We start from the raw sequence: 57,671 nt of genomic DNA, 5'->3' as shown, positions 1-57,671 counted from the left end.
TTCGGCCGCCGGAAGGTGATGCTGATCGGCCTGGTGTTCTTCGGGGCGGCCTCACTCGCCGCGACGATCTGCACCAGCCCCGGCGAGGTGATCGCCGTGCGCACCGCGATGGGCGTCGGCGGGGCGCTGATCATGCCCTCCACCCTCTCGATCCTCATCACCGTCTTCGACGAGGACGAGCGCGGCAAGGCGATGGCGGCCTGGGGTTCGGTGTCGATGCTGGGGCTGGTCGGCAGCCCGGTCCTGGGCGGCGTCCTGATCGACCACTTCTCCTGGCACTCGATCTTCCTCATCAACGTCCCGGTCGTCGCCCTCGCCGTCGTCGCCGGTGTGCTGCTGATGCCGGAGTCCAAGGCGCCCTGGCAGAAGGCGGATCCGCTGGGCGCCGTGCTGTCCGCGGTCGGCATGACCGCGCTGGTCTGGTGGATCATCGAGATCCCGCAGCACGGCGCGTTCGGCGGCCGCTCCGCCGTCAGCCTCCTGGTCGCCGTCGTCGGCCTGGCCGGGTTCGTGATCTGGGAGAACGTCACCGCAGCGCCGATGGTCCCGCTGGTCCTGTTCAAGCACCGCAACTTCAGCGGCGGTTCGCTCTCGCTGGCCCTGGTCCAGATCGGCAACGGCGGTCTGCTGCTGGTCCTCACCCAGTATCTGCAGTTCGTCCTCGGCTACTCCCCCGTCAAGGCGGGCCTCGCCTTCCTGCCGCTGGCCATCGCCGCGCTGGTCGGCAACGGCGTGGGCGTCAAGCTGGCCGAGAAGATCGGCAACCGGTTCGTGATCCTGGCCGGCATGCTCGTGATGGTCGCCTGCTTCGCCCTGCTGACGACGGTCGACGCCGACTCGGGCTTCACCGTCCCGGCGATAGCCCTCGGGCTGCTCGGCCTCGGCGCGGGTCTGGCGATGCCCGCCGCCGTCGGCGCGCTGATGAGCACCATCCCCGCGGACAAGGCGGGCGTCGGCTCGGCCCTGAACGACACCATCCAGCAGGCCGGCACCGCCCTCGGCATCGCGATCCTCGGCTCCCTGCTGACCAGCGGCTTCGCCGCCGAGATGCCCGCCGACGCCCCTGCGGCGGCCCGGCAGTCGATCGGCGGGGCGCTGGCGGTGGTCGGCGAGGACGCCGGTCTGGTCCGGGCGGCCCGGGAGGCCTTCACCGCCTCGATGACGACGACCTTCACGGTCAGCGCGATCGGCGTCCTGGCCGCCGCCGTCCTGGCGACCCTGGTGATGCGCGACCGCAAGCCGCAGACGGCGGAGACGGCCCCGGCTCAGGAACCGGAGCTGGTCGCCTGACCGTCGCCCCGCAGTGACCGGAGGGCCGGTGCCGGAAGGCGCCGGCCCTCCCGCCGTCTCACTGCGCCGGACTGCGCCGCACGATCTTCCCCGCGCCGTCCGCCTCGAGCGAGGCCGCGCCGTCCGGGCCGGTCACGGTGACCCGGAGGGCGAGGGAGCCGGTGAGGTGGTCGGCGGTGAGCTGCCAGGTCCCCGGGGAGCCGGCTCCGAGGGTCTTCGTGGCCTCCCGGACCAGGGCGGGGATGCGGGCGTAGGGCAGGGCGTCCAGGTCGAACGCGGGGGTGGCGGTGCCGGCCGGGGCGAACACCACGGTCAGCAGCCGCTCCTGGACGACCACGGTGATCGCCCGCGCGGCGTTCTCGTCCTTGCCCTCGGTCAAGGCCTCGACCGCACGGCGCAGTTCGCCCTCGTCGAGCAGCGACTGGTCCGGCCCGACGGAGACCGTGCCGGACACCGACGTCGAGGTGACGGTTGTGGACGAGGACGAGGACGAAGAGGACGAAGAGGACGAAGAAGAGGAAGAGGAAGAAGAGGAAGAGGACTCGGACGAGGAACCGTCCGAGTCGAACAGGTCCGCGCGGAAGGGCAGGACGACGGCCGCCGCGCCGAGCAGCAGCGCGACGAAGAAGGCCGCGCCGAACGCCGGGCCCTGCGGCGGCCGTCGCACCAGGGCGGACTCGGGCGCGGAGTCGATGCGGGCGTCGGCCGCCCGGCGCCGCCACTCCGCCATCGGGTGCTTGACGAGCCGGGTCCGCCACGGGCGGTCCGGCCGGTACTCCACCACGCGGATGCCGCCCACCCGGTAGTCCGGGAGGTCCACCAGGTTGACCTCGTGGCTGGTCTTCACCCGGAACGCCGGTGCGTCGTCCGGCGCGACCGTGAGCTCGAACCGGATCGTCACCTCCCCGGCCTCGGCGGAACCCGCGCGCAGGCTCTCGATCATCGCGAGAGCCGTGTGCGGTTCGACGGCGGCCTCCCGGGCGCGTCTGGGCCCGCCCGCCACCCGGCCGACCACGCCGAACACCACGAGCAGCCCCAGGCCCGTGAGCAGCAGGGGGACGCTCTCGATGCCGACGCCGACGCCCAGCGCGGCCAGCGACGCCCCGGTCGCGGCGCCGGTCAGAAGGCCGCGCACGAGTGCGGCCGGGGTGCTGCGGGCAGGCGCCGTCGTGCTGATGGTCGTCATGCGGGCGATTGTGTCGTGTGCCCGTACGACATCAAGTGAGATCAGATGACATCAGGAAGAACTGATCATCCGGCCGTCCATCCCGGGACCGTCGGCAGCACCTGCTGCGCGACGCGGATCAGGGCCGCGTCGTCGGGCACCAGCTCGTCCTGACGCCAGATGGCTATCTCGTAGGAGCCGCCGCCGTCCTTGACGTCCGGGGCGACGAGCAGGCTGCGGGCGACGGAACCGGGGGCGGATTCGGACTTGCCGCCGCCGAGGTCGAAGCGGATGGCGATCGTCCGGCTCGAGTAGAGCACCGCGGGATGCCCGAGGATCGTCTTCTTCTCCGCGCCGTCCAGCAGGCCCTCGAGCTGGGCCAGCGGGAGGTCGTCGTAGGACCGCGAGAGCTTCACGGTGTAGGTGTCCAGCGTGACGGTCGCCTCGGGGACGATGCCGATCAGCGACGTGGTCGAGCCGGTGGTGCCCTGGCCCGTCCCGCGCGCCTGCTCCTGGGGCGTGCCGAGGAGTGTCGGCAGGTCGGCGCGGTTGAGCGCCGTGCACAGCTGCGACCCCGAGACGCGCTTCGCCGCCGCGGCCTCCTTGGCCTCCTTGCCGGCCTCGGCGTCGGCCGAGCAGGTCGCCGGCTTGGCGACGGCGTCGGCCGAGTTCTTCTGCATCACGAACAGCCCGCCCCCGATGACCCCGACGACGACCAGCGCCGCCGTCGCCTGGGCCCATGCGTTGGGCCCCTTCTCGGCCACGCCGACTTCTTCGCTCATGTCCCCCATTACCCCCGGTACCCCCTGGTCATCCTGCTCCCCCGGCGCGCGCCGGTCGTGCGCGCGCCGGGGGAGCTTAGCGGGTGATCCGGCCACGAGGAAGTCAATTCACGTTGACCGCGCTCCAGGCGGCCGCCACCGCGTTGTACTCGGCGCTGCCGCTGCCGTAGAGGTCCCTGGCGGCGTTGAGGGTGGCCGTCCGCGCGCCGGCGTAGTTCGTCGAGGACGTCATGTAGACGGTCAGGGCCCGGTACCAGATCGCGCCGAGCTTGTCGCGGCCGATGCCGGTGAGCGTGGCGCCGTTGTACGTCGGGGAGTTGTAGGTGACCCCGTTGATCGTCTTCGTGCCGCTGCCCTCCGCGAGGAGGTAGGCGAAGTGGTTGGCGACGCCCGAGGAGTAGTGGACGTCGAGGCCCGCGACCGAACTGCTCCAGTAGTCCGCGGAGTTGGCGTCCTTGCTCGGCTTGTCCATGTAGCGCAGGGCGTCCCGGCCGAAGCCGGAGCGGACGATCTTCTCGCCGATGAGGTAGTCGCCGGCGTCGGAGGCGTTGCCCGCGTAGAACTCGACCAGCGAGCCGAAGATGTCGGACGTGGCCTCGTTGAGGCCGCCGGACTCGCCCGAGTAGGTCAGGTTGGCCGTCTTCGACGTCACGCCGTGGGACATCTCATGGCCTGCCACGTCCAGCGCCACCAGCGGGCCGAGCTGTGTCGCGTTGCCGTCGCCGTAGGTCATGCAGAAACAGCTGTCGTCCCAGAAGGCGTTGGCGTAGTTGTTGCCGTAGTGGACCCGGTTGTAGGAGCCCTTGCCGTCGTTGCCGATGCCGTTGCGGCCGTGGACGTTCTTGTAGTAGTCCCACGTGACGTCGGTGCCGTACTGCGCGTCGACGGCGGCGGTGGAGCGGTCGGTCGCCGCTCCGGTGCCCCAGTGGTTGTCGGCGTCCGTGAACAGCGTCGCCGGGGCGCGGCTGATGCAGATGCCGAAGATGCACAGGTCGGTCTTGTTCTCCGCGTCGCCGGTGTACGTGTTGCCGCGCGTCGGGTCCTTGAGCTGGTACGTCGATCCGGAGAGGGTCGTCTGCAGCGGGACCGTGCCGCCGTACAGGGAGTTGCCGTCGCCGGTGGCCGTCTCGATGCTGTCCCAGGCGTCGATCTGAGCGCCGGTGCGGGCGTCGGTCAGCACCTCGCGGGCGACCGGGTTGCCGAGCGAGTCCAGGGCGACGACGTTCGTCCGCCAGGCCAGTTTCGGGGCGCCGTGCAGGGCGTCGACGACCAGCTGCGGCTTGGCCTTCACCTGCTTCAGCGGCTCGCCGAGGTTGACCGCGCGCAGGGCGTTCACGGCGACGTCGGCGGCCTTGGGGGCGGAGAGGGCGGGGGCGATGGTCGGCAGCGAGATCGCCGCGCCCGTCGCCCGGTTCGCGCTGCGGTACGTGCCGTCGGGGGCCAGATGGACCACGAAGTCGCCGCCGAGCACCGGGAGTTGGCGGTAGGTGCGGTCGTAGCGGACGTGCTGGGCGCCGCTCTTGTCGACGATCACGTCGCGCACGGACGTGCCCTGCAGCGAGGTGAGGCCCAGGGCCGCCGCGTGGTCGGCGAGGGCCTCCGCCGCGTTGTCGAGGGCGGTGGCCCGGGTCGGCCTGTCGGCCGCGTCCGCGACCGGGGAGAGTACGGCGGCCAGGAGCGTGGCCGTGGTGGCGGCGATGCCGGCGGTGGCGAGACGGGAACCTCGGACGTGCTGCCGTATCCGACTCATCAGTGTCTTCGGTCTCCTCGAGAAGGCGCCGTGGGGGGCGCGTGTGGGGGTGACTCGGGGGTGGCGCAAGGTGTGGTGCGGGGGTGTGGCGCTGAGTTCGTCCTGGCATTTAAGAGGCCATGACATGTCATGTCCATAGCGCCTACGCGAGGGACGAGTGAGGATCGGTCAGCATCGGTGAAGGGGGAGCGGAGGGGGAGAATCGTTTCCGTGAGCGCCCCTGAACTCCCCTTCTTCGTCTACGGCACCCTCCGCCCCGGCGAGGTCAACCACGACCTCTTCCTGCGCGGCAGGACCCTGCGCGAAGAGCCGGCCCGACTGCCGGGCGCGCTGCTGTACGACGGGCCGGGCTATCCGTACGCGGTCGAGGCGCCGGACGGGACGGGCGGGACCGTCGCCGGGGAGCTCGTCACCGCCCGCCCGGAGGCGTACGCCCGGCTGCTCGCCGAACTCGACCGGCTGGAGGAGTACGCGCCCGGCGACCCGCGCAACCTGTACGAGCGCGTCGAGTGCGAGGTGCTCCGCGAGGCGGTCCGCGGCGGCGGCCCGGCTTCCGAAGGACCCGTGCGCGCCTGGACGTACCTCGCCGCGCCCGTCGTCGCCGCCCGGCTGCGGACCCGGGGAAAGCTGATCGAGGGCGGGGACTGGCTCACCCGACGGTGAGCGGACGAGGCCGGATCACCCGTTCACACCCCCTGCGGACGCATTTCCGCGCCATCCGCGACAAAGCCGCCCGCACGCCGATGACCTGCCGAAACGCAGTCACCGACGGGCCCCTCCGGCACCCGTCTGACACCCATTCATCCCATTTCTGACGGACTCTCAGGAAGCGCGCTCGCCGCGCTGCGACTTACCTCGGAAGGGCAGGGACGCGACCGAAGAGCTCGTGAGGAGCACCGATGCGACGACGCACCGCCCGTACCGCCCGCCTGCTGACCGGTACCGCGCTCGCCGTCACCGCCGCGGCCGCACTCGCCGCGCCCGCCCACGCCGCCGGCACCACCGGCGTCGGCCGCCTGGACGTGTACCCGTCCACCGCGGTGCCGGGCGGGCAGGTCTCGGTGAACACGGCGGCGTGCGGGGACGGCGGGGCCGCGGCGGGCGACGCCGGGGCGGTGGGCGCCGGTCGCTTCCCGCTCGCGCCCACCACGCACGACGGCGAGGCGATCGGGCAGTTCCAGGTGCCGCCGAGCGCGCAGCCGGGGACGTACGAGATCGTCGCGGAGTGCGCCGCGGGCGGGCGGCGGATCACCGGGGACCTGGTGGTCGTGCTGGCCTCGGACCGGCAGGCGGTGCATCCGCGAGGAAGTGTGAAGACGGGGGTCGGCGGCGCACTGGGCCCCGACCCCGTACAGACCGCGGCCGGTGTGGCGGCTCTCGCCGTCGCCGCCGCGGGCGGTACCTGGCTCCTGCATCGCCGGGCGAGAGGCGACGGGATCTGACGGACACCCTCCGCTGTCCGTCCGCCGGTACCGCATGTCCCCTCCCCCTCCGGGTCCGACGCCCCTCGCGGCCCGGAGGGGGCACGGGGTTCCCGCTCACGGGCCGCCGGGCCCACCGCGTCCACGGGAGGTTCTTGGCATGCCCAGGGTCGGCAACTCCGCGATAGCCGCCGTCACGCTCGTCGCCCTGTGCTGCGGCGCATGGCTGCTGCGCAGCGGCGTCGAGACGCACGCCCCGCCGCAGCCGTCCGCCGCACAGGCGCATGCCGACCGGGACACCGAGGGGGCCGCGGCGCCCGCGCTGCCGCCCTCCCCGCCCGACCGCGTCCGCATCCCCGCGATCCACGTGGACGCCCCCCTCATGGGCCTGGCCCTGACCGCCGTCGGCAGCCTCGACGTCCCGCCGGCCGCGAAGAAGAACCTCGCCGGCTGGTACGAGGCCGGCACCACGCCCGGCGAGACGGGCACCGCGATCGTCGCCGGCCATGTCGACAACGCCGACGGACCCGCCGTCTTCTACGACCTGGGCGCCCTGCGCAAGGGCAGCGCCGTCGAGGTGGACCGGCGCGACGGAAGCGTGGCCGTGTTCACGGTGGACGCGGTAGAGGTGTATCGCGCAGACTCGTTTCCCGACGAGAAGGTCTACGGCCCCGCCGAGCGGCCCGAGCTGCGGGTGATCACCTGCGGCGGCGGATACTCACGGGCAACCGGTTACCAGGGCAACGTGGTGGTCTTCGCCCACCTCACGGGCGTCCGCTGACCTCCTGGGCGAACCCTCACACCTGCGCCCGGGCCCCGCTGAGGGCAGCGTTCCTCGCGGGAAACAACCGTGATGCCGCCGGGTAACGTCGGCATCGCACGCTCCTGGACATGACCTCGAATTCGCGTGTGGTGGTGCTCGGCGCCGGCCTCGCGGGCGTACGACTCGCCCGCCGGCTCGGCGAGCTGGGTGCGCCCGCGCTGCTCGTCGGCGAGGAGGAGCACCGGCCGTACAACCGGGTGCTGCTCGCCGAGGTGCTGGCCGGCCGGTACGCCCCCGAGGTGATCGCGCTGCCCGCGCCCGCCCTACTGGTGCGGGCCCGGGTCACCGGCATCGACCGCGACCGGCGGACCCTGGCCTGCGCGGACGGCTCGGAGATCGCATACGACACGCTCGTCCTGGCCACCGGCTCCAACCCGGTGCTGCCGCCGCTGCGCGGTCTGTTCACCCCGGACCACGTTCTCCCGGAGGGCGTCCACGCCTTCCGGACCATGGACGACTGCCTCGGACTGTCGAAGGCGGTGCGGCCGGGCGTGCGGGCGGTCGTCATCGGCGGCGGGCTCCTCGGGGTCTCCGCGGCCCGTGCGCTCGCGGTGCGCGGCGCACAGGTCGTCCTCGCCCAGCAGGCCGAGCGCCTCATGGAGCGCCAGCTCGACCCGAGCGCCTCCAAGCTGGTGCTGCGGCACCTCAAGGACCTCGGCGTCGAGGTGCACACCGAGTGCCGGGTGCGCGATGTGCGCTGCGTCGGCGGGGCCGTCCGCTCGGTGGAGATGGCCGACGGCTACACCCTGGGCGCCGACCTGGTGGTGCTGGCCTGCGGGGTCTCCCCGCGCGCCGGACTCGCCAAGGACGCCGGGATCGCCGTCCACAAGGGCGTCCTCGTGGACGACGAACTGCGCACGTCCGACCCGCACATCCGGGCGATCGGCGACTGTGCGCAGCACGACGGGACCGTGTACGGCCTCGCCGCCCCGGCGCTGGAACAGGCCGACGTGCTGGCCGAGCTGCTCGCCGGCGACGCGACCGCACGGTATGGCGGCACCCGCGCCCTCACCCGGCTCACCCTCGCCGGGAACAGCGCCTTCGACCCGGCCGGCAACAGCGCCTTCGACCTCGCCGCGTTCGGCGAGACGGAGCCGCGCCCCGGCGACGACGTCGTACAGCTCGCCGACGCCACCCGCGGCACCTACCGCAAGGTCGTCGTCCGCGACGACCGCCTGGTCGGCGGGGTTCTCGTCGGCGAACTCGGCACCGTCGGCGCGCTCGCGCGCGCCTGGGAGGGAGCAGAGCCGCTCCCCGACGACGGCCCCCTGCTCCACCTGCTCACCAACGACGGAGGCTCCTGATGACCGCCACCCTGGGGGCCACCCCCACGATCGTGCTCGTCGGCCACGGCATGGTCGGCCAGCGCTTCCTCGAAGCGCTCGCCGAGCGCGGCCTGACCGCCACGCACCGCGTGGTCGTCCTGTGCGAGGAGCCGCGCCCCGCGTACGACCGTGTCGCCCTCACCTCGTACTTCTCGGGCAGGACGCCCGAGGAACTGTCCATGACCGACATGGACTTCATCGCCGCGCACGGCATCGAGCTGTACGTCGGCGACCCGGCGGAGACGATCGACCGCGAGACGCGGAAGGTCACCGCCCGCTCCGGTCAGGTCTTCGAGTACGACACGCTCGTCCTCGCCACCGGCTCCTACCCCTTCGTGCCGCCCGTCCCGAACAAGGACGCCGAGGGCTGCTTCGTCTACCGGACGATCGAGGACCTCCTCGCCATCGAGGAGTACGCGAAGTCGCGCGCCACGACCGGCGCGGTGGTCGGCGGCGGTCTGCTGGGCCTGGAGGCCGCGGGCGCGCTGAAGGGTCTCGGACTCACCTCCCACATCGTGGAGTTCGCGCCCCGGCTGATGCCCGTCCAGGTCGACGCGGGCGGCGCCGCGGCCCTGCTGCGCACCATCGAGGACATGGGCCTGAGCGTCCACACCGGCGTCGGCACCCAGGAGATCGTGGTCGGCGAGGACGGCGCCGTCACCGGCATGAAGCTGTCCGACGGCTCCGAACTCGCCACCGACCTGGTGGTGTTCAGCGCGGGCGTCCGCCCCCGCGACCAGCTCGCCCGCGACTGCGGACTGACGGTCGGCGAGCGCGGCGGCATCGCGGTCGACGAGCAGTGCCGCACGGTCGCCGACCCGCAGGTGTTCGCGATCGGCGAGTGCGCGCTGGCCGCCGACGGCCGGGTGTACGGCCTGGTCGCCCCCGGCTACGAGCAGGCCGCCACCGCCGCCGCGACGATCGCCGCCGACGAGGCGTCTTTCACGGGCGCCGACCTCTCCACCAAGCTGAAGCTGCTCGGCGTGGACGTGGCGTCCTTCGGCGACGCGCACGGCACCGCCGAGGACTGCCTCGACGTCGTCTACTCCGACTCCCGCTCGGGCCTGTACAAGAAGCTGGTCATCGGCCGCGACGGCACGCTGCTCGGCGGCATCCTGGTCGGCGACGCGGAGGCCTACGGCACCCTGCGCGCGTTCACCGGCTCGGTCCCGCCCGTCTCCCCCGAGTCGCTGGTGCTGCCGGCCGGCGCCGGCGAGTCCGTCCAGCTCGGCCCGTCCGCGCTGCCGGACGAGGCGATCGTCTGCTCCTGCCACAACGTCAGCAAGGGCACGATCCGCGGCGCGGTGACGGAGCACTCCTGCACCACCGTGCCCGAGGTGAAGAAGTGCACCAAGGCCGGCACCGGCTGCGGTTCGTGTGTGAAGGTCCTCGGCCAGCTGGTCACCGCCGAGCTGGAGGCGAGCGGCGTCGAGGTCGACAAGGGCCTGTGCGGCTGCTTCGGCCAGACCCGCGAGGAGCTGTACGAGATCGTCCTCGCCCTGCGCATCAACACCTACCAGGAGCTCCTGGACCGCTACGGCCGCGACGGCGCCAAGGGCGGCGACGGCTGCGAGGTCTGCAAGCCGGCGGTCGGCTCGATCATCGCCTCCCTCGCCCCGACGATCGGCGCCAGCGGCTATGTCCTGGACGGCGAGCAGGCGGCCCTGCAGGACAGCAACGACCACTTCCTCGCCAACCTCCAGAAGAACGGCTCCTACTCGGTCGTCCCGCGCATCCCCGGCGGCGAGATCACCCCCGAGGGGCTGATCGTGATCGGCGAGATCGCCCGTGACTTCGGCCTCTACACAAAGATCACCGGCGGCCAGCGGATCGACATGTTCGGCGCACGGGTCGAGCAACTCCCCCTCATCTGGACGCGGTTGGTGGACGCCGGCTTCGAGTCCGGGCACGCCTACGGCAAGTCCCTGCGCACGGTGAAGTCCTGCGTCGGCCAGACCTGGTGCCGCTACGGCGTCCAGGACTCCGTCCGCATGGCGATCGACCTGGAGCTGCGCTACCGAGGGCTGCGCTCCCCGCACAAGCTCAAGTCGGCGGTCTCCGGGTGCGCCCGCGAGTGCGCCGAGGCCCAGTCGAAGGACTTCGGCATCATCGCCACCTCCAACGGCTGGAACCTCTACGTGGGGGGCAACGGCGGCGCGACCCCGCGCCACGCGGACCTGCTGGCCCAGGACCTCGACGACGCCGGGCTGATCAAGCTGATCGACCGGTTCCTGATGTTCTACATCCGCACCGCCGACCGCCTGGAGCGCACCTCGACCTGGCTGGAGCGCATCCCCGGCGGCCTGGACCACGTCCGGGACGTGGTCGTCGAGGACTCCCTCGGCATCTGCGAGGAGCTGGAGTCCCTGATGACCGCCCATGTGGCGCACTACGCCGACGAGTGGGCGACCACCATCAACGACCCCGAGAAGCTCGCCCGGTTCGTGTCCTTCGTCAACGCGCCGGACACCCCCGACCCGGTCGTCGGCTTCGTCCCCGAGCGCGACCAGATCAAGCCCGACCTGCCGCTGCTCACCATCGGCCACCGTCCCCTGGAAGGGAGCGCCCAGCGATGACCCTGGCACCCGAGACCACCGACCTGAAGGTCCAACTCCAGCTGGAAGACGACTGGTTCACGGTCTGCGACCTGAGCCGGCTCGTCCCCGGCCGGGGCGTGGCCGCGCTCCTGCCGGACGGCCGCCAGGTCGCCCTGTTCCGCGACCGCTCCGGCACCCTGTTCGCCGTCGACAACCGCGACCCCTTCGGCGGCGCGGCCGTCCTCTCCCGCGGCCTGACCGGCACCCACCAGGGCCGCCCCTTCGTCGCCTCCCCGCTCCTCAAGCAACGCTTCGACCTGCGGACCGGCGAATGCCTGGACGACGAGACGGTGCGCATCGCCACATACGAGGTACGCACGGCCTGACAGGGCTGTCCGTTCCGTGCCGGTCAGCGTGGGCCCGGGGCTGAGGTCTGCAGACGTCTCGCCTGGCGCTGCGCGGGGATGCCGTTGGCGCCGGGTCGGGCCGGCACCGCGGGGAGCCGGACCACCGCGTCGAGGCCGCCGCGCGGCGCCGACCGCAGGACCACCTCGCCGCCGCTCGCGTGGGCGAGGCGCTGCACCAGGGCGAGGCCCAGCCCGGTGCCGCCCTTGGGGGCGTCGGGGGCGCGCCAGAAGCGGTCGAAGGCGCGTCGGCGCTGCTCCTCGGTCATCCCGGGGCCCTCGTCCATGACGTGCAGCTCCACCCATGCCGGACCGGCCGGGCGGTGCGGGCCGCGATGCGGGAAACGGCGCTCGTGGGGCGTGTGGCAGCGCGGGTCGACGGAGACCGTGGAACCCGGCGGCGCCACGCGCAGGGCGTTGGACAGCAGGTTGTCGAGGATCTGCTCCACCGCCCCGGGCAGCGCCAGCACCTCGCCGTCGTAGTCCCCCGCCAGCGCCAGCCAGACCCCGTGCTGTTCGAACAGCGGCGTCCAGGCCCGGTGCCGTTCCGCGCACACCCGGCCCAGGTCGATCGTCTCGCGTTCGGCGGCGCTCTCGTCGAGCCGGGCCATCGCGAGCAGCCCCTCGACCATCCGGGCCAGCCGGTCGGTCTCGGTCAGCGCGGCTGTGAGCGAGCCGCGGGCGTTCAGGGCGATGTCGTTCTCGAGGTTCTCCAGCCGCAGCCGCAGCGCCGCGAGGGGCGTCTTCAGCTGGTGCGAGGCCTCACCGGCGAACGCCCGCTGGGAGGCCAGCAGATGTTCCAGCCGGGCGGCGGTGCGGTTGAAGGTGGCGGCGAGACTGCGCACCTCCGGCGGCCCGTTGGTGATCGCGACGGGCGTGGCGGCACCGCCGACGGCCAACTCATGGGTCGCGCGCTCCAGTTCGCGGATCGGCCGACCGGTCCAGCGGGCGATGACGAAGCCGAGGGCGGCGACCGCGGTGAGCGCCGCGAGTCCGCCGAGCGCCAGCAACAGCCAGACGTGGTGGACCCGTTCGGACACCATGCGGGTCGGCAGGGTGATCCGCACGGCCCCCTGTTCCTCGACGCCGTGCGCCACCGGGGTGGCCACCGCGAGGTACTGCACCCCGCCGATGGTGGAGGTGCGGACGTCCGCGGTGGCGGTCCCCTGCAGCGCGGCGGCGATCCCCGGCCAGGTGGCGAGGTCGCCCTCCTCGCGCTCGGTGAGCGGATGCGAGGAGGCCAGCAGCTTGCCGCCCTCGTCGACGATCAGCACCTTGCCGCCGATGCGTTCGGCGCAGTGCGCGGCCCGCGCGGGCAGATCCTGGGCCTCCCGGCCCGCCGAGATGGACAGGGAGGCGTACGCCGACACCGACTCGGCCTCGTCCTTCGCCAGGTTGATCACCCGGTCCCGCTCGCCCCGCGAGTACACATAGCCGAGCGGGATCTCCAGGCAGAGCAGCACCAGGGCGGCGAGCGTGAGGTAGCTGAGCAGCAGCCGACGGGTCATCGGTAGGCCGCCGAGGGCTGCTGGGGCTGGAAGCTGTCGAAGCTCTCGTAGGCCGAGTGGGGGTAGGAGCGCCGGGGTTCGTACGCCGAGGGCGGCTCCTCGTAGGCCAAGGGCTCCGGCTCGTACGCGGACTGGACGTACGTGGGCTGGGCGTACGCGGGCTGGGCGGGGGCGGCCTGGACGGGTGCGGCCTGGGCAGGCACCGCGGGCGCGGGGGGAGCGTAGGCCTGCTGCGCGCCGGGCGCGGAGGTGTGCACGGCCAGCCGGAAGCCCACTCCGCGCAGGGTCTGGATCCACGCCGGGTTGCCCAACTTCCGCCGCAGGGTCGCCACATGGACGTCCAGCGTCTTCGTCGGCCCCTGGTAGTGCGGGTCCCACACGCGGTCGAGGATCTGCTGCCGCGAGTACACGGCCCCGGGATCCTCGGTGAGCAGCGCGAGCAGTTCGAACTCCTTGGGCGTCAGCGTCACCGCCTCCTCCCCCACCCACACCTGCCGGGTCCGCCGGTCGACGACCAGAGGACCGACGGCGGCGGCTCCGGTGACCAGGGGGGCCTGCGGGGCCTGCGATGCCTGCGGTGCGGGCTCGGCCGGCGGCTGAGGTGCGGGCCGACCGGGCCGACCGGGCGCCGCCGCGCTCGCGAAGGCCTCGCCCCCGCCGAACGCATCGGCACCGCCGAACTCCCCTGCCTCCGCCCGCCGTTGGGTCCGCCGGGTCACCGCACGCACCCGCGCCACCAGCTCACGCATGCTGAACGGTTTCGCCAGGTAGTCGTCGGCACCCAGCTCCAGGCCCAGCACGCGGTCGGCCTCCTCGCCGCGCGCACTGAGGATGATGATGGGGACGTCGGAGGTCTGCCGGATGCCTCGGCAGACGTCGATGCCGTCGATGTCGGGCAACCCCAGGTCGAGCAGGACGACATCGACCTCGCCGTACGCCGCCGCCCTCAACCCCTCGTTGCCGGTGGCGATGTGATGCACCGTCAGCCCGAAGTTCCCAAGGCCCTCGACGAGCGGTTCGGCGATCGTCCGGTCGTCCTCGATGAGCAGGACTCGTACACCCATGCGTTCCCGTCTCTCCCGTGAACCGAATTCGCGTGTTCAGTGGAACTGACACGCTACAAGAACGGTCAGGAAACCGCCTACGCCTCCCGGACAATGTGAGCAGCCACTCAACTCCGGACGAAAACTGTCCCATTCTTGTCGGCGGTTTAGTGTTCCTCTAACCTTCGCCTGGCATTGCCTCCTCTACGGTGATGAGGAACTGGTCGGACCCCCATGACGACCAGCTCTGAACTGGGAGGATCCGTGAAGGCACTGCTGGACCGCGCCCGCTCGTTCAAGCGGCGGGTCGACTTCGAAAGCGGCGAATACCGACGATTGGCCGAAGGCCAATATCCCGAGGCATTGTTCATCACCTGCTCGGACTCGCGGGTGATTCCAGCCCTGATAACGGGCGCACGGCCCGGCGAGATATTCGAGCTGCGAAACGCAGGCAATATCGTTCCGCCGCACGGCCGGCAGGGCGCCTCGGGCGAGGCGGCCACCATCGAGTACGCACTGGAGGTGCTCGGCGTTCAGGACATCGTGGTCTGCGGCCACTCCCACTGCGGTGCGATGGGCGCGCTCAAGTCCGGCGACGACCTCTCCGGCCTGCCCGGCGTGGACGCCTGGCTGCAACTGGCCCGCCCACGGCTGGCGCCGGTCCTGGACGGCCATGTCGAGGACCCGTCGATGCCGGACGTCGCCCAGCTGAACGTCGTCAACCAGCTTGCCGTGCTGCGGAGTTACCCGGCGACGCGGCGACGTCTCGACACGGGGCGGCTGCGTCTGCACGGCTGGTACTACGAGGTGGACACCGGCCAGGTGCACGAGCTGGACGAGGACGGCCTGTTCCGGGTGCACGCGGCATGAGCGGCGCACATGCCCGGCACGGCCGGACTTGGGGGGGCTCCGACGCCAGTGACGGAAGGGGCCGCACGTTCGGCGAGGCCGCCGGCCTGACCGGCCCGCCGCCCCGGCCCATGCCCTCCCCGACGGCCGCGTTCCCTTCGACGCCGCTGAAACCTCCCATGCCGCCGACGCCGGCGACGCCGCCGACGCCCACAGCGGGCCGGACGGCTCCGACAGCTCCGACGGCCCGGGCGACGCGGATGCCTCGGCCGCCCGCGCGGGGACCCCACGTCCCGCGAACCGACTGGGAGGCCGGGACACAAGCCGGGCGGCAAGCCGGATGGCGAGCCGGGGGACAAGCCGGACGGCAAGCCGGGGGGCAAGCCGGTACAGAGGCCGCCGCACAGGCCACGGAGAAGGCGGCGGCGAAGGAGGCTGGGAAGGCGGCTGGGAAGGCGGCTGGGAAGGCGGCCGGCAAGGCCTCGGGTCCGAAGGCATCGGGTCCGAAGGTCGATCTGGCCACCGAGATCACCGCGTCCCTCGTCGTCTTCCTGGTCGCGCTCCCGCTGTGCATCGGCGTGGCCGTCGCCTCGGGCGTACCCGCCGAACTGGGCATCATCTCCGGCGTCATCGGCGGCCTGGTGGTGGGCGCGGCGCGCGGCAGCACGCTCCAGGTGAGCGGCCCGGCCGCCGGTCTCGCCGCGCTGGTCGCGGAGACCGTGCTGGAGTACGGCGTGGCGATGCTCGGCGTGATCGTGCTCTTCTCCGGCATCCTGCAGATCGTCCTCGGCCTGGTGCGACTGGGCCGGTTCTTCCAGGCGATCTCCCTGGCCGTCGTCCAGGGCATGCTCGCGGGCATCGGCCTGCCGCTGATGTTCGGCCAGGCGTACCCGGCGATGGACGCGAAGGCTCCGGGCACCCCGCTCGAGAACATGGCCGGCATCCCCGGGCTGATCACGGACACGCTGGCCAACCCGCAGGCGATGATCGCGGCCGGACTGGGCATCGTCACGGTCGTCCTGAGCTTCCTGTGGAAGAAGATGCCGGGACCGGTCAAGAAGGTGCCCGCGGCCCTGGTCGCGGTGGGCATCGGCATCGCGGTGGCCGCCCTGCCGGGCGTCGAGATCAAGACGCTCCAGGTGGGCAACCTGCTGGCCTCGGTCGACGTACCGGGCGCGGAGCAGTTCGCGGGCCTGGCGAACCCCGGGATCATCACGGCGATCCTGACCTTCACGGTGATCGCCTCCGCCGAGTCCCTGTTCACGGCGGCCGCGGTGGACCGTATGCACGACGGCCCGCGCACCCGCTACAACCCCGAGCTGATCGCCCAGGGCGCCGGCAACACCCTCGCGGGCCTGCTCGGCGCGCTCCCCATCACGGCGGTGGTGGCCCGTAGTTCGGCGAACGTCCAGGCGGGCGCCAAGACCCGGCTCTCCCGCACGCTGCACGGCCTGTGGCTGCTCGCCTTCGCCCTCCTGCTCCCCCAGGTGCTGGCCCTGATCCCGATCTCGGTGCTCGCGGGCGTCCTCGTCCACAGCGGCTGGAAGCTCTTCGCGCCCGAGGAGTTCCCGAAGATGTGGCGGCAGGACCGCGGCGAGTTCGCGGTCATGACGCTCACCACGCTGGTGATCGTGGCGACGGCCCTCCTGGAGGGCGTCCTGATCGGCCTCGCGGCGGGCATCGTGCTGGCGGCGGTGCGCATGTCGCAGACGGTCATCAAGCAGCACCTCGAGGAGGACACGGCGAAGGTGGTCATGGCCGGGAACGCGACGTTCCTGCGGCTGCCCCAGGTCATCGAGGCCCTGGAGTCCGCGGCGGAGGCCGGCAAGCCCCGGATCCGGCTCGACCTCACCGGCGTGACCCACCTCGACCACGCCTGCCGCAGCCAGGTGGAGGAGTTCACGGCCCAGCAGCGCGGCAAGGGCCTACGGGTGGAACTCCTGCTGCCGGGCCCGGCGAAACGTCTGCCCGTACCGGAGGACACGGCGGAGGCGGCCGACCTGCCCCCGCAGGCCGACCCGCTGCCCCGCCGCCACCCCACCCCGGCAACCGCCTCCGCCATGAGCCCCGGCCCCACGGCCGAGTGGTTCTACCTGGACACCACACCGATGCCGGAGGACTTCGCCCAGAGGTACGCGGAGGAGTTCGCCCCGGGCCCGGGATACGGACAGGACTCCGGAGGGGAGTACGACAGCCAGGGGTACGGCCAGGACTACGGGCAGGACTTTGGGAGGGGGTACGGCCCCGACTATGGGCAGGACCACGGGCAGGGGTACTCGGAGGAATACACCCCGGGGTACGCGCAGCGGTAGGCGCAGGGGAACAGGCACAGGGCAACACGTGCTTTGAGCTGAACCCCTCCTCAGGCCTTGAGGGCGTCGTAGAACACTCCGGTCAGCTGCTCGGAGGCGCTCCACAGCCGTTCTCCCGCCCGGTCGTCGAGGGTCCAGGAGGCCCGCCGCGAGGGTGCGGGCGCCCCGCGCCACATCGCGAGGGACGGCCCGGTGAACGAGTCCGGGCGGACACCGGGCGCGGTCGCCGCGTACAGGGCGGGCAGCGCGCCGGCCTCGGCGGACTGGGCGAACACCCGGTTGCCGAGCGCCATCAGCCGCTCGGCGACCCGGCGGCCCTCCGCGCGCGGCCCGGCCGTCTGCAGGTTGGTGGCCGCGTACCCCGGGTGCGCGGCCGCCGCGACGAGGTCGGATCCGGCCGCCGCGAGCCTGCGCGCCAGCTCGTGCGTGAAGAGCAGGTTGGCGGTCTTGGAACGGCCGTATCCGGTCCAACGGCGGTAGCGACGCTCGGAGTTGAGATCGTGAGGGTCGATGTTGCCGAGCACGTGGACCATGCTGGAGACGGTCACGACCCGCGCTCCGTCCGGCCCTGATGCGGGACGCCCCTCCGCGGCGGCGAGCAGCGCGGGCAGCAGCAGTCCGGTGAGGGCGAAGTGCCCGAGGTGATTCACCCCGAACTGCGTCTCGAACCCGTCGACGGTGGTGCCGTACGGCAGCGCCATCACACCGGCGTTGTTGACGAGCAGATCGAGCCGCTCGTACGGAAGTGAGCCCGCGAACTCCCTTACGGAGGCCAGCTCCCCGAGATCGAGCAGCCCCAACTCCACGTCACCGCCGGGCACTTCATCGCGCAGCCGCTCGACGGCCGCCCGCCCCCGCGCCTCGCTCCGGCAGGCGAGCAGCACCCGCGCCCCCTTCCGGGCGAGCTCGCGCGCGGTGACGTACCCGAGCCCGCTGTTGGCCCCGGTGACGACGGCGTTGCGGCCGCTCTGATCAGGGATGTCGCGCACACTCCAGCCGGCCATGACCGTGCTCCTTCCACCGCTCCCCGGCAGCCTACGACGGCGCCCGGCCACCCTCCCCGCAACCGACCCCGCAACCGACCCTGCAACCGACCCTGCAACCGACCTCGCACCTCCCCGCCACGACATGTCCACGACACAGCCATGACACAGCTACCCTGCGCTTCTAGCGTTCGGCAGCGCACGACCCTGCACGACCCGTCGCCGGGACCGGCGTACGGGCCGGTTCACCCACACCACCCCCGGGAGTGAGCGTGGAACGTCGTACCTTCCTGCGTGCGGCCGCGATCGGCGGCTCCTCCGCCGTACTCGGCGGAACCCTCTGGCGCGGAGCCGCCTACGCGGCCCCCGCCCAGCCCGGCACGGGCCCGTACGGAGCCCTCGGCGCCGCGGACGCCAACGGCATCCGCCTCCCCTCCGGCTTCACCAGCCGGGTGATCGCCCGCTCCGGCCAGACGGTGTCCGGGACGTCGTACACCTGGCACAACGCCCCCGACGGCGGCGCCTGTTACCCGGACGGCACGGGCTGGATCTATGTCTCCAACTCGGAGATCAACCCGTCCGGCGGCGCGAGCGCGGTGAAGTTCTCGGCGGCCGGGGCGATCACGGGCGCGTACCGCATCCTCTCCTCGACCCGCCAGAACTGCGCGGGCGGGAAGACCCCGTGGAGCACCTGGCTGTCCTGCGAGGAGGTGGACCGTGGATACGTTTACGAAACAGATCCCTGGGGTGTGACGGCGGCGGTGCGCCGGGACGCGATGGGCCGCTTCAAGCACGAGGCGGCGGCGGCCGACCCGGTCCGCCAGGTGATCTATCTGACGGAGGACGAGACGAACGGCTGTTTCTACCGTTTCCGCCCGACGACCTGGGGCAACCTGGCCGTCGGCACGCTGGAGGTCATGGTCGCCGGCACGGCCACCAGCGGCCCGGTCACCTGGACCCGGGTCCCCGACCCCACCGGCGCCTCCGCCACCCGCAACCAGGTCTCCGGCGCCAAGCACTTCAACGGCGGCGAGGGCTGCTACTACGCGAACGACACCTGCTGGTTCACGACCAAGGGCGACAACCGGGTCTGGCAGTACAACGCGGCGGCCCAGACGATCGAACTCGCCTACGACGACTCCCTGGTGACGTCCGGCACGGCTCCCCTCACCGGGGTCGACAACGTCACCGGCTCCGCCTCCGGCGATCTGTTCGTGGCGGAGGACGGCGGCAACCTGGAGATCTGCGTGATCACCCCGGACGACGTGGTCGCACCCTTCCTGCGGGTGGACGGCCAGTCGGCGTCGGAGATCACGGGCCCGGCCTTCTCCCCGGACGGCACCCGCCTCTACTTCTCCAGCCAGCGCGGCACGAGCGGCAGCTCGTCGGGCGGGATCACGTACGAAGTGAGGGGCCCCTTCCGGGCCTGACGGGACTGACGGGGCTTGCGGGGTCGGTGGGGCTTGCGGGGTCGGTGGGGCCGGCGGGGTCGGTGAGCCCGGCGGGGAGCGCGGGATTGAAAGGAACCTGACAGCAAAAGGGAGGAACACGGTCAGACGGCGGCTCGTTACTGGCCAACGAAGTCCAAAGCAGAGGCAAAGCCACACCTGCTGTGGCCACAGTTCACCGTGTTACGCCGTTCGCCGCCTGCACCCCCACTCCCGGAGGCCCGTAACCATGACCCCCATCCCGTCGCGCCGCACCCTGCTGGGCGGCGGCGCCGCCGCCCTGGCCGCCGCCACCCTGACGATGACGGCCACGCCCGCAACGGCCAAGTCGAGCACGTCCGGTACTCCTCATACTCCTGAGGCGACTTGGCCGACGGAGTACCCCCTCCCCGACGGCTGGCTCCCCGAGGGCATCGCCATCGGCGGCAAGCCGTACGCCTACCAGGGCTCCCGTGCCAACGGCGGCATCTACCGCACCGACCTGCGCACCGGCGAGGGCAGCGTCCTGTACGCGGGCGGCGCCGGCCAGATCGCCGTCGGCCTGAAGCTCGACCACGACGGCCTGCTGTACGTGGCGGGCAGCACCGGAGTGGCGCGAGTGATCGACTCCCGCACGGGCGGCCTGCTGACCACCCATCAACTCACGGACCCGACCGGCCACTTCATCAACGACGTGGCACTGCTCGGCGACCGCGCCTGGTTCACCGACTCCCGGGGCGCGGCGCTGTACAGCGTCAAGCGCGGCCGGGGCGGGGCCGACATCCGCACCCTCCCCCTCACCGGCGACTGGGTCCAGCTCCCCAACGTGAACAACGCCAACGGGATCGTCGGCACACCGGACGGCCGCGGCCTGATCGTCGTCAAGAGCACGCCGGGCGAGCTGTACAACGTCGACGTCAAGACGGGGTACGCCACGAAGATCACGCTGGTCGGCGCGGCCGACGTCGTGAACGGCGACGGCCTCTACCGCATCGGCCGCACGCTGTACGTCGTCCAGAACCGGCTGAACCTGATCAGCGTCTGGTCCCTGGACCGCACGGCGACCACCGCCACCCTGACCCGCACGATCACCGATCCCCGCTTCGACGTCCCGACCACGGCCGCCCGCTACGGCGACCGCCTCTACCTGGTCAACGCGCGCTTCACCAGCCCGCAGCTGCCGGAGACGACGTTCACGGCGGTGGCCGTCTCGATCTGACGGGACCCCCGCACAGACCCGACAAGCCGCACGGGGACGGAACTCGAGAACACCGGGCGCCGTCCCCCTGGCATGATGAGCGAATGACAACGACCACCGCCGTAACGCCCGTCTTCCGAAAGGCAGATGCCGCGTAACCGCCCCGGCGCCCTGCGCGCCCGCGAGACCCCCGACACCCGCCCGCGCACCCGCGAGATCCCCCAGCCGGAACGCATCCCGGGCCTCTCCGCACGCACCAGCCTTGCGATCCACCAAGTGGAGCAGGAGAGCGGCGGCTACTTCCTCTTCCCCGGCGCGACGGAACGCGCCCTCCGCCGCTACCGCAGGTTCCTGAGACCCCCCGGCCGCGGCATCCTCTACCCCCGCACCTCCGCGTGCCCCTCCTGCCCCGGCTGCGGCCTGGACGACGTCCGCCACGCACGCGACATCCTGGACGAGACCCTGAGCCGACTCCCACCCGACCCCCGCGCCGAACTGGCCCGCGCGGTAAGGGCGTTGGACCGCGGCTACCTCCACCGCACCCTGCCCGACCCGCTGCAGCCACGGTCCGTCCCCTGGTGGCACCGCCGCCTGGCAGTGGGAACGGAGGGCTGGTGACCGAGTGATGACGGACCAACCCGGGAGATGCACACAGAAAAGTCACGGAACAGCCACACCGCGTACACCACCCACAAAACGGCAATACCGTCGTCCCCTCACATCACACGACACCCTGGGGGGACACCATGACCAACCCGTACACCACCAGCACGAACCCCGCCCCCCGCTGGGCCCGCAAGAGATACGTCCTGCCCGCCCTCGCCGTGGCCCTGTTCCTGGGCGCGGCCATCGGCGGCGCCGACGACGGCACGAAGACGGATGCGAAACCGACGTCGGCCGCCCCCCGGCCGACGGTGACCGTGACGACCACGGCGACCGAGACGGCAGTACCGGAACCGGCAGGCACGACGACCGCGACCGCGACAGCGACGGTGACGGCGACAAAGACGGTGAAAGTGACGGTGACGGAGAAGGCGGCGGCGAACGAGAACACGACCGAGGACGACGACACGGCCGCCGACTCCGGAAGCGTCTACTACGGCAACTGCGCAGCCGCCCGCGCGGCCGGAGCCGCCCCCGTCCACGTAGGCGAGCCGGGCTACGGCCGCCACCTGGACCGCGACGGCGACGGAACCGGCTGCGAATGACGGCCGGCACACCGAGGGGCCGCACCACCCCCCACACGTGCCGCCCCGCTACGTGCCGGTCGGCCGATAGCCGTCCGCGTAGGCGATCAGCACGCTCCCCGACCCGGAGGCGTCGGGCGGCGTCCGCTCGTACCGCAGAACCACAGGACGCTCGGTGAGGACGACGGCGTCCGCCAAGGGCCACCAACCGCCGCACCGGTACAGGGCCTCCTGGACCGCCTCCAGTCCCGGTGACTCGGGCAGGCCCGCGGCGGCCAGCATGCAACGCCAACGGATCGACTCCCGCGGCGCGGACCAGGGGTCCAGCCGGCCGCCGAACTCCTCGTGGAAGTAGATCTGCTCCCTGCTCGGCGGCGGTGGCGGCGTGATGACGTCACCGTCCCGTTCAGGCTGCACGATCCGCTCCGGAACCGGACCGCGGATCCTCCCCAGCAGATCCCGGTGCACCCGGGTGTGGATGTGTCCCAGGGACTCGTTCGTCGACCAGTCGAAGATGCTGCGCATCTCCTGCTCCAACTCGTAGGCGCCGTGCACGCCTTGCAGCCAGTGGAAGTCGAGCTGGTCGAACATGGGGGAACCCAGAGCGTCGACGAGTCGATCCTGCGCGTCGGACGTGTCCTGGAACGGGCCGGCCAGCAGTCGTCTCTCACCGCCCGTTCCCGTCGTCCGCCCCAGTTGCTCGCAGATCCGCTCCTCGGCCTGCCGGGCGAACGCCTGCGGCACCGACAGCGGCAGCCCGGGGCCGTCGAGCAGCGTCCCGTCGAGCCGGTCCTCCCACCCGTGGCGCAGCACCCAGGACGCGAGCGCGCCGCCGAGCGGTGAGTCCATCCACACCACCGTCTCCGGAGCGGGCATGCCGTGGACCCGATACACCTCGGCGACCGCGGCTTCGGCCGCCGGCCGGTCACAGCGCTCGGTGGACAGCCCCGCCCTCAACCACCTGTCGGACTCGGCCGCAGTCCGCGCCTTGACGGCCTCCGTCACCAGCTCCTCATACCCCATGCCCGCACCCTCCCCGTCGGTATGTGCGGCTTTCCCCCGTGCCCCCCTCCGACACCTCGCCGAGCGCTTTGCCGGGCACTTGCCGGGCGCTTGCCGGGCGCTTGCCGGGCGCTTTGGCGAGCCCTTTGCCGAACCGGCAACAAGACTCGCGGGAGCCGCACCGACCCCAGCATGCTCGAAGTCCCCGAGTCCCCGAGTCCCCGAGTCCTGGAGGCCCCAATGCCGCAACGAACGTCGAGCGACGACGCGAAGCACCGTCTCATCCCCTCTCCCGCAGGCCGTGTCCATGTGGTGGAACAGGGCGAGGGGCCGCTGGTCCTGCTCGTGCACGGCTTCCCGGAGTGCTGGTACTCCTGGCGACACCAGTTGCCGGCCCTGGCCGCCGCCGGATACCGCGCGGCCGCCATCGACGTGCGCGGCTACGGCCGCTCCTCCAAACCCGAGGCCACGGATGCGTACCGGATGCTGGAACTGGTGGCGGACAACGTCGCGGTCGTGCACGCTTTGGGCGAGCGTTCCGCGACGATCGTCGGCCACGACTGGGGCGCGACGATCGCGGCCCACTCCGCTCTCCTCCATCCGGAGATCTTCCGAGCGGTGGGACTGCTGAGCGTCCCGTACACCCCACCGGGTGGCCCGATGCCGAGCGAGGTCTTCGCACAGATGAACGGGACGGGCGGGGAGGAGGAGTTCTACGTCTCCTACTTCCAGGAACCCGGCCGAGCGGAAGCGGAGATCGAGCCCGACGTACGAGGCTGGCTCGCAGGCTTCTACGCGGCCCTGTCCGCAGACACGATGCCGCCACCGACGGCCCCCAGCCCCCACTTCGTCACGCGGGGCAAAACGCTGCGCGACCGCTTCCCCACAGCCGCCGCGCTCCCCGCCTGGCTGACCGAACAAGACCTGGACGTCTACGCGGGCGAGTTCGAGCGAACCGGCATGACCGGAGCCCTGAACCGCTACCGGAACATGGACCAGGACTGGAAAGACCTCAAGGACTTCACCGACTCCCCGATCACCCAACCGTCCCTCTTCATCGCCGGCACCCTGGACGCCTCCACCACCTGGCTGGCCGACGCGATCAAGGCCTACCCCCACACCCTCCCCGGCCTCACGGCCTCCCACCTCCTCGAAGACTGCGGCCACTGGCTCCAACAGGAACACCCCACCCAAACAAACCAACACCTGACGACTTGGCTGGCATCGCTCACTACCGTGGCCACATGAAGCTCTCGCCCCTCGCCGCCCGGGACCGTTTCCTCGGTTCCCCCGTCGCCAGGCTGGCGACAGCCGACACCGCCGGAGTGCCACACGCGGTACCGGTGACCTTCGCCGTAGAGAAGGACGTCCTGTACTTCGCCGTGGACCACAAGCCCAAAAGCACGTGGAACCTACGGAGACTGCGCAACATCCGGGAAAACCCCTCGGTGACGTTGCTGGTCGACCACTACGCGGATGACTGGTCAACGCTGTGGTGGGCGCGCGCCGACGGCAGAGGGGAAGTACTGGAGGACGAGCAGGAAAGGCACAGGGCCGTCGAGTTGCTGCGCGCCAAGTACGCCCAGTACAAGGATTCCCCTCCTCAGGGCCCCGTGGTCGCCGTACGGGTCGAGCAGTGGAGCGGCTGGGCGTTCGCATAGCCCGAAAAAGATCACGGCCGAGGACTGGAACTCATGGCGCGCTCTGCCTCCGGCACCCCACCATCTGTCCCACGCAAAAGGGCGGCGCCCCTCACGGGGTGCCGCCCTTTTGCGAACAGAGTCAAGACATCAGTCCCGCCTGATCAACTCTGGGTCGATCCGCCGCCCGACCAGCGGCAAGGCACCGAGGGCGGCGACGGCCACGACGCCCAGGGCGGAGGCAAGGAGCAGCGGCACCCCGGCTCCGTCCCAGAAGACGGACCCGCCACCGGTCACCAGGTAACTGGACTCGGCCATCTTCCCGGTCACCACCGCGAGCACGAGCCCGATGGCCAAGGGCAACACGACCTGCGCGACCTGAACGGTCCGGAGCGTCCGGGGCCTGGCCCCGAGCAACGCCAGTGCGGTGACCTGCGGTCGGCGTTCCACGGCGCGGTCGGTGGCGGCGACGAGATAAGCGGCCACACCGATGATCAGGCCGAGGATCATACCCACGCCGAGTAGGGTCTTGATGACGGTGATCTGCTGGAGGGCTGCGGGATCCAAGCCGTCCGTCTCGACCTCGATCGTCGGGTCGACCCCCGCGATGCCCGCGAGTACCGACCGCAAGGTCTCGGGGGCGGAGCTGCTCATCAGCGCGAGGGTGGCTCTCCTCTCAAGGCGAAAGCCTGCAGGGAGGGAGGACGGCGGGATCACGACAGTGCCGCTGCCGACCATCTGCCCCATAGTGTCGTCGCGGTAGTGGATCGTCCGGCGTGGCACCTCCACCGTGACGACCCGGCTCTTCCCTTCGGAGTTCCGCAAATGGAAGGGGAATCGCCTCCCGGGCACGCTCCGCTCGTCGTAGGTGATACCCGGCACCATCAACCGTGCCGGGCGCCCCTCCACACAACCCTCCACCGCTGACGCCATCTTGCTCAACTGCTCGCAGGTGGCGATGACGGCACTGATACTCGACGGCCACTCCATGTCGTCGGGATCCGTCCAGGATTCCGCCAGAATGGCATGGCCCCGAACCCCTGCCACCTCCGTCACAGCACGCTCCTTGTCCTCAGGAACGTCCTTGAGCGGCATGGTGTAGAGCTGCACCGGCGAGGTGTTCTTGGAGACCTGGTCCAGCTCGATGAGTACGCCCTGCGTGAGCGAGGCCGCATAGACCAACAGCACCAAGCCGGTCGCCACGCGCAGGGCTCCGCCCGGTTCCACCTCGTTGCGGCGCATGGCAAGACCGAGAGACAGCGAACCCGTCGAGCGGGCCACCTTCCGGGCCAGGGAGCGCGAGAGGATCGGCAGTGAGAGCACGAGACCGGCCCCGACCAGCACGACGGCCAACGGCATCAGGATCGAGGAGAGCGAGGTGTCCGCGGGCGGGTGCCCCATCGCACCGGCCACGCAGTACCCGATGACAATGCCCATTCCCGGCACAAGCGGCAGCAGGCCCCACAGCCGAGGCGGCTTCTCCACGGCGCTGCGCCGCACGGCCAACGGATTGGCCGCGGCCTGCTTCGCCCCCACCCGCCCCACGAACCAGGCAAGCGCCGGACAACCCACCAGGCAGACGAGAAACGTGGACACGGTGAGCGAGCCATCGGCCGGATACCACTTGAATCCGGGCAACCCCACCCGTGAGACCAGTTGGTTGACGACCCAATAGGCACCCAGGCCAAGGACGGCTCCCAGCAGAGCGGCTGCGACGGTCTCGGCCGCGTTGACGCGCTGCGTGCCTTTTCTACTCAATCCGAGCAGTCGCAAGGCAGCCAACCGCCTCATGCGAGAGGCGGCTGACAGCCGGGCACACACCGACAGGAACACGGCGAGGGGAAGCAGGACCACGCCGGCCAGGGTGAAGCGCAGGATGTCGAGGGTTGAGGGTTCGACGGTGGGATAGCGCGCTTCCGAGTTCCCGAAGGCCGACAAGCGCCCGCCCCCCTTGAGATCGTCACGGGTGGCACCGATGTAGGCGTACAACTCGTCCGGATGAGCCAGACCCTGGGCGGAGATAACGCCCCTCTCCCGCCCCGGCAGAAGCTGGGCAAGGTCCGGATCCCTTCTGAGGACCTCGCGCAGTCGCGGGGACACGAATACCTCACCAGGACCGGGGAGTTCACGCAGACCAGGCGGCGGGGTGATGGGCTTGCCATCCACAGCCACGAAGACCCGGGTGAGCGGTTCCGACCCGTAGGGATCCAACCTGGTGAGCGCCAAGCCGTTACCCGCAGGAGTGCCACAGATGCCCTGCCCATTCGAGCAATCCGGCTCTCGAGCTGCCTTGCGGGCGTCCTGAGCGGCCAGGATGACCGGAATCGCGAGCACAACAGCCAAACAGCACACCCCGATCCCGCTGCCCACAGCCATGAGGAGGAAACGCACACGGTTACCTCGGCCGCTGCCCAGCAACAGCCTCAAACCCAAGGCAAGTTCCCTCACGACGCTTCCCGCACCTGTGCCGTGAGCAGACCGTCACACATGGTGTAGCGGCTGTCGGCTCGGGCTGCCACCTGAGAATCGTGGGTCACGAGCACTACGGCCGCCCCTTGCAATCGGGCCAGGCTGAGGAACTCCTCCAAAACAGCCGCGGCATTTCCACTGTCGAGAGAACCCGTGGGCTCATCGGCGAATACGACGGCTGGCCTGTGCACCAATGCCCTTGCGACTGCGACGCGTTGACTTTGCCCCCCGGACACCTGCGACGGACGCCGCTCACGCAGATCCCCCAGGCCGAGCCGCCCCAGGACCTCACCGGCCGCAGCGAGAGCTTCTGCCTTGCGCTGGCCAGCGAGCCGTAGTGGCAGGGCAGCGTTTTCCTCCACCGTCAGCTCAGGCAGGAGCTCCCCGTATTGGAAGACAAAGCCGAACCGTTCGCGACGAATGGCGCTAAGTTCCTCGTCGTCGAGTGCGCCAAGGGAGCGCCCCTCAAAACAGACTTCGCCTCGGGCCACTGGCAGCACTCCGGCCAGGCAGTAGAGCAGTGACGACTTGCCGGACCCACTTTGCCCGGTGATCGCCACCACCTCTCCCCGACCGAGAGAGATCTCTGCGTTCCGCACAGCAAGCGTCTCACCGTAGAGGAGGTCAACCCCCTTGGCCAACAGCACTTCTGACGTATTGATCTCGTTCCCCTATCAGGAGCGCGAGCCCAGGCATATACGCCTGGGCTCGGCAAGTCAGTCAGCCTCAGCCACGGTCCCAGTTATGAATGAATTTCTTAGTTCGCGCGCAATTATCCGGATGTAGGCTGCCCCTGTCGCGGCAGACCCGGAGCCTCGTCTCGCCCGTATAGCGCTGTGCGCCATCCCAGTTGGACTTGTGCAGCCGGACAGTGCCCCGCTGCTTGCCGTAGTAGCGCACCCACTCGTGCCCGTGGACCTTGACCTCGACATAGACGTTGTGCCCGTCAGTCGCGAACTTGTCCTCGAGCAGCCCCCACCACTCAAAGGCACCGTGATTAACTCCGGGCCGGTTGAACTGGTACTTCCCCTCGCGGAACTCGACGCCATCAGTGTCAAGCAGCGGGATGCTCCCGTTCTCCGGCGACGCGAACGCCGCCACCGCCGCACTGAGCACCAGCCCAACCGAAGCCACGCCGAGCACTAGCCTCTTCACACACGCCTCCGTAACCATCGGCGACACCGTCATCGCCATGAGTAACGGACTGTAGCGGTGGGTAAGTTGACAGAAACGATCTATCGCCGCATAACCATCCCATCAGGCGATCGAAAACCGGACATCCCCACCAACGAACACAAGACAGTCGAGCCGTTCAGCCGCTCACCTGGCTGCTCACCCCGCCGGGCCACGCGTCCGTCCACTCGACCTGCGCGTACGCGTAGGGCTCCGCCGTGCCGATCGGCTCCGCGGTGGTCACGTTCTGCGAGCCATGCAGGTGGGCATACACCCCGCCCCAGGCGAGCAGTTCCTCGTGGGTGCCTGTTTCTGCGATGTGGCCCTGGTCGATGACGAGGATGCGGTCGGCGTCCGGGGCGAGGTTGAGGTCGTGGGTGATCATGATGGTCGTGCGGCCTGCCATCAGGCGGCGCAGGGGTTCCACGATGCGGCGGGTGGCGATCGCGTCCAGGCCGGTCGTCGGTTCGTCCAGGACCAGGACCGGAGCGTCGCGCAGCACCGCTCGCGCGATGGCCAGGCGTTGCAGTTGGCCGCCGGACAAGCGGGCGGAGTTGGGGTCGACCCTGGTGTCGTAGCCGTCGGGGAGTGCCGTGATGAACTCGTGCGCGTCGGCCGACCGTGCCGCCTCCTCTATCGCGTGGTCGCTCGCGCCGGGCCGGCCGCAGGCGATGTTCGCGCGGACGGTGTCGTGCAGGACCAACGTCTCCTGCGGCAGCAGCGTCACGTACTCGCGCAACCGCGCCAGGGGGAAGTCGTGCAGTGGGGTGCCGTCCAGGAGGATCGCGCCGGAGTCGGCGTCGTAGAAGCGGAGCAGGAGCTTGGAGACCGTGGACTTGCCCGCGCCGCTCGGGCCCGTGATGATCACCAGTTCGCCGGGGCGGGCCGTGAAGGTCAGTGACTCCAGGGTCTGGGTCTGCGCGCCGGGGTAGCGGAAGGAGACGTCCCGCACCTCTATAACCCCGTCCGGGCGGCCGTGGAGGCCACGCTCCGAGCCCGTCGGGTCCGTCACCGCCGGCTTGGCGTCCAGGATCTCGACCAGTCGTTCCGCGCCCGCGGTGGCGGCGGTGATCAGCAGTCCCAGTTGGGCCAGGCTGCGGATGGGCGGGTAGAGGTAGCTCAACAGGGCTGCGAACGCCAGCAGTTGGCCCAGGGTCATCTGGCCTCTCGAGATCTCCCAGACGCCTATGCCGATCACGGCCAGTACGCAGATCGTCTCGATGACCTGCACCAACTGCCCGTACGCCTGGTTGAGGCGGGCCGAGCGGACGGCCGCGCGGAACCAGGCCGTCGCCTCCTGGCTCAGCCGGCGGCGCTCGGCGTCCTGGCGGCCGTAGGCCTGGGTCAGGACCAGGTTGCCCAGGGATTCCTCCACCACGGACGTGACCGCCCCGTCCGCCACCCTGCCCTCCCGGGCCACCGACCTGACGCCGTCGGCGAACCTTCGGGCGGCCAGCCAGAACAGCGGGGCCAGGACGAAGGTCGCCGCCGCCAGGTCCCAGCGCAGCCAGAACGCGGCCGCCGCGTAGAAGACCGCGCTGAAGACGGCCGACGCCGTGCCGATCAGTCCCGACACCGCCATCTGCTCGATGGCTTCCACGTCGCCCGTCAGCCGGGACAGCAGATCTCCCTGGCGGTGCTTCTGGAAGAAGTGCGGGGGGAGTTTCTGCACATGGTCGAAGACGCGCTCGCGCAGTCGCATCACGAATCGCTCCGACACCCACACGGAGAGGGAGCCGCCCGCGTAGCCGATGGCCGCGCCCACCACCGCGATGCCGAGCCACTGCGCCGCCGGGGTCCAGAAGGCGTCCAGTGAACCCCGTTGCAGCGCGTTGTCGGTGAGATCGCCGAAGAGCAGGATGGCGGCGGTCTCGGCCAGCGCGCCCAGCACCGTGCACAGCCACACCCCCACGAGCCAGCGGCGCAGCCCCTTGGTCATCGGCCAGAAACGGCGGAAGGCCACGCGGGGGGACAGGACAGGGGTGGAGGAGACATCAGAGGTATCGGAGCTATCTGCGTGAAGGGCGGCCGAAGGGGGCGCGGAATTTTCTCCGAGGTCCTCCTGAACCTCATAGTCGGCGAGAAGCTCCTCGGCCGCTCTGACAATCGGCTGGCCGTATTCAGAAAGTTCCAGACCCGGTGGAATATGCCGGGGAAAATCAACTCCTGAACTGTTCTTACGCGCGCGCATTCGTTTCTCCCGTCACCGGCGGGAGGGCCGGCGGAACACCGCCGGCCCTCCCTTTTCACCTGGGATCTTCCACTCAGGAGCCGGTTCAGAAGCCGGGCCGCTGAGGCGCGGCCTCACCGGGGCGCGGACGGCGACGTCGTCCCTGCTGCGCGGGCGGGGGAACCTGGCCGGGGTTCGGGTTCGCATTCGCGTTGGGGTCCGCGTTGGCGTTCCGGCGGGGGGTAAGCGGTGCAATCACCCTGAAGCTCATAACGACTCCTTCTGAGTTTCCAGCATCTGCACGGGAAGGGGGAATTCGGAAATTCCGCACGAGCGAGGTGGGGGATCAGAGTCGTCACCCTGGGCGATCCCTCCGCCCGATGAGAAAGAACTTAACACGCGCCACGACAGCCCGAAGAGAAAACTCAGAATTAAACGCCGGAAAGAATGCTGTGAAAACCTTGTCTTTACCTTGGTATTTATTAAGTGAGCCCCATTGACCAGCAGAAACAAGCCCGCTGACAGCAAGAGGACGGCACCCCCGCACAGGGTGCCGTCCTCCTTGGTGCGCCGAAGCCGCCGCCGATCGGTGAGGGTCGGGGACCGACGGCGGCTCCGGGGTCAAAGCCGGATCAGCCGGTTCAGCCGGATCAAGGCGCGCTCAAGGCGTGCTCAAGGTGCGCTCAAGGCGAGGCTCAGCGGTGGTCGCTTCCCGTCGACTGCGTCGCCGCCCGGCCCGCCTCGAGACGGGCCACCGGGATCCGGAACGGGGAGCAGGAGACGTAGTCCAGGCCCACCTCGTGGAAGAAGTGGACGGACTCCGGGTCGCCGCCGTGCTCGCCGCAGACGCCGAGCTTGAGGTCGGGGCGGGTCGCCCGGCCCGCCTCGGCCGCCGCCTTCACCAGCGAGCCGACGCCGTCCCGGTCGATCGTCTCGAACGGGGAGACGCCGAAGATGCCCTTCTCCAGGTACGCCGTGAAGAACGAGGCCTCCACGTCGTCCCGGCTGAAGCCCCACACCGTCTGGGTCAGGTCGTTCGTGCCGAAGGAGAAGAACTCCGCGGCCTCCGCGATCTGGCCGGCCGTCAGGGCGGCCCGGGGCAGCTCGATCATCGTGCCGATCGCCAGCTTCAGCTCGACGCCCGTCGCCGCCTCGACCTCCGCGATGACCTCGTCGGCCTCCTCGCGGACGATCTCCAGCTCCTGGACGGTGCCGACCAGCGGGATCATGATCTCCGCGCGCGGGTCGCCCTTGGCGTTCCGGCGTTCCGCCGCCGCCTCCGCGATGGCCCGCACCTGCATCGTGAACAGACCGGGGATGACCAGGCCCAGCCGTACGCCCCGCAGGCCCAGCATCGGGTTCTGCTCGTGCAGCCGGTGCACCGCCTGGAGCAGGCGCAGGTCGTTCTCGTGGGACTCCTGGCGGGACTCCGCCAGCGCCACCCGGACCGAGAGCTCGGTGATGTCGGGGAGGAACTCGTGCAGCGGCGGGTCCAGGAGACGGACCGTCACCGGGAGGCCGTCCATCGCCTCGAAGAGTTCGATGAAGTCCTTCTTCTGGAGCGGCAGGAGCTGCTTCAGGGACTCCTCGCGCTCCTCCTCCGTGTCCGCCAGGATCAGGCGTTCGACCAGCTCACGGCGGTCGCCGAGGAACATGTGCTCGGTGCGGCACAGGCCGATGCCCTGCGCGCCGAAGCGGCGGGCGCGCAGCGCGTCCTCGGCGTTGTCGGCGTTCGCGCGCACCCGCAGCCGGCGCTTCCGGTCGGCGAAGGCCATGATGCGGTGGACGGCCTCGACCAGCTCGTCGGCGTCGTCGGCCCCCGCGTGCATCCGGCCCTCGAAGTACTCGACCACGGGGGACGGGACGACCGGGACCTCGCCCAGGTAGACCTTGCCGGACGAGCCGTCGATGGAGATGACGTCGCCCTCCTCCACCACATGGCCGCCCGGCACCGTCATCCTGCGGCGCTTGGTGTCGACCTCGAGTTCCTCCGCGCCGCACACGCACGTCTTGCCCATGCCGCGGGCCACCACGGCCGCGTGGGAGGTCTTGCCGCCGCGGGAGGTGAGGATGCCCTCGGCCGCGATCATGCCGTCGAGGTCGTCGGGGTTGGTCTCGCGGCGGACCAGGATGACCTTCTCGCCCGAGCGGGACCACTTCACGGCGGTGTAGGAGTCGAACACCGCCTTGCCGACCGCAGCGCCCGGCGAGGCCGCGATGCCCCGGCCGACCTTCTCGACCTTCGCGTCCTCGTCGAAGCGGGGGAACATCAGCTGCGCGAGCTGGGCTCCCGTGACCCGCTGCAGCGCCTCCGTCTCGTCGATCAGGCCCTGGTCGACGAGCTGGGTGGCGATGCGGAAGGCCGCGCCCGCCGTGCGCTTGCCCACCCGGGTCTGGAGCATCCACAGCTGGCCGCGCTCGATGGTGAACTCGATGTCGCAGAGGTCCTTGTAGTGGTTCTCCAGCGTCTCCATGATGCCGAGCAGCTGGTCGTACGACTTCTTGTCGATCTGCTCCAGCTCGGCGAGCGGGACCGTGTTGCGGATGCCCGCGACGACGTCCTCGCCCTGGGCGTTCTGCAGGTAGTCGCCGTACACGCCCTGGTGGCCGGAGGCGGGGTCGCGGGTGAAGGCGACGCCCGTGCCCGAGTCGGGGCCCAGGTTGCCGAAGACCATCGAGCAGACGTTGACGGCCGTGCCCAGGTCGCCGGGGATGCGCTCCTGGCGGCGGTAGAGCTTGGCGCGGTCGGTGTTCCAGGAGTCGAAGACGGCCTTGATGGCGAGGTCCATCTGCTCGCGCGGGTCCTGCGGGAAGTCCCGGCCGGCCTCGGCCTTGACGATCCTCTTGAAGCGCGTGACCAGCTTCTTGAGGTCGGCCGCCTCCAGCTCGGTGTCGACGGCGACCTTCTTCGCCGTCTTCGCCGCCTCCAGCGCGTCCTCGAAGAGCTCGCCGTCCACGCCGAGGACCGTCTTGCCGAACATCTGGATCAGCCGGCGGTAGGAGTCCCACGCGAAGCGGTCGTCGCCGGCCTGCTTGGCCAGGCCCTGGACGGACTTGTCCGACAGCCCGATGTTCAGGACGGTGTCCATCATGCCCGGCATCGAGAACTTCGCGCCCGAGCGGACGGAGACGAGGAGCGGGTCGTCGGCCTGGCCGAGCTTCTTGCCCATCCGCTGCTCCAGCGCGTCGAGGTGCGAACTCACCTCGTCACGCAGTGCCGCCGGCTCCTCGCCGCTGTCGAGGTAGACCTTGCAGGCCTCGGTGGTGATCGTGAAGCCCGGAGGGACGGGAAGGCCCAGGTTGGTCATCTCGGCGAGGTTCGCACCCTTGCCACCGAGGAGGTCCTTGAGGTCCTTGTTGCCCTCGGTGAAGTCGTAAACGAACTTCGCTACGTGGGAATCTTTGTTTTCCGACACGGTCTCGACTCCTCGAGGACGCGGTGGCTGCCCTGACGTCGAGGAACATACCCAGATCAAAGGCGTCTGGGTACGTCTACTCGTGCGTCATGTGCTTGTAACCAGTCGTCCGCCAGCGGATCGAAAGTCAAAGCTTGGCAAGCGCACAACCGCTGATGTTTTCACTTCTTGAACGCATCGACCTCTCATCCCGCCTCATCATCGCTCATATGAGCGTAGAGCGCCACGCCTGATTTCGATCGATGAACGATCAAGGGGTGGCACCCAGTGCCACCCCTTGGAGAAGTGCATTCGATCGAAGATCCGCTCATCTGAGCATTACCCCCCTCAGGGGTGGCGCGAATCACGCCGTTCGAAGCCGACGGATTCCACCATGCGGACGCGACACAGGAGGGAAACACCTCCCTTACAAGGTCGCTCACACCCCCAGCGCCAGCAACCGCTCCTCCACCCGATCCGGCGCGTACAGGTGCTCCACGACCATCGCACCCGCTCCCACCAGGCCCGCCCGCTCCCCCAGCCGCGAGGTCACGACGTCCAGATGGGCCGTGGAACGGGGCAGCGCACGCTGATAGAGCAGCTCGCGCACGCCCGTGAGAAAGGCGGTTCCGGCCAGATCTCCGGCGATCATCAGCACTCCGGGGTTGAGCAGCGTCACCACCGTGGCGAGGACGTCCCCGACCTGGCGGCCCGCCTCCCGGGCCAGTGCGGCCGCCCCGGGGTGTCCGGCGGCGAGCAGATCGCGCACATCCGAGCCGGAGGTCGTCGGCAGGCCCGTCTCGGCGAGCCGGCGCGCCACCGCGCCACCGCTGGCGACCGCCGCGAGGCACCCGTAGGAGCCGCAGCGGCACAGCGCCTCCGCGCCCACCCGGATATGGCCGATGTCGCCGGCGCCGCCGTCCACGCCCCGGAAGACCGAGCCGTCGACCACGACCCCGGCGCCGATGCCGGTGGACACCTTGACCAGCACGAACGCCGAGCAGTCGGGGTATCCGGTGCGCTGCTCGCCGTAAGCCATGAGGTTCGCGTCGTTGTCCACGAAGACGGGGACAGGGACGGAGGCGGGGGCAGGGACGGAGGCGGGAGCGGGGACGGAGGCGGGGACGGGGACGGCTGCAGGTGCCTCGGCGGACGGGCCGGCCGTCCGCTCGGCGAACGCTCGCGCCAGGCGGCCGCGTATGTCGTAGCCGTCCCAGCCGGGCATGATCGGCGGCTGGACGACCCGGCCCGTCTGGCTGTCGACCGGGCCGGGGACGGCGACTCCTATGCCGCAGACCTCGTCCGCCCGGTGGCCCGCCTTCTCCAGCAGTTCGGCGAACCAGCCGCCCAGTTCGCCGAGGACGGCTTCGGGGCCGTCCTCGATGACCAGCGTGCCGCCGTGCTCGGCCAGGATCTCCCCGGTCAGCGACAGCACGGCCGCACGCGCGTGCCGTGTGTCGAGGTCCGCCGCGAGGACGACCGCGTGGGCGTCGTCGAACTCCAGCGTGATCGAGGGGCGGCCGCCCAGCGGCGAGTCGACCGGACCTCCGGCGCCCTCGCGCAGCCAGCCCGCGCGGAAGAGCCGGTCCAGCCGCTGACCGACGGTCGCGCGGGAAAGGCCGGTGGCCTGCTGGAGGGCGCCGCGGGTCGTCGCCCGTCCGGTGCGCACCAGTTCGAGGAGATCTCCGGCGCTCGCCTGACTGCCCGCCTTGCCGACCGCCCTGCCGGTCCGTCCCGGACGCCCAGTCATGCGCACCCCCTTGTGTTTCTCAAGCTTGCATTACATATTGAGTTTTGCGTGTTAAATAGACGTAACCCTACGGTAGCCACTGCCGAACCAGGTGGCCTAGTCGTCTTCGGGGAGCCCCGAGTGGATCGCACCGCCCAGCTCATCGCCCGCCCGACGGCGGATGCCGTCGTATACGATCCGACGGCTCCGCCGGGTCCACCGCACCTCAGGGCGCTGCGCTCACGAGCCGTGGACGTGCTGGAGGGGAACTGGACGGGAACGTCGACGGTGCCCTCGCGCCGGCTGTACCCCCACCAATGGTCCTGGGACTCCGCGTTCATCGCCATCGGGCTGCGGCACGTCTCACCGCTCCGGGCGCAGACCGAGCTGGAGACGCTGCTGGCCGCCCAGTGGGGCGACGGACGCATCCCGCACATCGTCTTCAACCCCTCCGTACCCCTCGACGCGTACTTCCCGAGCCCCGACTTCTGGCGCTCCTCGACCGCGGGGCGCGCTGCGGGCGCCCCGCGCACCGTACAGACCTCCGGCATCGTGCAGCCACCGGTGCACGCGCTGGCGGCCTGGCTGGTGCATCGCGCCGACCCGGGGCTGTCCCGGGCGCGCGGCTTCCTCGCCCGGGTGTACCCCCGGCTGGCCGCCTGGCACCGCTATCTGCTGCACCGGCGGGACCTGGGCGGGGGCGGGCTGGTGTCCGTCGTCCACCCGTGGGAGCAGGGCATGGACAACGCCCCGAGCTGGGACGCCCCGCTCGGCCGGGTCACCCCGGCCCCGGCCCGCTCCTTCCGTCGTGCGGACCTCGACCACGGGGCTGCCGAGGACCGTCCGACGGATCTGGACTACGGGCGGTACGTGCGGCTGGCGACGGAGTACCGGGACGGCGGGTATGCCGACGGGGGCGGGGAGTTCGCCGTCGAGGACCCCGCCTTCAACGCGCTGCTCATCGCCTCCGAGCACGCCCTCGCCCGTATCGCGCGCGAACTGGGCGCGACGGCCACGGCCCGCCACGCCCGCGCGGAACGCCTGACGGCGGCGCTGGTGGAACGCCTGTGGGACCCGACGGAGGGCATGTTCTTCTGCCGGGACGTGCGTGACGGCGGCCTGGTCCCCGAGCGTGGGGTCTCCGGGCTGGTGCCGCTGCTGCTGCCCGGGCTGCCGCGGGAGGTGGTCGGCGGGCTGGTGGCGACCCTGCGCGGACCGCACTTCGGGCTCGGCGGCGCGACGCGTCTCGTGCCCAGCTACGACCTGCTCGGCGAGGCCTTCGACCCGCACCGCTACTGGCGCGGGCCGGCCTGGTTCAACACGAGTTGGCTTGTCGAGCAGGGGCTCCGGCTGCACGGGGAGCAGTCCGCCGCGGACGAACTGCGCCGGGCCGCCCTCGACATCGCGGACAGCTCGGACTTCGCGGAGTACGTCGACCCGTACACCGGCGAGGCCTGCGGCGCGACCGGCTTCAGCTGGACGGCCGCGCTCACGCTCGATCTGATCCACCGAGAAGAAATGTCAGGCACGGGTACCAAGGGAGGGGACCTGGGATGACGGACCGGCATCATCTGCTCGTGCACGGCGGGACGTTCGCCGCCGTGGGTGACCGCGGAGACATCAGTGGCGTACGAGGCTCCGGCGCGGCCGCCGGATCCCCCGAGGGGCTGTTCGTCCGGGACGCCCGGCACCTCAGCCGCTGGCAGTTGACCGTCGACGGCGCCGTACCGGAGGCGCTCTCGCCGGTCGCGGACGGGGACACCACGCGGTGCGTGCTCGTCCCGCGCGGCGGCCGCAACGAGCCGCCGTCCTGCACGCTCTTCCGGGAACAGGCCGTCGGCGACAGCTCGTTCGTGGAGTCGCTGCGGCTCGTCAGCAACCGTCCGGTGCCGACGACGGTCCGCCTGGCGGTCACCGCCGACGCGGACTTCACCGACCAGTTCGAACTGCGCTCCGACCACCGGACGTACGAGAAGACCGGGGTCGTCCGCCGCCGTCAGGTCATGGACGACGGCGTGGAGTTCACCTACCGGCGCGGCGAGTGGCAGTCCTGTACGACGGTGACGGCCGACCCCGTGCCGGACGGCGTCGAGGAGACCGGCACCGGAGCCCGTCGGCTCGTGTGGAAGCTGGAGTTGGAGCCGCACGGCTCCGCCGAGCTGACCCTGCGGGTGATGGCCCGCCCGCACGGCGAGAAGCGGGCGCTGCGCGTGCCGCGCTCTCCGGCGGCATTGACCGAAAAGGTACTTGCGCAGGAGGCCGAGTTCGTGGAGGGCGTCGCCTTCCCGACCGGCTGGCCCGAACTGGCGTCCGCCTGCGCACGCGGCCTCGCCGACCTGTCGTCACTCCAAGTGATCGCGAGAGGCCCGGAGGACGAGGAGTTGCGCGTCCCGGCGGCGGGCGCTCCCTGGTTCCTGACCCTGCTGGGCCGCGACGCCCTGCTCACCTCGCTCTTCGCGCTCCCCTACCGCCCCGGCCCGGCCGCCGCCACGCTGCTCGCGCTCGCCGCGACCCAGGCGACGGAGACCGGGCCGCGCGCGGTGTCGCAGCCCGGCAAGATCGTGCACGAGGTGCGGCACGGCGAGCTCGCCCACTTCGGGCAGGTCCCGTTCGCCCGCTACTACGGCTCGGTGGACGCGACCCCGCTGTTCCTCGTCGTCCTCGGCGCCTATGTCGAGCAGACCGGCGACGCGGCGCTCGCCCGCCGGCTCGAGCCGAACGCCCGTGCGGCGATCGGCTGGATGCTGGACCACGGCGGACTGACCTCCCGCGGCTACCTGGTCTACCGGGCCGACCAGGGCGGCCTCGCCAACCAGAACTGGAAGGACTCCCCCGGCGCCATCTGCTCCGCGGACGGCACCCGCGCGACCGGGCCGGTGATGGCGGCGGGGGCCCAGGGGTACGCCTACGACGCGCTGCGGCGCACGGCGTGGCTGGCGCGCACGGTGTGGGAGGACGAGAAGTACGCGGCCCTGCTGGAACAGGCGGCCGCCGACCTGCGGGACCGTTTCCAGCGGGACTTCTGGATGCGGGAGCGTTCCTTCCCGGCGCTCGCCCTGGACGGCGAGGGCCGCCAGGTCGACGCGCTGGCCTCGGACGCCGGGCACCTGCTCTGGTCGGGGCTGCTGGACAAGGAGTACGGGGAGATCGTCGGCCGACGGCTCCTCGAACCGGACTTCTTCTCCGGCTGGGGCGTGCGCACGCTGGCGGCCGGGCAGCCGGCGTACCACCCGCTCTCCTACCACCGCGGGTCGGTCTGGCCGCACGACAACGCGCTGATCACGCTCGGCCTCGCCCGCTACGGTCTGCACGACGAGGCCCGGACGGTCGCCCACGGGCTGGTCGACGCGGCGACCGCGACCGGTCACCGGCTGCCCGAGGTGCTCGCGGGCTACGGCCGTGACACCCACGCGGAGCCGGTGCCGTACCCGCACGCGTGTGTGCGGGAGTCCCGCTCGGCGGCGGCCCCGTTGGCGCTGCTCACGGCGGTCGGGGGCGGGTGATCTCCCCCGGTCCGCCGCTCGCCCGGCCGCCCGGCGCGGCACTTGGCGTTGCGTTTGCGCGGTGTTTGCCGAGCACTGGCCCGGGGGGCTGAACGCGGGCCGAGGGCAGGCCGTACGAAACTGTGGCGGATCCGACCGACGTCGGATCCGCCGAACCGCCGGGCTTCGTACGGAAGGACCCTCGGGTGCCTGTCTCCACTCGCTCATCCCAGCCGCCTGCCTCGAGAGAACCCGAATCACCCGAGGACGACACCCTGCAGACCGTCGCCCCAGAGCCGACCGCGGAAACCTCGGCCACCGACCCGGAGACGGTCGCCGAGACCCCGGCCACCGTGTCGGAGACGGCTGCGGAGACCTCGGCCGCCGGCGCGGAGACCTCGGATGCCAACTCGGGCACGGCTGTGAAGAGCCCGGCCGCTGGCTCGGAGACGGCCGCTGAGAACCAGGCCGCCGGCTCGGAGACGGCTGCCGAGACCCCTGCCGCCGGCCCGGAGGCGGACACAGAGACCCCGGCCGCCGACCCGGAGGCGGATGCCGAGAAGCAGGCTGCTGGCCCGGAGGCGGTCGCTGAAGCCTCGGCCGCCGTGTCGGAGGCGGCTGTCGAGGGCGAGTCCGCGTCCGGCGGTGTCGAGCGTGGGCTCAAAGCGCGTATCGCGTACTGGCGTTCCTGGCGGGGTCGGCACCCGCGCGCCGCGCAGGCGGTGTGGTGGACGGTGACGGCCCTGTCCCTGGCCCTCGTGCTCACAGCGCTGCTGATGCCGAACCGGATCGGCGCGCTGCACAGCAACAGGTTCACCCGGCTGCCCGGGGAGGCGATCCTCGGGGCGGCCATGCTGCTGGCGCTGCGCCGCCGCCCGCGGATGGTGGTCGCGGCGCTGGGCGGGGTGCTCCTCGGGGCGCTGACCGTGCTGAATCTGCTCGACATGGGGTTCGTGGAGTACCTGGGCCGCGATTTCAACCTCGTCCTGGACTGGGGGCTGCTGGACGACGCCCAGTCCTACATCGCGGACTCGATGGGCGGGGCGATCGCCGTCGCCGCCGCCGTCGGCCTGGTCCTCCTCATCGGCCTGTTGTTCGCGGTCATGGCCCTGGCGACGATCCGGGTCAGCAACCTGATGATGCGCGACCCGCAGCGGGCGACCCGGGCCACGCTCCTCGCCGCCACGGTCTGGGTCACCTGCTCCGTCCTCGGTCTGCAGAACGCGGGCGTGCCGGTCGCCTCCTACCGCACCGCGGACGCGCTCGCCAACAAGGCCCGGCAGGTGCGGCAGACCCTCAAGGACGAGGCCGCGTTCGGCAAGGAGGCCCGTACCGACGCGTTCGGGGCGACCCCGGCCGACCAGCTCGTGCCGGACCTGCGCGGCAAGGACGTCATCTTCACGTTCATCGAGAGCTACGGCCGCAGCGCCATCGAGGACCCGGTCATGGCGCCGGGCGTCGATCAGACCCTCGCCACGAGCACCGAGGCCCTGACGAAGGCCGGGTTCCACGCGAAGAGCGGCTGGCTGACGTCGGCGACGTTCGGCGCCAGCAGCTGGCTCGGCCACTCCTCGACCCTGTCCGGCCTGTGGGTCGACAACCAGCAGCGCTATCGCACGGTGATGGCCAGCGACCACCTGTCGCTGACCAAGGCGTTCCAGAAGACCGGCGCGTGGGACACGGTCGGCGTCATGCCGGGTGTGCAGAAGGGCTGGCCGGAGCAGGAGTACTACGGCCTGGACAAGGTCTACAACGCTTTCAAACTGGGTTACCAGGGGCCGAAGTTCAGCTGGTCGACCATGCCCGACCAGTACACCCTGGAGGCGTTCCAGCGGCTGGAGCACGGCCGCTCGGACCGCACCAAGCCGCTGATGTCGGAGATCATCCTGACCTCCAGCCACCAGCCGTGGGCGCCGATCCCGAAGATGGTCGACTGGGACGACCTCGGCGACGGCTCGATCTTCGACAGCATCCAGAAGGCGGGCAAGAAGGCGTCCGACGTGATCGCCGACAGCGCCGAGTCCAAGGTGGAGTACGGCAAGTCCATCGAGTACTCGGTGACCGCCCTCACCCAGTGGATGGAGCGCTACGGCACCGACGACACCGTCCTGGTCTTCCTCGGCGACCACCAGCCCATCACCCGGGTCAGCGGCAGCAACGCCAGTCGGGACGTGCCGATCTCGATCGTGGCCAAGGCCCCGAAGGTCCTCGACAAGATCGCCTCCTGGAACTGGACGGACGGCCTGAAGCCGGCCAAGAACGCCCCGGTGTGGAAGATGAACCTGTTCCGCGACAGGTTCCTCACGGCCTACGGCTCGACCCCGCACCCCTCCAACGGCTGATCCCCACAAGGGACTTGCAGGACCTGCGGGACGGACGGGAGGTGCGGGGCCTCAGCCGCCGGAGGTGTCCAGTTCCGCGTCCTCGCCGATGCCCGCGCAGTCGTACGGGTCCTTGAGCCAGCCGTCCGGGAGCACCACGCGGTTGTTGCCGGACGTGCGGCCGCGGGGGCCGTCGGCGCCGGTGGGCCAGGGCTGGTCGAGGTCCAACTCGTCCAGCCCGGACCGCAGTTCCGTCAGCGACGACGTGATGGCCAGTCGCTTGCGCATCTCGGAGCCGACCGCGAAGCCCTTGAGGTACCAGGCGACGTGCTTGCGGAAGTCGATGACCCCGCGCGACTCGTCGCCGATCCACTCGCCGAGGAGGGTCGCGTGCCGGACCATGATGTCGGCGACCTCGCGGAGGGAGGGGCGCGAGATGTCGTCCGTGCGCCCCTCGAAGGCGGCGACCAGGTCCGCGAACAGCCATGGCCGGCCCAGGCAGCCGCGCCCGACGACGACCCCGTCACACCCGGTCTCGCGCACCATCCGCAGCGCGTCCTCCGCCGACCAGATGTCGCCGTTGCCGAGGACGGGGATCTCCGGGACGTGTTCCTTCAGCCGGGCGATCGCCTCCCAGTCGGCGGTGCCGCCGTAGTGCTGGGCGGCGGTGCGGCCGTGCAGGGCGATGGCGGTCACGCCCTCCTCGACGGCGATGCGGCCGGCGTCGAGGTAGGTGATGTGGTCGTCGTCGATGCCCTTGCGCATCTTCATGGTGACCGGGAGGTCGCCGGCACCGCTGACCGCCTCGCGGAGGATCGCGCGCAGCAGGTTGCGCTTGTAGGGGAGGGCGGAGCCGCCGCCCTTCCTCGTCACCTTCGGGACCGGGCAGCCGAAGTTCAGGTCGATGTGGTCGGCGAGGCCCTCCTCCGCGATCATGCGGACGGCCTTGCCGACGGTGGCCGGGTCGACGCCGTACAGCTGGATCGAGCGGGGCTTCTCGGTCGCGTCGAAGTGGATCAGCTGCATGGTCTTCTCGTTGCGCTCGACCAGCGCCCGGGTCGTGATCATCTCGCTGACGAACAGCCCCTTGCCGCCGCTGGCTGCGCCCTTTGATTCGCCTCCGGCGAATGCTTCGCCTTCGGCGAAGGACCTGCACAGGGTGCGGAAGGGCGCGTTGGTGATCCCGGCCATGGGGGCCAGGACGACGGGCGGCTGGACGGCGTGCGGGCCGATCCTCAGGGGCCGGGCGATGACGGGCGTGGTCGTGGGCATTGGGCCATTGTCGCGCATCGGCAAGGATCATGTAGCAGTCATTAGTTAGACGCACTATCGAAACCGGCGTACCCTGGAGCGCATGCCCGAGCTCAGCCCTCGCCGACGTCTCCTCGTCCTCGCCATCTGCTGCATGAGCCTGCTGATCGTGAGCCTCGACGTCACCGTCCTGAACGTCGCCCTGCCCGTGATGCAGCAGGACCTGCACGCCACCACCGCCGGACTCCAGTGGACGATCGACGCCTACACGCTCGTCCTGGCCTCGCTGTTGATGCTCGCGGGGTCGACCGCCGACCGGATCGGCCGCAAGAAGGTCTTCATGGCCGGCCTGGTCGTGTTCTCGATCGGATCCCTGCTGTGCTCGCTCGCCCCGAACCTCGACCTGCTGATCGCGGCGCGGACGGTGCAGGCGGTCGGCGGTTCGATGCTGAACCCGGTCGCCATGTCGATCATCACCAACACCTTCACCGCCCCGCGCGAGCGCGCCCGGGCGATCGGGGTGTGGGGCGCGGTCGTCGGCATCTCGATGGCCGCCGGCCCGCTGCTGGGCGGACTGCTCGTGGAGACCGTCGGCTGGCGCTCGATCTTCTGGCTGAACCTGCCGGTCGGCCTGGTGGCCCTGCTGGCGACCCTGCGCTACGTCCCCGAGTCCCGGGCGCCGAAGGCCCGCCGCCCCGACCCGGTCGGCCAGTTGCTGGTCATCGTCCTCTTCGGCTCCCTGACGTACGCGATCATCGAGGCGCCGGAAGCGGGCCTGACGACCAGCGGCCCCTTCGCCGCCGTGGCGCTGGCCGCGCTGATCGGCCTGCTCCGGTACGAGCCCCGGCGCGCCGAACCCCTCATCGACCTGCGGTTCTTCCGGTCGGTGCCGTTCAGCGGCGCAACGGTGGTCGCGATCAGCGCGTTCGCCGCGCTGGGCGGGTTCCTGTTCCTGTCCACCCTGTACCTCCAGAACGTACGAGGCCTCGACGCCCTCCACGCGGGCCTGTGGATGCTGCCGATGGCCGTGCCGACGTTCCTGTGCGCGCCCCTGTCCGGACGGCTGCTGGGCACCCGGGGCCCACGGCTGCCGCTGCTGATCGCGGGCGTCGCGATGACGGCGAGCGGGCTGCTGTTCGCCGCCTTCGACGCGCAGACGTCCGACGTCACGCTGTTCCTCGGGTATGTGCTGTTCGGCGTGGGCTTCGGCTTCGTGAACGCGCCGATTACCAACACGGCCGTGTCGGGCATGCCCCGCAGTCAGGCGGGGGTGGCGGCGGCGGTCGCCTCCACCAGCCGTCAGCTCGGACAGACCCTGGGCGTCGCGGTGATCGGCGCGGTCCTGGCGGCGGGCGTGAGCACCTCGTCCTACCGCGAGACCTTCGCCTCCGCCGCCGTCCCGGGCTGGTGGATCCTCACCGGCTGCGGCGCGGTCGTCCTCGTCCTGGGCGCCGTCACCACCGGCCGCTGGGCGAAGGCGACGGCGGAGCGGACCGCGCAGCGTCTGGAGGCGGAGACGCCGGACGTCACCGCGGCGGCGAGCGTCAGCGCGTGACCGTGCTCTGAAGGTGCCGGGCCAGCGCGTGGAGCGTCTCCAGCCGCTCTCGGGTCTCCGCGTCCACCGGTACGTACGTCACGATGCGAGCGCCGAGTTCGGGGTTCAGCCAGAGGTCGGTGTGGGTGACGGTCAGGAGGCCGACGTGGCGGTTGCGGAACTGCTTGACCTTGCCGCGGCCGGCGGCGACCTCGTAGCGCTCCCAGTTCTCGCGGAACGCCGGGGACTCCGACTGCAGGCGCTTGACCAGCATCTTCCAGGCCGGCTCGGAGAGGTGACCGGCCATGGACGCGCGCAGTTTCGCAGCCATCACCCGCATGGACTCGTTGTGCTCGACGACCGACTCGCGCCACTGCGGGTGGGTGTGCATGAGGATCACGCAGTTGCGGTCCTCGGGCGGCACCGCGTCGAGGTCGCACAGCAGATGGGCGTAGGTGCGGTTGTAGGCCAGGATGTCGTAGCGGCTGTTCTGGACGCTGGCGGGGATCGGGTCGAGCCGGTCGAGCAGGTCGCGTACGGCGTCGGTGACGCCCATGCACGAGGAGGCGGGGGTCGGGTCGGTCGCGCCGGCCAGCTGGAAGAGGTGGGCCCGTTCGCCCGGGTCGAGCATCAACGTGCGGGCGAGGGCGTCCAGGACCTGAACCGAGACGTGGATGTCCCTCGACTGTTCGAGCCACGTGTACCAGGTGACGCCGACCGCCGAGAGATGGGCGACCTCCTCGCGGCGCAGGCCCGGCGTGCGGCGGCGCGCTCCGCGCGGGAGGCCCACCTGCTCGGGCGTGATGCGCTCGCGGCGGCTGCGCAGAAAGGCGGCGAGCTCGTGGCGCCGGATCTCCGTCGTCGTCATGACTCCAGCGTGCCGCCGTTCGGATCCTGTTGCCAGGTACTTCTTCTACCAGGATAAGAAGACTCTGGTACCCGCCTGCGGGGCGGCTCAGGCTCTGGAGGGTGACTGAAACCATCGTTACCCCAGCCGCCGGACGGAGCGCCAGGGCACCCGGCGCGCTCGGTCCGCTCGGGCTGTTCACCGTGCTGATCGGCGCGGCACTCCCCCTCATCGACTTCTTCATCGTCAACGTCGCCCTGCCCACCATGGGCCAGGACCTCGGCGCGAGCGAGTCGGTCCTCGAACTCGTCGTCGCCGGGTACGGGCTCGCGTACGCCGTGCTCCTCGTGCTGGGCGGCCGGCTCGGCGACCTGTTCGGCCGGCGCCGGCTCTTCCTGTGCGGCATGGCCGCCTTCGGTCTGACCTCGCTGGCCTGCGGCCTCGCGCCCGACGCATGGACGCTGGTCGCGGCACGGATCGCGCAGGGCGCGTCGGCCGCCGCCATGGTGCCGCAGGTGCTCGCCACCATCCAGTCCGCCACCGAGGGACCGCGCCGCGCCAAGGCCATGAGCCTCTACGGCGCGACCGCCGGCCTGTCGATGGTCGCGGGCCAGATCCTCGGCGGCGTCCTCGTCGCCGCGGACGTCGCCGGCAGCGGCTGGCGGTCCGTGTTCCTGGTCAACGTCCCCGTCGTGATCGTCGGGCTGGTCCTCGCCCTGCGCGCCGTCCCGGAGACGCGCTCGCAGCGCCCGGAGCCCGTGGACGGACCCGGCACCGTGCTGCTCGCCGCCGCCCTGCTGGCGCTGCTCGCCCCGCTCACCGAGGGCCGGGCCGCGGGCTGGCCGCTGTGGACGTGGCTGTCGCTGGCCGCGTTCCCGCTGCTGGCGGGCGCCTTCTACGCGGTGGAGCGGCGGGCCGACCGGCAGGGCCGAACGCCGCTGGTGCCGCCGAGCCTGTTCGCGCTCACGCCCCTGCGGCGCGGGCTGGTGCTCATGGTGCCGTTCTCGATCGGCTTCAGCGGCTTCATGTTCGTCGTGGCCGTGGCGTTGCAGCGCGGGGCCGGGCTCGGTCCGGTATCGGCCGGTCTCGCGCTCGCGCCGATGGCCTCGGCGTTCTTCCTGGCCTCGCTGGCCGGGCCACGGCTGGTGGCACGGTTCGGGGCCCGGGTGGTGACCGCCGGGTCGGTGCTGCAGGGCCTGGGCGTCGTCCTGCTCATTCTGGCGGTGCGGGCCGACTGGCCGGACGTGGGCTTCGTCGAGCTGCTGCCGGGCGCTGCGGTCGCCGGCACGGGCCAGGCGCTCCAACTGCCCGTCGTCATGCGGATCGTGATGTCGGAGGTGCCGCCGGAGCGGGCGGGCGTCGGCAGCGGTGTGATGGTGACCACTCAACAGGCCTCGCTGGCCCTGGGCGTGGCCACCCTCGGCACCCTCTTCCTCTCCCTGGTCCCGGGGATGGGCATGCGGGACGCCCTTGTCACCACGCTGGTCGTGCAGTTGGCCGGGGTGGTCGTGACAGCGCTGTTGAGCCTGCGACTGCCGCGCAAGGTGGGGTGAAGTCCCCGTTGATGTTGGTCTTGCTGCACACTCCTTGCTGCGCGGGTTCCTTGACCGCGCAGCCGGACTCGATGTCCTCGGACGCACGACGAGACGCAGGAGACGTCATGCTGGAGATCAACACGAGCAAGGTGAGCCGCTGGGACCAGCACGGGCGGGAGCACATCGTCAGGGTGCAGCGGACGGGAGCGCGGCGCACGATCGAATGCGACACGTGCGGCTGGCGCCAGGGGGCGCAGTTCCTGCCCTGGCTGAAGGCTCAGGAGCACCTCGCCGAGGCGCACCAGGCGACGGTCGATCCCACGGAGGGCCGCGAGCCACGATGAGGTGCGGGTGCCCCCCTCTGGGGGAGGGCGTGCCCGACCCCGCGTCTGCTGCGGCATGATCCGCCGGGCAGGCGCTAACCCCGCCCCCGCAGCCCGTCCAGCAGGAGGTCCACCAGGGCCGTGAAGTCGTCGTTCGCCTCCGGGCGTTCCCACTCCTGGAAGTAGGTGGGGTCGTGGAAGCGGGCGGTGGCCTGGAAGACGGCTCGGGCGGCGACGGCCGGGTCGGGGGTCGCGAAGGCGCCGGAGTCGACCCCCGCCTCGATGATCGCGGTCAGCTGGCCGGTGAGGTCGTCGAGGTGTCCGCCGACCGCCGAGCCGTTCTCGCTGGTCAGCACCATGTAGGTGGCGAACAGCTCGGGGTCGAGGCCCGCCTTGCGGCGCTTGGCGTCGAGAAGGGCTGCGAGCCAGTCGCGCAGCCGGTCCGCAGGGTTGCGGCTCTCGTCGGCGGTGATGCCCGAGAGCGTCTCCGAGGTGCGGTCCAGCCACCGTTTCGTGACCGCCTCGCGCAGCGCCGCCTTGGTGCGGAAGTGGCGGTAGACGCTGCCGTGGCTGACGCCGAGCGCGCGGGCCACGTCGACCACGGTGGCCTTGGCCGGGCCGTGGCGGCGCAGCACCTCCTCGGTCGCCTCGAGGATGCGCTCGGCGGTCAGGGTCTCGGTGGTCGGTGACATGCTCAGACCGTACCTGGCAGGGGAATCACGCCGGGAGGTGAGCCATCGCGGCCGCCGGGTAGCGCTCGCCCGCCGCGGCGTCGGCCGGTACGGCCTCCTCGATGGCGGCGAGGTCGCCCGCGTCCAGCGTGACCTCCAGTGCGCCGAGGGACTCCGTGAGCCGCTCCCGGGTGCGGGCGCCGACGAGGGGCACGATGTCCTCGCCCCGGCCGAGCACCCAGGCGATCGCGATCTGCGCGACGGAGACGCCCTTCTGCTCGGCGATCTTCCGCAGCGCCTCCACCAGGTCCAGGTTGTGCCGGAGGTTCTCGCCCTGGAAGCGGGGCGAGTAGGCCCGGTAGTCGTTCGCGGCGAGCTTCCGGTCGGCGCTGAAGTGACCGGAGATCAGGCCCCGGGACAGCACCCCGTACGCCGTGACGGCGATGCCCAGTTCGCGGGTGGTCGGCAGGATCTCGGCCTCGATGCCCCGCGAGATCAGCGAGTACTCGATCTGGAGGTCGGCGATCGGGGCGGTCGCGGCGGCCTTGCGGATCGTCTCGGCGCCGACCTCGCTGAGGCCGATGTGCCGGACGTACCCCTGCTCGACCAGCTCGGCGATCGCGCCGACCGTGTCCTCGATCGGCACGTCCGGGTCGAGCCGGGCGATGCGGTAGACGTCGATGTGGTCGACGCCGAGGCGCTGGAGCGAGTACGCGGCGAAGTTCTTCACCGCCGCCGGGCGGCCGTCGTAGCCCTCCCAGGCGCCGTCCGGGCCGCGCAGGGCGCCGAACTTCACGCTGACCAGCGCCTGCTCGCGGTGGGCTGCCGGGGCGGTGCGCAGTGCCTCGCCGACCAGCAGCTCGTTGTGCCCCATGGCGTAGAAGTCGCCGGTGTCCAGCAGCGTCACGCCGGCCTCCAGGGCCGCGTGGATCGTCGCGATCCCCTCGGACCGGTCCGCGTCGCCGTACAGCGCGGACATGCCCATGCAGCCGAGCCCCAGGGCGGAGACCTCGGGGCCGGTGGTTCCAAGGGTGCGGGTGTGCTCGTGGATCGTCATGACTGCCAGCATGACATGACAGCTGACAGATCTCAATATCTGTCAGCTGTCATCTGTCATGCGTGTCGACCCCTGTCGGTCGACACGACGGCAGCGCCCGGGAGCCGGACAATGGAGAGTGTCGGCGTGCAGTCACCTCGGCGGCGCCTGTCGTCGGCCGTGCGGCTCTGCGCCGCCGCGGGAGGCGCGTCATGACCATCCGTATCGGCACCTTCAACGCGGAGAACCTCTTCCGCCGCCCCAAGGCCTTCGCCCTGGAGAGCGACACCCAGCGCGACAAGGTCCTCGCCGACTTCGGCGACCTGGTGGCCCTCCTGGAGAAGGAGAGCTACTCGGCCCACGACAAGGACCGGATCCTCGCGATCGTCAAGGAGCACCGGGCCCTCGACTCCGCGCCGGACAGCCCCCGGCCGTTCTTCGTCAACGAGCTGAAGGGGACGGGCGGCAGACTCTTCGACGAGGACCCCACCCTGACGGTCGCGGCCGCCGGCCGCGGGGACTGGGCCGGCTGGGCCCAGCTCGTGCGCGACGATCTCAGCTGGCCGGCCGTGCAGAACACCGGTCGGGTGGTGGCCGAGGTCAACGCGGACATCCTGCTCATGGTGGAGGTCGAGGACCGGCTCGCCCTGGAACGCTTCAACGAGAACGTCCTCGGCGAGACGCTGGGGCACCAGCCCTACCCGTTCAACCTGCTGATCGACGGCAACGACCCCCGCGGCATCGACGTGGGCATCCTCAGCCGCCACCCGATCACCTCGGTGCGGTCGCACATCTTCGACCCCGGGCAGGGCGGCCTGCGGCTCTTCAGCCGGGACTGCCCCGAATTCGAGATCGCCCTGAACGGCACACCCCTGTGGATCCTGGGCAACCACCTCAAGAGCAAGCGGGGCGGCGGCAGCGCCGGACTCCGCGCCCGCCAGGCCCTGCGCGTCCGGGAGATCTACGAGGCCGCCCTCCTGCGGTCGGAGCACGTCGTCGTCGCCGGCGACCTCAACGACTTCATGGCCAGCACCCCGGTCAAGACCCTGCTGGACGCCGGCCTGAAGGACGCCATGACGCACACCGGCTACACGGGAGACCCGGGCACCCACGGACCGGGCACGCAGGACGAGGAGAAGATCGACTACCTCCTGTTCCCGCCGGAGCTGTTCGCCCGCATCGAGCACGTCGAGGTGGAACGGCGGGGCATCTGGTCCCCGGAGACCTTCAAGTCGTTCCCGACGGTCACGTCGACGGCGACCCGGGCCTCCGACCACGCGGCGCTGTACGCGGACCTGGACCTCTGAAACACCGCGGCCCCGCACCCCGGCGAGGGGGTACGGGGCCCGTGTCAGCGGGTCAGCAGCCGATCAGGCGGCCGGCCAGGTAGCCCTCGATCTGGTCCAGGGACACGCGCTCCTGCTTCATCGAGTCACGCTCGCGCACCGTCACCGCGTTGTCGTCCAGGGTGTCGAAGTCGACCGTCACGCAGTACGGCGTGCCGATCTCGTCCTGGCGGCGGTAGCGGCGGCCGATCGCGCCGGCGTCGTCGAACTCGATGTTCCAGTTCTGGCGCAGCGCGGCGGCGAGGCCCTTGGCCTTCGGGGACAGCTCGGGGTTGCGGGAGAGCGGCAGGACCGCGACCTTCACCGGGGCGAGACGGTGGTCGAGGCGCAGCACCGTGCGCTTCTCCAGCTTGCCCTTGGCATTGGGGGCCTCGTCCTCGACGTACGCGTCGAGGAGGAACGCCAGCATCGCGCGGCCGACACCGGCCGCGGGCTCGATGACGTACGGCGTCCAGCGCTCGCCGGCCTCCTGGTCGAAGTAGAAGAGGTCCTGGCCGGAGGCCTTGGAGTGGGCGGTGAGGTCGTAGTCGGTGCGGTTGGCGACACCCTCCAGCTCGCCCCACTCGTTGCCGCCGAACTGGAAGCGGTACTCGATGTCGGCGGTGCGCTTGGAGTAGTGGGAGAGCTTCTCCGCCGGGTGGTCGTACCAGCGCATGTTCTCTTCACGCAGGCCCAGGCCGGTGTACCAGTTCCAGCGCTGCTCCATCCAGTACTCCTGCCACTTCTCGTCCTCGCCCGGCTTGACGAAGAACTCCATCTCCATCTGCTCGAACTCGCGGGTGCGGAAGATGAAGTTGCCGGGCGTGATCTCGTTGCGGAAGGACTTGCCCATCTGCGCGATGCCGAACGGGGGCTTCTTGCGCGAAGTCGTCTGCACCTGGGCGAAGTTGGTGAAGATGCCCTGCGCGGTCTCGGGGCGCAGGTAGGCGATGGAGCCGGTGTCCTGCGTCGGGCCGAGGTGGGTGGAGAGCAGACCCGAGAACTGCTTGGGCTCGGTGAACTGGCCCTTGTTGCCGCAGTTGGGGCAGTTCACGTCGGCCAGGCCGTTCTCCGGCGCGCGGTGGTGCTTGGCCTCGTACGCCTCCTCCAGGTGGTCCGCGCGGAACCGCTTGTGGCAGGAGGTGCACTCGGTCAGCGGGTCGGAGAAAGTGGCGACGTGACCGGAGGCCACCCAGACCTCGGGGGCAAGGATGACGGACGAGTCGATGCCGACCACGTCCTCGCGCGACGTCACCATGTAGCGCCACCACTGGCGCTTCAGGTTCTCCTTGAGCTCGACACCCAGCGGTCCGTAGTCCCAGGCGGCCTTCTGGCCGCCGTAGATCTCACTACAGGGGAATACGAAGCCACGGCGCTTGCTCAGGCTGACGATGGTGTCGATCTTGTCGGCGGCCACGGTGCTCTCTTCATAACGACGACGGGCGACGAAGCGAGGTGCTTCCAGCGAAGACTTCAGGGTACCGGCGGGGGCTCCCCCTCAACCAAATCGGTGCCCTGCCGGAACCTTGTTGACAACGGTTTCCATATTTGTTGAAAATGACAGTCATGAACGTACGACGACTCATATCGGGCACCGCGATCGCCGCTGCCACCGCTCTCGGCCTCGGCACCCTCTCCGCCTGTTCGACCGACAGCGCGGCTGCGGCCGGCACGGACAAGTTCGACGTCGTCGCGTCGTTCTATCCGATGGCCTTCCTCGCCGAGCAGATAGGCGGGGACCATGTGCACGTCACCAGCCTCACCCAGCCCGGCCAGGAGCCGCACGACCTGGAGATCAGCGCCAAGCAGACGGCCGCCCTCCAGGAGTCCGACGCGGTCCTGTACCTGAAGAACCTCCAGCCCTCCGTCGACGACGCGGTGTCCCAGTCCGAGGTCAAGACGAAGATCGACGCCGCCTCCCTCACCACGCTCGAGAAGCACGGCAACGAGGTCGGCGGGCACGCGGCCGAGCACGACGACCACGAGAACGAGGAACTGGCCGGTCTCGACCCTCATATCTGGCTCGATCCCGTGCGCTACTCCGAGGTCGCCGCCGGCGTCGGCAAGGCCTTCGAGAAGGCCGACCCGGACCACGCGGCCGACTACCGGACCAACACCGCGGCCCTCGTGAAGAAGCTCGGCGAGCTGAACACCAAGTTCGAGACGGGGCTCGCGAACACCAAGACCAAGGTCTTCGTCACCACGCACGCCGCCTTCGGCTACCTCGCCGAGCGCTACGGCCTGACCGAGGAGGCCATCAACGGCCTCGACCCCGAGTCGGAGCCCAGCGCCGCGCGCGTCAAGGAGCTTGAGAAGATGGCCAAGGCCGACGGCGTCACGACCGTGTTCTACGAGACGCTCGTCAGCGACAAGACCGCGAAGACCATCGCCTCCGACGCGAACCTCAGGACCGACGTCCTCGACCCGATCGAGGGCATCACCGAGAAGTCCCGGGGCAAGGACTACTTCTCGGTCCAGGAAGCCAACCTCAAGGCGCTGCAGACGGCCCTGGGAACCAAGTGAATCTCCAGTGATCTCTACGGAGGGCGTCATGGACGCTAGCGTCGCCGACGCGAAGGCCGAGGCCGTCAGCGCGCAGGCCGTCATCTCGCTGCGCGGGGTCCGGGCCGAGCTCGGCTCGCGCCCGGTCCTGCGGGGCATCGACCTCACCGTGCGGAGCGGTGAGGTCGTCGCCCTGCTCGGCGCGAACGGCTCCGGCAAGTCCACGGCCGTGCGCAGCGTCATCGGCCAGGTGCCGGTCGGCGCCGGGGAGATCGAGCTGTTCGGCACCCCGCAGCGCCGGTTCAGGGACTGGGCGCGGATCGGATACGTCCCGCAGCGCACCACGGCCGCGGGCGGCGTCCCCGCCACGGTGACGGAGATCGTCTCCTCGGGCCGCCTCTCACGCACCCGTTTCGGCGTCTTCCGCAAGGCCGACCACGCGGCCGTCCGGCACGCCCTGGAGCTCGTCGGCATGGCGGACCGCGCCAAGGACAACGTCGACGCGCTCTCCGGCGGCCAGCACCAGCGCGTGCTGATCGCCCGCGCGCTGGCCGGCGAACCCGAGCTGCTGATCATGGACGAGCCGATGGCAGGCGTCGACCTGGCCAGCCAGGAGGTCCTGGCCCGCACCCTGAAGGACCAGGTGGCGGCGGGCACGACCGTCCTCCTCGTGCTGCACGAACTGGGCCCCCTGGAGCCCCTGATCGACCGGGCGGTCGTCCTGCGCGACGGCTGCGTGCTGCACGACGGACCGCCCACCCCGGCCGTCGGCCAACACGCCCTGCCCGGCCACGACCACGTACACCCCCACGCGCCCACCGGTGCCGAGCCGATCCACACAGGACTGCTGAGCTGATGGACCTCCTGAACTACGCCTTCATGCAGCGGGCGCTGCTCGCCGCGGTCCTGGTCGGCATCACCGCCCCCGCCGTCGGCATCTACCTCGTCCAGCGCCGCCAGGCCCTCATGGGCGACGGCATCGGCCACGTCGCGATGACCGGCGTCGGCCTGGGCTTCCTGCTGTCCTGGTCCCCCGTGTGGATGGCCACGGCCGTCTCCGTCGTGGGCGCGGTCGCGATGGAGCTGATCCGCTGGTACGGCAAGACCCGCGGCGACATCGCCCTCGCCATGCTCTTCTACGGCGGCATGGCCGGCGGCGTCATGTTCATCAACCTCGCGCCGACCGGCTCCAACGCCAACCTGACGTCGTACCTGTTCGGATCGCTGTCGACGGTCTCGGAATCCGACGTCACGGCGATCTGTCTGCTCGCGGCCTTCGTGGTCCTGGTCACCGTCGGCCTGCGCCGCCAGCTCTTCGCGGTCAGCCAGGACGAGGAGTTCGCCCGGGTCACGGGCCTGCCCGTGCGCGCCCTGAACCTGCTGACGGCGGTCACGGCGGCGGTCACGGTGACGGTCGCGATGCGGGTCGTGGGCCTGCTGCTGGTCAGCGCGTTGATGGTGGTCCCGGTGGCCGCCGCCCAGCAGCTCAGCCGCAGCTTCGCCGCGACCTTCGCGATCGCGGTGGCGATCGGCGTGACCGTGACCATCGGCGGCACGGTCACCTCGTACTACCAGGACGTCCCGCCGGGAGCGACGATCGTCCTGCTGACCATCGGCGCGTTCATCGCGCTGAGCGTGCTGGCCGCCCCGCTGGCCCGCCGCCGCGCCCGCGCGCTGGCAGCGACGCAACCCGCCGGAGACCCGGCGGAGTGCACCATTCCGGCCACCCGCGGATCGGGGGACGAGGTCGGCGTCTGACCGCGCACAGCCCGGGCTGGCACAATGGCCCGGCAAGCCGCAGACGTGAGGAGGCAACGGTGACCACCGCTGGACCGCCCGTGAAGGGCCGCTCCACCCGGCAGCGCGCCGCCGTGGCAGCGGCGCTCGACGAGGTCGACGAGTTCCGCAGCGCGCAGGAACTGCACGACATGCTCAAGCACAAGGGCGACTCCGTCGGCCTGACGACCGTCTACCGCACGCTGCAGTCCCTCGCCGACGCCGGCGAGGTCGACGTCCTGCGCACGTCGGACGGCGAGTCCGTGTACCGCCGCTGCTCCACCGGCGAGCACCACCACCACCTCGTCTGCCGCGTCTGCGGCAAGGCCGTGGAGGTGGAGGGCCCGGCGGTGGAGACATGGGCGGAGGCGATCGCCGCGGAGCACGGCTATGTGAACGTCGCCCACACGGTGGAGATCTTCGGCACGTGTGCGGACTGCGCCGCAGGGTGAGCCGACATCGGCGAGTGCGGGCCCGTCGTGGCTGGTCGCGCAGTTCCCCGCGCCCCCAGGGGGTTGCACCTCAGCTGCGGCCGAAGCAGCGCTCCAGCTCGCTCAGGTCGTAGAACTTGCTGCCCTTGGCGATGGGGTGGCAGGCGGTCTTGAAGGACGTCTCCTGCTCGTTGTAGAGCATGCGGATCAGGTAGCGGCCGTTGTTCTCGTAGACGTCCCACTGGATGTTGGAGCCCAGGGGGGCCACCTCGGCGCCGCGCCAGGGGTTGGTGGCGTAGGTGTACGGCTGGGCGGCGGTGACCGGCTTCGTGCTGCCGGGCAGGCCCATCAGGGCGGCCAGCGGGATGATCTCCTCGGCGTGGGTGAAACGGAGCTCGGCGCCCAGGGTGCTGGTGCCGGCCTTCTTGGCCTCCACCTGCTTGAAGAAGTCGTCGAGCACGACGCCCGCCATCTTGTACGTGATGTCGCTGTCCGCGAAGCCGGGGCCCTTCTCGTAGAAGTCCTCGGCATCGCTCAGGTACCCGAACCAGGCGGCGTCGGAGCCGGCGAGGTAGCGCTGCATCCCCCAGCCCTTGCCGTCCGGGCTCTCCTGGCTCATCGCGGGGGCGATGGCGTACAGGTTGTAGACGGCCTGGGCGGCGGCGACCTGGTCGGCGCTGCCGATCCCCGCCACGAAGTCGGCCTTGAAGAGGCGGCGAAGGACACTGGTCGCGGCCTTGTGGGTCTTCGGCTGGTCGGTGATCGTCGCCAGGGTGCTCGCGAGGCGCTGGTCGTTCGCGATGTAGTCGCGGTACGCGGCGCCGCCGTCGGCCTTGTGGAAGTACAGCAGGTTCTTGTCGGTGCGGGTCGCGCCGATCAGCGGCTTCAGGTCCGGGTCGGTGTCGGCGAGGGCGCCCGCGTACAGGTCGGCGCTGTCGATCGCCCGGCCCTGCCCGGAGCTCACCACGTCGATCTTCTCGCCGTCCGCCGCGATCCCGGCGAACAGGGACGGCAGCCGCTTCGCCGTGCGGACGGCCGTCTGCTGGATCTCCTGCTTGCCGAGGCCGCTCAGATTGCCGTAGCCGATCTTCGCCATGGCGGCCTGCAGGGCGCGCACCTTCGGGCCGAACTCCTCGCCCTTGCCGGTGAGTCGACCGGCGGCCTCCGCCTTGTCCCACAGGGCGAGGATCAGGTCCGCGTCCTCGCCGTCCGTCGCGGAACGCGAGCCGTGCCGGGAGACGTTCTCCGTGAAGACGGGGGTGAAGCCGGCCGGGGGCCGCTGGTACGCGTGCGCGCTCTGCCCGGGCGCGTACGTCGCTTTCGTGCCGTAGCTGTCGCGGTGCGGCAGGTGCGTGGCGTCGGTGGCGTGCGCGGGCAGCGCCGTGAGCACCAGTGCGCCGACGGCGGTGGCGAGGGCGGGGGTGACGCGATTCATGTGCGAGCCGTTTCAGCGAGCGGGAGACGGGAGATCGGGGTGTGGGTGATCTCCCGCATCGTCGGCCCGGCCGGTGAACGACCGACGGCTAGGAAGTGGCCTGCTGGTCTGGACTCTTCCCCTCCATGGCCAAGAGTTCCTCATTGGGGATCGCGCCGCCGAAACGACGGTCCCGGGAGGCGAACTCCAGGCAGGCCCGCCACAGGTCACGGCGGTCGAAATCCGGCCACAGCACGTCCTGGAAGACCATCTCCGCGTACGCGCTCTGCCACAGCAGGTAGTTGGAGGTGCGCTGCTCGCCGCTCGGCCGCAGGAACAGGTCGACGTCCGGCATGTCCGGGTAGTACAGGTACTTGGCGAGGGTCTTCTCACTGACCTTGGAGGGGTCGAGCCGACCCGCCTTCACGTCCTCCGCGAGCGCCTGCGCGGCGTCCGCGATCTCCGCCCGCCCGCCGTAGTTCATGCAGAAGTAGAGCGTGAGCCGGTCGTTGTCCTTGGTCTGCTCCTGGGCGATCTGGAGCTCCTTGGCGACCGACTTCCACAGCTTGGGCATCCGGCCCACCCAGCGCACCCGGATGCCGAGCGAGTCGAGCTGGTCGCGGGACTTGCGGATGAAGTCCCGGTTGAAGTTCATCAGGAAGCGGACCTCGTCGGGCGAGCGCTTCCAGTTCTCGGTGGAGAAGGCGTACAGCGAGATGTTCCGCACGCCCATCTCGACACCGCCCTGGAGCACGTCGAGGACCTGCTCGGCGCCGACCTTGTGACCCTCGGTGCGCGGCAACCCGCGCTGCTTGGCCCAGCGGCCGTTGCCGTCCATGACGATCGCCACATGCTCGGGGATGAGCTCCCCGGGAAGCTTCGGCGGGCGCGCGCCGGAGGGGTGCGGCTCCGGTGCCGTGTACTCCCGCCGCTGCCGCCCCAGGAACCCACGTACGACCATGTTGTCTCTGTCTCCCCTACTGCCGCTTGGTGTTCGGTCCTACTGCCGCTTGGTGTTCGGTGGTGCTTGGTGGTGTTCGGTGGTGCTTGGTGCTTCTACTTTTCCACGTAACGGAGTGAGCGCAGTCCGCGCTCCAGGTGCCAGTGGAGATAGGCGGACACCAGCCCGCTGCCCTCCCGGACGTACCGCGGCTCGCACGTGTCGGCCGTCTCCCAGTCTCCCGTGAGCAGCGCGCCCAGCAGGACCAGGGTCTGCGGCGAAGGTACGACGCTGCCGGCCACCCGGCAGTCGACGCAGACCGAGCCGCCGGCGGCGACGGAGAAGAACCGGTTGGGCCCCGGCATTCCGCACTTGGCGCAGTCGCCGAAGCTGGGGGCGTAGCCGTTGACGGCCAGCGACCGCAGCAGGAACGCGTCGAGGACGAGATGCGGGGCGTGCTCGCCGCGGGCCAGGGTCCGCAGGGCCCCCACCAGCAGCAGGTACTGCTGCACGGCCGGTTCGCCCTCGTGGTCGGTGAACCGCTCGGCGGTCTCCAGCATGGCCGTCCCGGCGGTGTAGCGGGCGTAGTCGGTCACGATCCCGCCGCCGTACGGAGCGATGATCTCGCTCTGTGTGCACAGCGGCAGCCCGCGGCCGACCAGTTCGCTGCTGCCCCGCGCGAAGAACTGCACGTCGACGTG

Annotated in this window: 47 protein-coding genes (2 of these 47 running past the window's edge); 26 read left to right on the top strand and 21 right to left on the bottom strand. The window is 70.8% G+C overall.

Features of this window, described 5'->3' with window-relative positions; all coding sequences use genetic code 11:
• On the top strand, positions 1-1,290 hold the 3' portion of the coding sequence (locus ACWD4O_RS13105) for an MFS transporter (RefSeq protein WP_451279768.1). The gene continues 237 nt to the left of window position 1, outside the view; 1,290 of the gene's 1,527 nt are visible here — the last part of the coding sequence; its start codon lies off the left edge, out of view; the stop codon is at positions 1,288-1,290.
• 58 nt (positions 1,291-1,348) lie between these two features.
• On the opposite strand, the gene ACWD4O_RS13100 is transcribed toward ACWD4O_RS13105, so the two are convergent.
• The 3 genes from ACWD4O_RS13100 to ACWD4O_RS13090 all read right to left on the bottom strand — a co-directional run bounded on the left by ACWD4O_RS13100 (position 1,349) and on the right by ACWD4O_RS13090 (position 4,987).
• Positions 1,349-2,476, bottom strand: a complete 1,128-nt coding sequence (locus ACWD4O_RS13100; protein WP_451279767.1) for a hypothetical protein — start codon at positions 2,474-2,476, stop codon at positions 1,349-1,351.
• Between the two features lie 65 nt (positions 2,477-2,541).
• Entirely contained in the window at positions 2,542-3,237 is a 696-nt protein-coding gene (locus ACWD4O_RS13095; RefSeq protein WP_451279766.1) for a DUF6215 domain-containing protein, read from the bottom strand.
• 103 nt (positions 3,238-3,340) lie between these two features.
• Positions 3,341-4,987, bottom strand: a complete 1,647-nt coding sequence (locus tag ACWD4O_RS13090; RefSeq protein ID WP_451279765.1) for a M4 family metallopeptidase — start codon at positions 4,985-4,987, stop codon at positions 3,341-3,343.
• 210 nt (positions 4,988-5,197) lie between these two features.
• On the opposite strand from ACWD4O_RS13090, the gene ACWD4O_RS13085 reads away from it, so the two are divergent.
• From ACWD4O_RS13085 to nirD, 6 genes are all read left to right on the top strand, one after another.
• Complete coding sequence (locus tag ACWD4O_RS13085) at positions 5,198-5,650, top strand: gamma-glutamylcyclotransferase family protein (RefSeq protein ID WP_451279764.1); 453 nt, start codon at positions 5,198-5,200, stop codon at positions 5,648-5,650.
• Between the two features lie 236 nt (positions 5,651-5,886).
• Positions 5,887-6,429 (top strand): hypothetical protein, encoded by a 543-nt coding sequence (locus ACWD4O_RS13080; RefSeq protein WP_451279763.1) that lies wholly within the window; start codon positions 5,887-5,889, stop codon positions 6,427-6,429.
• 139 nt (positions 6,430-6,568) lie between these two features.
• Positions 6,569-7,189, top strand: a complete 621-nt coding sequence (locus ACWD4O_RS13075; protein ID WP_451279762.1) for a class F sortase — start codon at positions 6,569-6,571, stop codon at positions 7,187-7,189.
• Positions 7,190-7,299: 110 nt separating this feature from the next.
• Positions 7,300-8,535: an NAD(P)/FAD-dependent oxidoreductase gene (locus ACWD4O_RS13070; protein ID WP_451279761.1), complete on the top strand. Its 1,236-nt coding sequence runs from the start codon at positions 7,300-7,302 to the stop codon at positions 8,533-8,535.
• Positions 8,535-11,132: a nitrite reductase large subunit NirB gene (gene nirB / locus ACWD4O_RS13065; protein WP_451279760.1), complete on the top strand. Its 2,598-nt coding sequence runs from the start codon at positions 8,535-8,537 to the stop codon at positions 11,130-11,132. Before ACWD4O_RS13070 ends, nirB begins: the two co-directional genes overlap by 1 nt.
• Positions 11,129-11,479 (top strand): nitrite reductase small subunit NirD, encoded by a 351-nt coding sequence (gene nirD / locus ACWD4O_RS13060; RefSeq protein WP_451279759.1) that lies wholly within the window; start codon positions 11,129-11,131, stop codon positions 11,477-11,479. The genes nirB and nirD overlap by 4 nt, the downstream gene beginning before the upstream one ends.
• 23 nt (positions 11,480-11,502) lie before the next feature.
• Here nirD and ACWD4O_RS13055 read toward each other — a convergent pair whose 3' ends face one another.
• Together ACWD4O_RS13055 and ACWD4O_RS13050 are read right to left on the bottom strand one after the other, a co-directional pair.
• Entirely contained in the window at positions 11,503-13,005 is a 1,503-nt protein-coding gene (locus tag ACWD4O_RS13055; protein ID WP_451279758.1) for a HAMP domain-containing sensor histidine kinase, read from the bottom strand.
• Positions 13,002-14,069, bottom strand: coding sequence for a response regulator transcription factor (locus ACWD4O_RS13050; protein ID WP_451279757.1), 1,068 nt, complete (start codon positions 14,067-14,069; stop codon positions 13,002-13,004). The genes ACWD4O_RS13055 and ACWD4O_RS13050 overlap by 4 nt, the downstream gene beginning before the upstream one ends.
• A 243-nt stretch (positions 14,070-14,312) precedes the next feature.
• On the opposite strand from ACWD4O_RS13050, the gene ACWD4O_RS13045 reads away from it, so the two are divergent.
• Together ACWD4O_RS13045 and ACWD4O_RS13040 are read left to right on the top strand one after the other, a co-directional pair.
• A complete protein-coding gene (locus ACWD4O_RS13045) occupies positions 14,313-14,918 on the top strand; it encodes a carbonic anhydrase (protein ID WP_351914928.1) in 606 nt (201 codons plus the stop codon).
• Positions 14,919-15,412: 494 nt separating this feature from the next.
• Positions 15,413-17,209 (top strand): SulP family inorganic anion transporter, encoded by a 1,797-nt coding sequence (locus tag ACWD4O_RS13040; RefSeq protein ID WP_451279973.1) that lies wholly within the window; start codon positions 15,413-15,415, stop codon positions 17,207-17,209.
• 50 nt (positions 17,210-17,259) lie between these two features.
• Here the strand turns inward: ACWD4O_RS13040 and ACWD4O_RS13035 are convergent, their stop codons facing one another.
• On the bottom strand, positions 17,260-18,213 hold the full coding sequence (locus tag ACWD4O_RS13035; protein WP_451279756.1) for an oxidoreductase: 954 nt from the start codon (positions 18,211-18,213) through the stop codon (positions 17,260-17,262).
• Positions 18,214-18,464: 251 nt separating this feature from the next.
• Here ACWD4O_RS13035 and ACWD4O_RS13030 point away from each other — a divergent pair, with 251 nt between their 5' ends.
• The 4 genes from ACWD4O_RS13030 to ACWD4O_RS13015 all read left to right on the top strand — a co-directional run bounded on the left by ACWD4O_RS13030 (position 18,465) and on the right by ACWD4O_RS13015 (position 22,025).
• Positions 18,465-19,622, top strand: coding sequence for an alkaline phosphatase PhoX (locus tag ACWD4O_RS13030; protein WP_451279755.1), 1,158 nt, complete (start codon positions 18,465-18,467; stop codon positions 19,620-19,622).
• Between the two features lie 247 nt (positions 19,623-19,869).
• Positions 19,870-20,838 (top strand): SMP-30/gluconolactonase/LRE family protein, encoded by a 969-nt coding sequence (locus ACWD4O_RS13025; RefSeq protein ID WP_451279754.1) that lies wholly within the window; start codon positions 19,870-19,872, stop codon positions 20,836-20,838.
• A gap of 126 nt (positions 20,839-20,964) precedes the next feature.
• Positions 20,965-21,435, top strand: a complete 471-nt coding sequence (locus ACWD4O_RS13020; protein ID WP_451279753.1) for a hypothetical protein — start codon at positions 20,965-20,967, stop codon at positions 21,433-21,435.
• A gap of 128 nt (positions 21,436-21,563) precedes the next feature.
• Positions 21,564-22,025 carry an excalibur calcium-binding domain-containing protein gene (locus tag ACWD4O_RS13015; protein ID WP_451279752.1) on the top strand — a complete coding sequence of 154 codons (462 nt, stop codon included), beginning with the start codon at positions 21,564-21,566 and terminating at the stop codon, positions 22,023-22,025.
• Between the two features lie 48 nt (positions 22,026-22,073).
• Here the strand turns inward: ACWD4O_RS13015 and ACWD4O_RS13010 are convergent, their stop codons facing one another.
• Positions 22,074-23,027 (bottom strand): hypothetical protein, encoded by a 954-nt coding sequence (locus tag ACWD4O_RS13010; protein ID WP_451279751.1) that lies wholly within the window; start codon positions 23,025-23,027, stop codon positions 22,074-22,076.
• A 219-nt stretch (positions 23,028-23,246) separates the two neighbouring features.
• On the opposite strand from ACWD4O_RS13010, the gene ACWD4O_RS13005 reads away from it, so the two are divergent.
• Both ACWD4O_RS13005 and ACWD4O_RS13000 read left to right on the top strand, forming a co-directional pair.
• Entirely contained in the window at positions 23,247-24,254 is a 1,008-nt protein-coding gene (locus ACWD4O_RS13005) for an alpha/beta fold hydrolase (protein WP_451279750.1), read from the top strand.
• Positions 24,251-24,667 (top strand): TIGR03668 family PPOX class F420-dependent oxidoreductase, encoded by a 417-nt coding sequence (locus tag ACWD4O_RS13000; RefSeq protein ID WP_451279749.1) that lies wholly within the window; start codon positions 24,251-24,253, stop codon positions 24,665-24,667. The genes ACWD4O_RS13005 and ACWD4O_RS13000 overlap by 4 nt, the downstream gene beginning before the upstream one ends.
• A 129-nt stretch (positions 24,668-24,796) precedes the next feature.
• On the opposite strand, the gene ACWD4O_RS12995 is transcribed toward ACWD4O_RS13000, so the two are convergent.
• The 6 genes from ACWD4O_RS12995 to ACWD4O_RS12970 form a co-directional block, all read right to left on the bottom strand.
• The gene (locus tag ACWD4O_RS12995; RefSeq protein WP_451279748.1) at positions 24,797-27,094 is read right to left on the bottom strand and encodes an FtsX-like permease family protein; all 2,298 of its coding nucleotides are present in this window, start codon (positions 27,092-27,094) and stop codon (positions 24,797-24,799) included.
• Positions 27,091-27,714, bottom strand: coding sequence for an ABC transporter ATP-binding protein (locus ACWD4O_RS12990; protein ID WP_451279972.1), 624 nt, complete (start codon positions 27,712-27,714; stop codon positions 27,091-27,093). The genes ACWD4O_RS12995 and ACWD4O_RS12990 overlap by 4 nt, the downstream gene beginning before the upstream one ends.
• A gap of 127 nt (positions 27,715-27,841) precedes the next feature.
• Entirely contained in the window at positions 27,842-28,309 is a 468-nt protein-coding gene (locus tag ACWD4O_RS12985; protein ID WP_451279747.1) for a hypothetical protein, read from the bottom strand.
• A gap of 118 nt (positions 28,310-28,427) precedes the next feature.
• On the bottom strand, positions 28,428-30,227 hold the full coding sequence (locus tag ACWD4O_RS12980; RefSeq protein ID WP_451279971.1) for an ABC transporter ATP-binding protein: 1,800 nt from the start codon (positions 30,225-30,227) through the stop codon (positions 28,428-28,430).
• A gap of 926 nt (positions 30,228-31,153) precedes the next feature.
• Positions 31,154-33,874 carry a pyruvate, phosphate dikinase gene (gene ppdK / locus ACWD4O_RS12975; protein WP_451279746.1) on the bottom strand — a complete coding sequence of 907 codons (2,721 nt, stop codon included), beginning with the start codon at positions 33,872-33,874 and terminating at the stop codon, positions 31,154-31,156.
• A gap of 418 nt (positions 33,875-34,292) precedes the next feature.
• Positions 34,293-35,603, bottom strand: coding sequence for an ROK family protein (locus ACWD4O_RS12970; RefSeq protein ID WP_451279745.1), 1,311 nt, complete (start codon positions 35,601-35,603; stop codon positions 34,293-34,295).
• A 120-nt stretch (positions 35,604-35,723) separates the two neighbouring features.
• On the opposite strand from ACWD4O_RS12970, the gene ACWD4O_RS12965 reads away from it, so the two are divergent.
• From ACWD4O_RS12965 to ACWD4O_RS12955, 3 genes are all read left to right on the top strand, one after another.
• Entirely contained in the window at positions 35,724-37,139 is a 1,416-nt protein-coding gene (locus tag ACWD4O_RS12965; RefSeq protein WP_451279744.1) for an MGH1-like glycoside hydrolase domain-containing protein, read from the top strand.
• Positions 37,136-39,085, top strand: a complete 1,950-nt coding sequence (locus ACWD4O_RS12960; protein WP_451279743.1) for an amylo-alpha-1,6-glucosidase — start codon at positions 37,136-37,138, stop codon at positions 39,083-39,085. The genes ACWD4O_RS12965 and ACWD4O_RS12960 overlap by 4 nt, the downstream gene beginning before the upstream one ends.
• A 584-nt stretch (positions 39,086-39,669) precedes the next feature.
• A complete protein-coding gene (locus ACWD4O_RS12955) occupies positions 39,670-41,406 on the top strand; it encodes a CDP-alcohol phosphatidyltransferase (protein ID WP_451279970.1) in 1,737 nt (578 codons plus the stop codon).
• A 51-nt stretch (positions 41,407-41,457) separates the two neighbouring features.
• Here ACWD4O_RS12955 and dusB read toward each other — a convergent pair whose 3' ends face one another.
• Entirely contained in the window at positions 41,458-42,657 is a 1,200-nt protein-coding gene (gene dusB, locus ACWD4O_RS12950; protein ID WP_451279742.1) for a tRNA dihydrouridine synthase DusB, read from the bottom strand.
• A gap of 82 nt (positions 42,658-42,739) precedes the next feature.
• Here dusB and ACWD4O_RS12945 point away from each other — a divergent pair, with 82 nt between their 5' ends.
• The gene (locus ACWD4O_RS12945; protein WP_451279741.1) at positions 42,740-44,191 is read left to right on the top strand and encodes an MFS transporter; all 1,452 of its coding nucleotides are present in this window, start codon (positions 42,740-42,742) and stop codon (positions 44,189-44,191) included.
• Here ACWD4O_RS12945 and ACWD4O_RS12940 read toward each other — a convergent pair.
• Positions 44,181-45,038 (bottom strand): helix-turn-helix transcriptional regulator, encoded by an 858-nt coding sequence (locus tag ACWD4O_RS12940; RefSeq protein WP_451279740.1) that lies wholly within the window; start codon positions 45,036-45,038, stop codon positions 44,181-44,183. The two genes, ACWD4O_RS12945 and ACWD4O_RS12940, sit on opposite strands and share 11 nt — an antisense overlap.
• A gap of 101 nt (positions 45,039-45,139) precedes the next feature.
• Here ACWD4O_RS12940 and ACWD4O_RS12935 point away from each other — a divergent pair, with 101 nt between their 5' ends.
• Both ACWD4O_RS12935 and ACWD4O_RS12930 read left to right on the top strand, forming a co-directional pair.
• Positions 45,140-46,570: an MFS transporter gene (locus ACWD4O_RS12935; protein ID WP_451279739.1), complete on the top strand. Its 1,431-nt coding sequence runs from the start codon at positions 45,140-45,142 to the stop codon at positions 46,568-46,570.
• 107 nt (positions 46,571-46,677) lie between these two features.
• Positions 46,678-46,896, top strand: a complete 219-nt coding sequence (locus ACWD4O_RS12930; RefSeq protein WP_451279738.1) for a hypothetical protein — start codon at positions 46,678-46,680, stop codon at positions 46,894-46,896.
• Positions 46,897-46,970: 74 nt separating this feature from the next.
• On the opposite strand, the gene ACWD4O_RS12925 is transcribed toward ACWD4O_RS12930, so the two are convergent.
• Positions 46,971-47,567 (bottom strand): TetR family transcriptional regulator, encoded by a 597-nt coding sequence (locus tag ACWD4O_RS12925; protein WP_451279737.1) that lies wholly within the window; start codon positions 47,565-47,567, stop codon positions 46,971-46,973.
• A 25-nt stretch (positions 47,568-47,592) separates the two neighbouring features.
• Entirely contained in the window at positions 47,593-48,603 is a 1,011-nt protein-coding gene (locus ACWD4O_RS12920) for an aldo/keto reductase (RefSeq protein ID WP_451279736.1), read from the bottom strand.
• A 191-nt stretch (positions 48,604-48,794) separates the two neighbouring features.
• On the opposite strand from ACWD4O_RS12920, the gene ACWD4O_RS12915 reads away from it, so the two are divergent.
• Positions 48,795-49,889 carry an endonuclease/exonuclease/phosphatase family protein gene (locus ACWD4O_RS12915; RefSeq protein ID WP_451279735.1) on the top strand — a complete coding sequence of 365 codons (1,095 nt, stop codon included), beginning with the start codon at positions 48,795-48,797 and terminating at the stop codon, positions 49,887-49,889.
• A gap of 52 nt (positions 49,890-49,941) precedes the next feature.
• Here ACWD4O_RS12915 and ACWD4O_RS12910 read toward each other — a convergent pair whose 3' ends face one another.
• Positions 49,942-51,324 carry a glycine--tRNA ligase gene (locus ACWD4O_RS12910; protein WP_451279734.1) on the bottom strand — a complete coding sequence of 461 codons (1,383 nt, stop codon included), beginning with the start codon at positions 51,322-51,324 and terminating at the stop codon, positions 49,942-49,944.
• Between the two features lie 149 nt (positions 51,325-51,473).
• Between ACWD4O_RS12910 and ACWD4O_RS12905 the strand changes: the two genes are divergently transcribed.
• Genes ACWD4O_RS12905 through ACWD4O_RS12890 form a run of 4 tightly spaced genes read left to right on the top strand, consistent with a single transcriptional unit; the run spans position 51,474 to position 54,637 of the window.
• Positions 51,474-52,430 (top strand): metal ABC transporter substrate-binding protein, encoded by a 957-nt coding sequence (locus ACWD4O_RS12905; protein ID WP_450949546.1) that lies wholly within the window; start codon positions 51,474-51,476, stop codon positions 52,428-52,430.
• A gap of 28 nt (positions 52,431-52,458) precedes the next feature.
• On the top strand, positions 52,459-53,265 hold the full coding sequence (locus ACWD4O_RS12900) for a metal ABC transporter ATP-binding protein (protein WP_451279733.1): 807 nt from the start codon (positions 52,459-52,461) through the stop codon (positions 53,263-53,265).
• On the top strand, positions 53,265-54,167 hold the full coding sequence (locus ACWD4O_RS12895; RefSeq protein ID WP_358805828.1) for a metal ABC transporter permease: 903 nt from the start codon (positions 53,265-53,267) through the stop codon (positions 54,165-54,167). The genes ACWD4O_RS12900 and ACWD4O_RS12895 overlap by 1 nt, the downstream gene beginning before the upstream one ends.
• A gap of 59 nt (positions 54,168-54,226) precedes the next feature.
• Positions 54,227-54,637, top strand: a complete 411-nt coding sequence (locus tag ACWD4O_RS12890; RefSeq protein WP_451279732.1) for a Fur family transcriptional regulator — start codon at positions 54,227-54,229, stop codon at positions 54,635-54,637.
• A 70-nt stretch (positions 54,638-54,707) separates the two neighbouring features.
• Here the strand turns inward: ACWD4O_RS12890 and ACWD4O_RS12885 are convergent, their stop codons facing one another.
• From ACWD4O_RS12885 to recO, 3 genes are all read right to left on the bottom strand, one after another.
• Positions 54,708-56,051 carry a histidine-type phosphatase gene (locus ACWD4O_RS12885; RefSeq protein ID WP_451279731.1) on the bottom strand — a complete coding sequence of 448 codons (1,344 nt, stop codon included), beginning with the start codon at positions 56,049-56,051 and terminating at the stop codon, positions 54,708-54,710.
• Positions 56,052-56,139: 88 nt separating this feature from the next.
• Positions 56,140-56,991, bottom strand: a complete 852-nt coding sequence (locus tag ACWD4O_RS12880; RefSeq protein WP_451279730.1) for an isoprenyl transferase — start codon at positions 56,989-56,991, stop codon at positions 56,140-56,142.
• Between the two features lie 95 nt (positions 56,992-57,086).
• Positions 57,087-57,671 carry the 3' portion of a DNA repair protein RecO gene (gene recO, locus ACWD4O_RS12875; RefSeq protein ID WP_351914985.1) on the bottom strand. 165 nt of this gene lie beyond the right edge of the window, so the window shows 585 of its 750 coding nt (coding positions 166-750); its start codon lies beyond the right edge, outside the window; it ends in the stop codon at positions 57,087-57,089.

The organism is Streptomyces sp. NPDC002623, assembly GCF_053592635.1.
This window is presented reverse-complemented; position numbering and strand designations above follow the sequence as displayed.

Coding starts and splice junctions, on each gene's coding strand:
- ACWD4O_RS13025 (WP_451279754.1), top strand. CDS start 19,870: ATGACCCCCATCCCGTCGCGCCGCACCCTGCTGGGCGGCGGCGCCGCC.
- ACWD4O_RS13090 (WP_451279765.1), bottom strand. CDS start 4,987: ATGAGTCGGATACGGCAGCACGTCCGAGGTTCCCGTCTCGCCACCGCC.
- ACWD4O_RS12915 (WP_451279735.1), top strand. CDS start 48,795: ATGACCATCCGTATCGGCACCTTCAACGCGGAGAACCTCTTCCGCCGC.
- nirD (WP_451279759.1), top strand. CDS start 11,129: ATGACCCTGGCACCCGAGACCACCGACCTGAAGGTCCAACTCCAGCTG.
- ACWD4O_RS13070 (WP_451279761.1), top strand. CDS start 7,300: ATGACCTCGAATTCGCGTGTGGTGGTGCTCGGCGCCGGCCTCGCGGGC.
- ACWD4O_RS12920 (WP_451279736.1), bottom strand. CDS start 48,603: ATGACGATCCACGAGCACACCCGCACCCTTGGAACCACCGGCCCCGAG.
- ACWD4O_RS12960 (WP_451279743.1), top strand. CDS start 37,136: ATGACGGACCGGCATCATCTGCTCGTGCACGGCGGGACGTTCGCCGCC.
- ACWD4O_RS13095 (WP_451279766.1), bottom strand. CDS start 3,237: ATGAGCGAAGAAGTCGGCGTGGCCGAGAAGGGGCCCAACGCATGGGCC.
- ACWD4O_RS12930 (WP_451279738.1), top strand. CDS start 46,678: ATGCTGGAGATCAACACGAGCAAGGTGAGCCGCTGGGACCAGCACGGG.
- ACWD4O_RS13005 (WP_451279750.1), top strand. CDS start 23,247: ATGCCGCAACGAACGTCGAGCGACGACGCGAAGCACCGTCTCATCCCC.
- ACWD4O_RS12905 (WP_450949546.1), top strand. CDS start 51,474: ATGAACGTACGACGACTCATATCGGGCACCGCGATCGCCGCTGCCACC.
- ACWD4O_RS13010 (WP_451279751.1), bottom strand. CDS start 23,027: ATGGGGTATGAGGAGCTGGTGACGGAGGCCGTCAAGGCGCGGACTGCG.
- ACWD4O_RS12980 (WP_451279971.1), bottom strand. CDS start 30,227: ATGACCAAGGGGCTGCGCCGCTGGCTCGTGGGGGTGTGGCTGTGCACG.
- ACWD4O_RS13075 (WP_451279762.1), top strand. CDS start 6,569: ATGCCCAGGGTCGGCAACTCCGCGATAGCCGCCGTCACGCTCGTCGCC.
- ACWD4O_RS12925 (WP_451279737.1), bottom strand. CDS start 47,567: ATGTCACCGACCACCGAGACCCTGACCGCCGAGCGCATCCTCGAGGCG.
- ACWD4O_RS12885 (WP_451279731.1), bottom strand. CDS start 56,051: ATGAATCGCGTCACCCCCGCCCTCGCCACCGCCGTCGGCGCACTGGTG.
- ACWD4O_RS12895 (WP_358805828.1), top strand. CDS start 53,265: ATGGACCTCCTGAACTACGCCTTCATGCAGCGGGCGCTGCTCGCCGCG.
- ACWD4O_RS13000 (WP_451279749.1), top strand. CDS start 24,251: ATGAAGCTCTCGCCCCTCGCCGCCCGGGACCGTTTCCTCGGTTCCCCC.
- ACWD4O_RS12945 (WP_451279741.1), top strand. CDS start 42,740: ATGCCCGAGCTCAGCCCTCGCCGACGTCTCCTCGTCCTCGCCATCTGC.
- ACWD4O_RS12900 (WP_451279733.1), top strand. CDS start 52,459: ATGGACGCTAGCGTCGCCGACGCGAAGGCCGAGGCCGTCAGCGCGCAG.
- ACWD4O_RS12970 (WP_451279745.1), bottom strand. CDS start 35,603: ATGACTGGGCGTCCGGGACGGACCGGCAGGGCGGTCGGCAAGGCGGGC.
- ACWD4O_RS12985 (WP_451279747.1), bottom strand. CDS start 28,309: ATGGCGATGACGGTGTCGCCGATGGTTACGGAGGCGTGTGTGAAGAGG.
- ACWD4O_RS13015 (WP_451279752.1), top strand. CDS start 21,564: ATGACCAACCCGTACACCACCAGCACGAACCCCGCCCCCCGCTGGGCC.
- ACWD4O_RS13050 (WP_451279757.1), bottom strand. CDS start 14,069: ATGGGTGTACGAGTCCTGCTCATCGAGGACGACCGGACGATCGCCGAA.
- ACWD4O_RS12940 (WP_451279740.1), bottom strand. CDS start 45,038: ATGACGACGACGGAGATCCGGCGCCACGAGCTCGCCGCCTTTCTGCGC.
- ACWD4O_RS12880 (WP_451279730.1), bottom strand. CDS start 56,991: ATGGTCGTACGTGGGTTCCTGGGGCGGCAGCGGCGGGAGTACACGGCA.
- nirB (WP_451279760.1), top strand. CDS start 8,535: ATGACCGCCACCCTGGGGGCCACCCCCACGATCGTGCTCGTCGGCCAC.
- ACWD4O_RS13055 (WP_451279758.1), bottom strand. CDS start 13,005: ATGACCCGTCGGCTGCTGCTCAGCTACCTCACGCTCGCCGCCCTGGTG.
- ACWD4O_RS13020 (WP_451279753.1), top strand. CDS start 20,965: ATGCCGCGTAACCGCCCCGGCGCCCTGCGCGCCCGCGAGACCCCCGAC.
- ACWD4O_RS13035 (WP_451279756.1), bottom strand. CDS start 18,213: ATGGCCGGCTGGAGTGTGCGCGACATCCCTGATCAGAGCGGCCGCAAC.
- ACWD4O_RS13080 (WP_451279763.1), top strand. CDS start 5,887: ATGCGACGACGCACCGCCCGTACCGCCCGCCTGCTGACCGGTACCGCG.
- ACWD4O_RS13100 (WP_451279767.1), bottom strand. CDS start 2,476: ATGACGACCATCAGCACGACGGCGCCTGCCCGCAGCACCCCGGCCGCA.
- dusB (WP_451279742.1), bottom strand. CDS start 42,657: ATGCCCACGACCACGCCCGTCATCGCCCGGCCCCTGAGGATCGGCCCG.